This window comes from Bacillota bacterium, from assembly GCA_029961055.1.
Taxonomy (GTDB): domain Bacteria; phylum Bacillota; class Sulfobacillia; order JAIMAT01; family JAIMAT01; genus JAIMAT01.
In genome coordinates this window covers 1-56,229 of the sequence record JASBVM010000048.1, presented here as the reverse complement: position 1 = coordinate 56,229, position 56,229 = coordinate 1, and the positions used below count along the sequence as shown (strand labels likewise).

53 protein-coding genes and 1 pseudogene (1 of these 54 only partly in view) are annotated in these 56,229 nt (G+C 72.9%); 21 read left to right on the top strand and 33 right to left on the bottom strand.

Annotated elements, in window-relative coordinates; translation table 11 throughout:
* The 3 genes from ychF to QJR14_10115 form a co-directional block, all read right to left on the bottom strand.
* Positions 1-903, bottom strand: partial view of a redox-regulated ATPase YchF gene (gene ychF, locus QJR14_10125; protein MDI3317955.1) — the 5' portion only. Its footprint begins 180 nt before the window's first position; only the first 903 of its 1,083 coding nucleotides appear in the window; the start codon lies at positions 901-903; the stop codon falls past the left edge of the window.
* On the bottom strand, positions 903-1,706 hold the full coding sequence (locus QJR14_10120) for a class I SAM-dependent methyltransferase (GenBank protein ID MDI3317954.1): 804 nt from the start codon (positions 1,704-1,706) through the stop codon (positions 903-905). The genes ychF and QJR14_10120 overlap by 1 nt, the downstream gene beginning before the upstream one ends.
* A gap of 105 nt (positions 1,707-1,811) precedes the next feature.
* Positions 1,812-3,482 (bottom strand): AarF/UbiB family protein, encoded by a 1,671-nt coding sequence (locus QJR14_10115; GenBank protein MDI3317953.1) that lies wholly within the window; start codon positions 3,480-3,482, stop codon positions 1,812-1,814.
* Between QJR14_10115 and QJR14_10110 the strand changes: the two genes are divergently transcribed.
* The 5 genes from QJR14_10110 to QJR14_10090 all read left to right on the top strand — a co-directional run bounded on the left by QJR14_10110 (position 3,459) and on the right by QJR14_10090 (position 8,820).
* On the top strand, positions 3,459-4,259 hold the full coding sequence (locus tag QJR14_10110; protein ID MDI3317952.1) for a succinate dehydrogenase cytochrome b558 subunit: 801 nt from the start codon (positions 3,459-3,461) through the stop codon (positions 4,257-4,259). The genes QJR14_10115 and QJR14_10110 overlap by 24 nt on opposite strands.
* Positions 4,260-4,337: 78 nt before the next feature.
* Positions 4,338-6,026: a succinate dehydrogenase flavoprotein subunit gene (gene sdhA, locus QJR14_10105; protein MDI3317951.1), complete on the top strand. Its 1,689-nt coding sequence runs from the start codon at positions 4,338-4,340 to the stop codon at positions 6,024-6,026.
* A gap of 31 nt (positions 6,027-6,057) precedes the next feature.
* Positions 6,058-6,822, top strand: coding sequence for a succinate dehydrogenase iron-sulfur subunit (gene sdhB, locus QJR14_10100; GenBank protein ID MDI3317950.1), 765 nt, complete (start codon positions 6,058-6,060; stop codon positions 6,820-6,822).
* Positions 6,823-6,884: 62 nt separating this feature from the next.
* Positions 6,885-7,823 (top strand): amidohydrolase family protein, encoded by a 939-nt coding sequence (locus QJR14_10095; protein MDI3317949.1) that lies wholly within the window; start codon positions 6,885-6,887, stop codon positions 7,821-7,823.
* Between the two features lie 19 nt (positions 7,824-7,842).
* Positions 7,843-8,820, top strand: a complete 978-nt coding sequence (locus QJR14_10090; GenBank protein ID MDI3317948.1) for an NAD(P)-dependent oxidoreductase — start codon at positions 7,843-7,845, stop codon at positions 8,818-8,820.
* Here the strand turns inward: QJR14_10090 and QJR14_10085 are convergent.
* Positions 8,805-9,644, bottom strand: a complete 840-nt coding sequence (locus tag QJR14_10085; protein MDI3317947.1) for a phosphosulfolactate synthase — start codon at positions 9,642-9,644, stop codon at positions 8,805-8,807. The two genes, QJR14_10090 and QJR14_10085, sit on opposite strands and share 16 nt — an antisense overlap.
* A 188-nt stretch (positions 9,645-9,832) precedes the next feature.
* Here QJR14_10085 and QJR14_10080 point away from each other — a divergent pair, with 188 nt between their 5' ends.
* The 3 genes from QJR14_10080 (at position 9,833) to QJR14_10070 (ending at position 12,122) form a co-directional block, all read left to right on the top strand.
* A complete protein-coding gene (locus tag QJR14_10080) occupies positions 9,833-10,285 on the top strand; it encodes a DUF441 family protein (protein ID MDI3317946.1) in 453 nt (150 codons plus the stop codon).
* 211 nt (positions 10,286-10,496) lie between these two features.
* On the top strand, positions 10,497-11,267 hold the full coding sequence (locus QJR14_10075) for an ECF transporter S component (GenBank protein ID MDI3317945.1): 771 nt from the start codon (positions 10,497-10,499) through the stop codon (positions 11,265-11,267).
* A gap of 57 nt (positions 11,268-11,324) precedes the next feature.
* Complete coding sequence (locus QJR14_10070; protein MDI3317944.1) at positions 11,325-12,122, top strand: type III pantothenate kinase; 798 nt, start codon at positions 11,325-11,327, stop codon at positions 12,120-12,122.
* A gap of 38 nt (positions 12,123-12,160) precedes the next feature.
* On the opposite strand, the gene QJR14_10065 is transcribed toward QJR14_10070, so the two are convergent.
* The 9 genes from QJR14_10065 to QJR14_10025 all read right to left on the bottom strand — a co-directional run bounded on the left by QJR14_10065 (position 12,161) and on the right by QJR14_10025 (position 18,529).
* Positions 12,161-12,589 carry a 4Fe-4S binding protein gene (locus tag QJR14_10065; protein ID MDI3317943.1) on the bottom strand — a complete coding sequence of 143 codons (429 nt, stop codon included), beginning with the start codon at positions 12,587-12,589 and terminating at the stop codon, positions 12,161-12,163.
* Between the two features lie 30 nt (positions 12,590-12,619).
* A complete protein-coding gene (locus tag QJR14_10060) occupies positions 12,620-13,354 on the bottom strand; it encodes a hypothetical protein (protein MDI3317942.1) in 735 nt (244 codons plus the stop codon).
* Between the two features lie 20 nt (positions 13,355-13,374).
* The gene (locus QJR14_10055; GenBank protein MDI3317941.1) at positions 13,375-14,331 is read right to left on the bottom strand and encodes a cytochrome c; all 957 of its coding nucleotides are present in this window, start codon (positions 14,329-14,331) and stop codon (positions 13,375-13,377) included.
* Complete coding sequence (locus QJR14_10050; protein MDI3317940.1) at positions 14,321-14,485, bottom strand: hypothetical protein; 165 nt, start codon at positions 14,483-14,485, stop codon at positions 14,321-14,323. Before QJR14_10050 ends, QJR14_10055 begins: the two co-directional genes overlap by 11 nt.
* Positions 14,486-14,500: 15 nt before the next feature.
* Complete coding sequence (locus tag QJR14_10045; protein MDI3317939.1) at positions 14,501-15,052, bottom strand: Rieske 2Fe-2S domain-containing protein; 552 nt, start codon at positions 15,050-15,052, stop codon at positions 14,501-14,503.
* Between the two features lie 28 nt (positions 15,053-15,080).
* Positions 15,081-15,860, bottom strand: coding sequence for a menaquinol-cytochrome C reductase (locus QJR14_10040; GenBank protein MDI3317938.1), 780 nt, complete (start codon positions 15,858-15,860; stop codon positions 15,081-15,083).
* Positions 15,838-16,614 (bottom strand): selenite/tellurite reduction operon b-type cytochrome ExtP, encoded by a 777-nt coding sequence (gene extP / locus QJR14_10035; protein MDI3317937.1) that lies wholly within the window; start codon positions 16,612-16,614, stop codon positions 15,838-15,840. The genes QJR14_10040 and extP overlap by 23 nt, the downstream gene beginning before the upstream one ends.
* Positions 16,615-16,797: 183 nt before the next feature.
* A complete protein-coding gene (locus QJR14_10030) occupies positions 16,798-18,012 on the bottom strand; it encodes an HD domain-containing protein (GenBank protein MDI3317936.1) in 1,215 nt (404 codons plus the stop codon).
* A 130-nt stretch (positions 18,013-18,142) separates the two neighbouring features.
* Entirely contained in the window at positions 18,143-18,529 is a 387-nt protein-coding gene (locus tag QJR14_10025; GenBank protein ID MDI3317935.1) for an SH3 domain-containing protein, read from the bottom strand.
* Between the two features lie 80 nt (positions 18,530-18,609).
* Here QJR14_10025 and QJR14_10020 point away from each other — a divergent pair, with 80 nt between their 5' ends.
* Positions 18,610-19,611: a serine acetyltransferase gene (locus QJR14_10020; protein ID MDI3317934.1), complete on the top strand. Its 1,002-nt coding sequence runs from the start codon at positions 18,610-18,612 to the stop codon at positions 19,609-19,611.
* Positions 19,611-20,015 (top strand): thioesterase family protein, encoded by a 405-nt coding sequence (locus QJR14_10015; GenBank protein MDI3317933.1) that lies wholly within the window; start codon positions 19,611-19,613, stop codon positions 20,013-20,015. Before QJR14_10020 ends, QJR14_10015 begins: the two co-directional genes overlap by 1 nt.
* Here the strand turns inward: QJR14_10015 and QJR14_10010 are convergent.
* The 4 genes from QJR14_10010 to QJR14_09995 form a co-directional block, all read right to left on the bottom strand.
* Complete coding sequence (locus QJR14_10010) at positions 19,997-21,952, bottom strand: bifunctional homocysteine S-methyltransferase/methylenetetrahydrofolate reductase (protein MDI3317932.1); 1,956 nt, start codon at positions 21,950-21,952, stop codon at positions 19,997-19,999. The two genes, QJR14_10015 and QJR14_10010, sit on opposite strands and share 19 nt — an antisense overlap.
* Positions 21,949-22,980, bottom strand: coding sequence for a methionine synthase (locus tag QJR14_10005; protein MDI3317931.1), 1,032 nt, complete (start codon positions 22,978-22,980; stop codon positions 21,949-21,951). The genes QJR14_10010 and QJR14_10005 overlap by 4 nt, the downstream gene beginning before the upstream one ends.
* Positions 22,977-24,017 carry a hypothetical protein gene (locus QJR14_10000; protein ID MDI3317930.1) on the bottom strand — a complete coding sequence of 347 codons (1,041 nt, stop codon included), beginning with the start codon at positions 24,015-24,017 and terminating at the stop codon, positions 22,977-22,979. Before QJR14_10000 ends, QJR14_10005 begins: the two co-directional genes overlap by 4 nt.
* 82 nt (positions 24,018-24,099) lie before the next feature.
* Positions 24,100-25,113: a TIGR01777 family oxidoreductase gene (locus QJR14_09995; protein MDI3317929.1), complete on the bottom strand. Its 1,014-nt coding sequence runs from the start codon at positions 25,111-25,113 to the stop codon at positions 24,100-24,102.
* 155 nt (positions 25,114-25,268) lie between these two features.
* Here QJR14_09995 and QJR14_09990 point away from each other — a divergent pair, with 155 nt between their 5' ends.
* Entirely contained in the window at positions 25,269-26,666 is a 1,398-nt protein-coding gene (locus QJR14_09990) for a class II fumarate hydratase (protein ID MDI3317928.1), read from the top strand.
* 143 nt (positions 26,667-26,809) lie between these two features.
* Here QJR14_09990 and QJR14_09985 read toward each other — a convergent pair whose 3' ends face one another.
* From QJR14_09985 to QJR14_09975, 3 genes are all read right to left on the bottom strand, one after another.
* A complete protein-coding gene (locus tag QJR14_09985; GenBank protein MDI3317927.1) occupies positions 26,810-27,031 on the bottom strand; it encodes a small, acid-soluble spore protein, alpha/beta type in 222 nt (73 codons plus the stop codon).
* Between the two features lie 109 nt (positions 27,032-27,140).
* The gene (locus QJR14_09980; GenBank protein ID MDI3317926.1) at positions 27,141-28,304 is read right to left on the bottom strand and encodes an aminotransferase class V-fold PLP-dependent enzyme; all 1,164 of its coding nucleotides are present in this window, start codon (positions 28,302-28,304) and stop codon (positions 27,141-27,143) included.
* Positions 28,305-28,308: 4 nt separating this feature from the next.
* Entirely contained in the window at positions 28,309-29,010 is a 702-nt protein-coding gene (locus QJR14_09975) for a metalloregulator ArsR/SmtB family transcription factor (GenBank protein ID MDI3317925.1), read from the bottom strand.
* A 207-nt stretch (positions 29,011-29,217) separates the two neighbouring features.
* On the opposite strand from QJR14_09975, the gene QJR14_09970 reads away from it, so the two are divergent.
* The 5 genes from QJR14_09970 to cydC all read left to right on the top strand — a co-directional run bounded on the left by QJR14_09970 (position 29,218) and on the right by cydC (position 36,176).
* Complete coding sequence (locus QJR14_09970; GenBank protein ID MDI3317924.1) at positions 29,218-29,748, top strand: OsmC family protein; 531 nt, start codon at positions 29,218-29,220, stop codon at positions 29,746-29,748.
* A 268-nt stretch (positions 29,749-30,016) separates the two neighbouring features.
* Positions 30,017-31,411 carry a cytochrome ubiquinol oxidase subunit I gene (locus QJR14_09965; protein MDI3317923.1) on the top strand — a complete coding sequence of 465 codons (1,395 nt, stop codon included), beginning with the start codon at positions 30,017-30,019 and terminating at the stop codon, positions 31,409-31,411.
* A gap of 13 nt (positions 31,412-31,424) precedes the next feature.
* Positions 31,425-32,438, top strand: a complete 1,014-nt coding sequence (gene cydB / locus QJR14_09960; protein MDI3317922.1) for a cytochrome d ubiquinol oxidase subunit II — start codon at positions 31,425-31,427, stop codon at positions 32,436-32,438.
* Positions 32,439-32,544: 106 nt separating this feature from the next.
* A complete protein-coding gene (gene cydD / locus QJR14_09955) occupies positions 32,545-34,338 on the top strand; it encodes a thiol reductant ABC exporter subunit CydD (GenBank protein ID MDI3317921.1) in 1,794 nt (597 codons plus the stop codon).
* Between the two features lie 2 nt (positions 34,339-34,340).
* The gene (gene cydC / locus QJR14_09950; GenBank protein ID MDI3317920.1) at positions 34,341-36,176 is read left to right on the top strand and encodes a thiol reductant ABC exporter subunit CydC; all 1,836 of its coding nucleotides are present in this window, start codon (positions 34,341-34,343) and stop codon (positions 36,174-36,176) included.
* Here the strand turns inward: cydC and mtnA are convergent.
* From mtnA to leuC, 13 genes are all read right to left on the bottom strand, one after another.
* On the bottom strand, positions 36,164-37,348 hold the full coding sequence (gene mtnA, locus QJR14_09945) for an S-methyl-5-thioribose-1-phosphate isomerase (protein ID MDI3317919.1): 1,185 nt from the start codon (positions 37,346-37,348) through the stop codon (positions 36,164-36,166). The genes cydC and mtnA overlap by 13 nt on opposite strands.
* A 44-nt stretch (positions 37,349-37,392) precedes the next feature.
* Positions 37,393-37,785, bottom strand: coding sequence for a dihydroxyacetone kinase phosphoryl donor subunit DhaM (dhaM, locus tag QJR14_09940; protein ID MDI3317918.1), 393 nt, complete (start codon positions 37,783-37,785; stop codon positions 37,393-37,395).
* Positions 37,785-38,465 (bottom strand): dihydroxyacetone kinase subunit DhaL, encoded by a 681-nt coding sequence (gene dhaL, locus QJR14_09935; GenBank protein ID MDI3317917.1) that lies wholly within the window; start codon positions 38,463-38,465, stop codon positions 37,785-37,787. The genes dhaM and dhaL overlap by 1 nt, the downstream gene beginning before the upstream one ends.
* Before the next feature lie 155 nt (positions 38,466-38,620).
* Positions 38,621-39,616, bottom strand: coding sequence for a dihydroxyacetone kinase subunit DhaK (gene dhaK / locus QJR14_09930; protein ID MDI3317916.1), 996 nt, complete (start codon positions 39,614-39,616; stop codon positions 38,621-38,623).
* A 73-nt stretch (positions 39,617-39,689) separates the two neighbouring features.
* Positions 39,690-40,037, bottom strand: coding sequence for a hypothetical protein (locus QJR14_09925; GenBank protein MDI3317915.1), 348 nt, complete (start codon positions 40,035-40,037; stop codon positions 39,690-39,692).
* The gene (locus QJR14_09920; GenBank protein ID MDI3317914.1) at positions 40,034-40,429 is read right to left on the bottom strand and encodes a hypothetical protein; all 396 of its coding nucleotides are present in this window, start codon (positions 40,427-40,429) and stop codon (positions 40,034-40,036) included. Before QJR14_09920 ends, QJR14_09925 begins: the two co-directional genes overlap by 4 nt.
* Entirely contained in the window at positions 40,426-42,639 is a 2,214-nt protein-coding gene (locus QJR14_09915; GenBank protein ID MDI3317913.1) for an FAD-dependent oxidoreductase, read from the bottom strand. The genes QJR14_09920 and QJR14_09915 overlap by 4 nt, the downstream gene beginning before the upstream one ends.
* A complete protein-coding gene (gene glpK, locus QJR14_09910) occupies positions 42,624-44,120 on the bottom strand; it encodes a glycerol kinase GlpK (GenBank protein MDI3317912.1) in 1,497 nt (498 codons plus the stop codon). Before glpK ends, QJR14_09915 begins: the two co-directional genes overlap by 16 nt.
* 10 nt (positions 44,121-44,130) lie before the next feature.
* On the bottom strand, positions 44,131-44,841 hold the full coding sequence (locus QJR14_09905) for an MIP/aquaporin family protein (GenBank protein MDI3317911.1): 711 nt from the start codon (positions 44,839-44,841) through the stop codon (positions 44,131-44,133).
* Between the two features lie 291 nt (positions 44,842-45,132).
* Positions 45,133-45,825: a glycerol-3-phosphate responsive antiterminator gene (locus tag QJR14_09900; GenBank protein ID MDI3317910.1), complete on the bottom strand. Its 693-nt coding sequence runs from the start codon at positions 45,823-45,825 to the stop codon at positions 45,133-45,135.
* A 12-nt stretch (positions 45,826-45,837) separates the two neighbouring features.
* A complete protein-coding gene (gene ilvD, locus QJR14_09895; GenBank protein MDI3317909.1) occupies positions 45,838-47,574 on the bottom strand; it encodes a dihydroxy-acid dehydratase in 1,737 nt (578 codons plus the stop codon).
* Positions 47,571-48,227: a 3-isopropylmalate dehydratase small subunit gene (gene leuD, locus QJR14_09890; protein ID MDI3317908.1), complete on the bottom strand. Its 657-nt coding sequence runs from the start codon at positions 48,225-48,227 to the stop codon at positions 47,571-47,573. The genes ilvD and leuD overlap by 4 nt, the downstream gene beginning before the upstream one ends.
* Positions 48,227-49,690, bottom strand: coding sequence for a 3-isopropylmalate dehydratase large subunit (gene leuC, locus QJR14_09885; protein ID MDI3317907.1), 1,464 nt, complete (start codon positions 49,688-49,690; stop codon positions 48,227-48,229). Before leuC ends, leuD begins: the two co-directional genes overlap by 1 nt.
* Positions 49,691-50,418: 728 nt before the next feature.
* Here leuC and ilvN point away from each other — a divergent pair.
* From ilvN to ilvB, 5 genes and pseudogenes are all read left to right on the top strand, one after another.
* Complete coding sequence (gene ilvN / locus QJR14_09880) at positions 50,419-50,943, top strand: acetolactate synthase small subunit (protein MDI3317906.1); 525 nt, start codon at positions 50,419-50,421, stop codon at positions 50,941-50,943.
* 35 nt (positions 50,944-50,978) lie between these two features.
* Entirely contained in the window at positions 50,979-52,037 is a 1,059-nt protein-coding gene (gene ilvC / locus QJR14_09875) for a ketol-acid reductoisomerase (protein MDI3317905.1), read from the top strand.
* A gap of 33 nt (positions 52,038-52,070) precedes the next feature.
* A pseudogene (locus QJR14_09870) lies at positions 52,071-53,219 on the top strand (2-isopropylmalate synthase).
* A gap of 41 nt (positions 53,220-53,260) precedes the next feature.
* The gene (leuB, locus tag QJR14_09865; GenBank protein MDI3317904.1) at positions 53,261-54,436 is read left to right on the top strand and encodes a 3-isopropylmalate dehydrogenase; all 1,176 of its coding nucleotides are present in this window, start codon (positions 53,261-53,263) and stop codon (positions 54,434-54,436) included.
* Positions 54,437-54,452: 16 nt separating this feature from the next.
* Positions 54,453-56,216: a biosynthetic-type acetolactate synthase large subunit gene (gene ilvB / locus QJR14_09860; protein MDI3317903.1), complete on the top strand. Its 1,764-nt coding sequence runs from the start codon at positions 54,453-54,455 to the stop codon at positions 56,214-56,216.
* Positions 56,217-56,229 lie beyond the last annotated feature (13 nt).

Genomic DNA, 56,229 nt, shown 5'->3' with positions numbered 1-56,229 from the left:
CGCCCGCCTGGCGGTGGTCCCCGCCGGCACCGGCCAGGCGCGCACCTCGTCCTCCCCCGCCGTCAGGAAGGAGATCAGGCCCAGCGAGGCGTAGGCCGCCTTGGCGATGCGCTCGATCCCGGTCTCCTCGATGCCGTAGGCGCGCATGAACTCCTCGCGGTCGCCCGGCTCCATCTCCGCCACCTCCAGCTCCACCTGGGCGCAGAAGGGGACGACCCGCTCGCCGTGGCGGCGGGCGTACTCCTCCAGTGCCTCGCGACCCGGGATCTCCTGGGCGGACCACTGCTCCTCGGCCAGGTTGAGCGCCAGCAGGAGCGGCCGGGCGGTGACGAAGGCGTAGTTCCGGAGGAGGCGGAGCTCCTCCTCGCTCAGACCCATGTCATGCACGGGCACCTCCGCGCCGAGCGCCTCCTGGACGCGCTCCAGGAGCTCCAGGGTCGCCCCTTCCTCCTCGCTGCGCCGCTTCGACTGGCGGAGGCGCTCGGCAGCGCTCTCGGCCACGGCCAGGTCGGCCAGGAGCAGCTCCTGGTCCAGGTCGCGCACGTCCGCCAGCGGGTCGACCCGGCCGCGCGGGTGAGGCAGTCCGGCGCTCTCGAAGGTGCGGACCACGTGGATGAGCGCGTCCGAGCTGCGGACCGCGTTGAGGAACTCGTTGATCCGGGCCCGGTCCCCTTCCCCCGGCAGGAAGCCCATGGTCTCCGTCAGCTGGATGGTGGCGGGCGTCACCTTCTTCGGGTGGTAGAGCCCCGCCAGGAAGTCCAGGCGCGGATCCGGCACCTGGGCGACGCCGACGCGGACGTCCGCGCGTCCCCCGGCCCGCGCTCCCTCCGTCCGCCCGCCGGTGAGAAGGCGGAAGAGCGTGCTCTTGCCGGAAAGCGGCAGACCGATGATCCCGATCTGCATCAGCCTCGCCTCACCAGGCGCCGGGAGCCGCCGGGGCGCCGGGCCACCCAGAAGATCCGGTCGGAGACGGGCACCGGGGGGTCGAAGGTATAGGCGTCGTACGCGGCCAGCACCCGGAAGCCCGCGCGCCGCAGGAGCCGCTCCACCTCGGCGGCGGGGTAGCCCCTCTCCCGGTGGACTTCCTCCCAGCGCTCGTAGCAGCCCGGGTGGCCCGGCTTGGGCAGGAAGCCGGTCAGCCGGACCTCCCAGAGCTGCTCGGCCGCGTTGGTGCCGTGCTCCCAGATCAGGTGCCACTCCTCCTCCGGCTTCTCCGGCCCCTCCCCGGAACGGTAGTAGTAGGTCTCGGGCTCCACGTGGAGCAGCTTGTACTCCGTGTTCATGTCGATGACCAGCAGGCCCCCCGGCTGAAGGTTCCGGTAGGCCGCCCGGAAGGCCGCCTCGAGGTCGTCCGCCTCCGTCAGGTAGTTGAGGCTGTCGTAGAGGCAGGTCTCCAGCTCCACCGGCTCGGGCAGCAGGAAGTCCCGGAGGTCCGCTTCCAGCCAGCCCACCTCCAGCCCTTCCTCGGCCGCCTTGCGGCGCGCCTCGTCCAGCATCTCCGGCGAGCGGTCGACCCCGTAGACGCGAAGGCCGCGCCGCGCCCAGGGCAGCGTGGTGTTCCCCGTTCCGCACGCCAGGTCGGCCACGCTGGCGGGCTCGTGTTCGAACCGCTCCAGGATCGCCTCGACGTACTCGATCCACTCGGCGTACGGGATCGCCTGCATCACCCGGTCGTAGAACCGGGCGAAGAAGCTGTACGGCCTCACGGCGCACCTCCGGCAGCCCTGCCCTGTCATGCTAGTCACTATCCGGCGGCCCTTCCAGGCCGTCAAGCGGGGCGCGCCGGGCCCGGCCGCCCCCGGTCGGCGCGGTCAGCGGCCCCGGAGCATGCGGATCGTTTCCAGCAGGAGCGCCAGCACGAGGACCGCCCCCATCGCCAGCGACCCCTGCACGAGGCGGGGCGAGTGGAGGAGCCCCACCGGAGCCTGCAGCGCAGCGGCCACCAGCAGGCCGGCGGCCAGGACGCTGAGGGCGAGGAGGAGCACGGCGGTCGCCAGCCGGCCCGTGCTCCGCTCGATGGCGCGGACCGCCCGGTCCAGCTGCTCCGCCCGGACCTCGAAGCCGATCCGGCCGGCCTCCGCGCGGTGCAGCAGACGCACCACCGCCGGCGGCACCTGGCTCAGGTCGCGGACGGTCTCGCCGGCCGAGTCCGTCACCCTGCGCGCGACCCGGCGCGGGTCGAAGCGCTGCCACAGGAGCTCCCGCCCGTAGGGCTCCGCCAGCTCGACCACGCTCACCTCAGGCGCCAGCTGTTCGATGACCCCCTCCAGGGTGATGAGCGTCTTGCCCAGGGTGGAGAAGTCGCCGGGAATGCGGATCCGGTACCGCCAGGCGAGGCCCAGGACCGCCTGGACCGCCTCGCCGATGGGGATCTGGCGGAGCGGCCGGTCGTAGAACCGGTCGCGCACCTCTTCCACCTCTTCCTCGAAGCGGGGGAGGTCGAGATCGTCCGGGGCGATGCCCATCTCCAGGATGGCGCGCACGATCTTGCTCGCGTCCCGCTCGAGAAGCGCCACGACCAGGGAGGAGAACTGCTCGCGGCGGCGCGGCCCCAGCCGCCCGACCATGCCGAAGTCGAGGTAGGCGATCCGGCCCTCGGGCAGCACCAGGATGTTCCCGGGGTGCGGGTCGGCATGGAAGAGGCCGAGCTTGAAGATCTGGTCGAACATCGAGCTGCCGATCCGGCGCGCCACCCGTTCCGGATCGTTCACGCCGTCCTGGCCGGCCAGGATGCGGCTGAGGTGGGTCCCCTCCACCCAGGAGAGGGTGAGCAGGCGGCTGGTGCTGAGCGCCGGGTAGACGCGCGGGATCACCACCTCGTCCGAACCGGCGAAGAACCGGCCGATCCGACCCGCGTGGCTCGCCTCCTGCGTGTAGTCCAGCTCCCTGTCCAGCATCTGGGCGAGCTCCTCGGCGATCTCGACGAAGCTGGTCGGGCCGCGCTGGGGGAGACGCCGGTCGGCCAGCGCCGCCAGCTCCCGCAGCAGGTCGAGGTCGACGCGCACCTGCCGCCGGACCCCGGGTCGCTGCACCTTGACGGCCACCTCGGTGCCGTCGAGGAGGACCGCGTGATGGACCTGCCCCAGGCTGGCGGCGGCCACCGGCACCGGGTCGAAGACGCGGAAGGTCTCGCTCAGCGGTCGCCGCAGCTCGCCTTCGACCAGCCGTCGCGCCTCGGCGTAGGGGAAGGGCGGGACCTGGTCCTGGAGCTTGCTCAGCTCGGCGAGGATGTCCGGGGGAAGGTCGGAGCGGGTGGAGGCGAGCTGTCCCAGCTTGACGAAGGTGGGGCCCAGCTCCTCCAGCATCATGCGGATCCGTTCGCCGCGGTTCAGCCTCGCCAGCTCGGGCCGGCCGCGGAGCGGGGTCAGCGGGGCCAGACCGGCCAGGCCCAGCTGGCCCAGCACCCAGCCGAAGCCGAAGCGGCCGAGCGTCCGGGCGACCTGCCGAAACCGGTCCAGATGACGGGTGCGGCGACCGAGCAAGACCCTACCTCCTCTGGCCATTCTATCCATCCGCCGCTCGCAGCCGACGCGGCCGCCCTCGCCTCCCCGGGATCGGGTGGATCACCTAGGGCCGGTGCTATACTTTTACCCGTGTCGAGGAACATTGCCGCCGCTCGGCGGCTTCGACCGGGCGCACGGCGAAGGGAGAGAGGCCGATTGCGCGTCAGCCACTTTTTCTGGAGCCGACTGCATTCGCTGAGCGGTGTCGTCCCCGTCGGCGTCTTTCTGATCTTCCACCTCTGGGCCAATTCGGCCGCCTTTGCCGGGCCTGCCGCCTATAACCAAGTCGTCCGCCTCCTGGAAAGCCTTCCGGCGCTCATCGTGGTCGAGACTCTCCTCATTTATCTTCCGATTCTTTATCATGCCGTTTACGGATTCGTCGTCATGCGGGACGCCCGGTACAACGTGAATCGTTACCCGTTCGCGCGCAATTGGTTCTTTCTGCTTCAGCGCGCCACGGGCGTGATTGTTTTCGTCTTCATCGTCTACCACGTGCTCACGATACGCTTCGTCGGGCCCAGCGCCAGCTTCGCCAAGGTGGCCGGCGAGCTGTCCAGCCCCTGGGGTCTGGCCTTCTACATCCTCGGCATCCTCTCCGCCACCTGGCACCTGTCCAACGGTCTCTGGCTCTTCGGGATCAACTGGGGGATCCTGATCAGCCCGCGGGCGCAACGGGTGGCCCAGTGGGTGCTGGCCGTCTTCTTCGTGGCGCTCAGCGTCCTCGGCGTGGGTTCGGCCATCGCCTTCGTGGCGTAAGCGGCGTGGGCAAAGGGGGCAACGATCTTGGCGAAGCAGAACCGGATCATCGTCGTCGGCGGCGGGCTGGCGGGGCTCATGACCACCATCCGCGCGGCCGAGGCGGGCTTCCATGTCGACCTCTTCTCGCTGGTGCCGGTCAAGCGCTCGCACTCGGTCTGCGCCCAGGGGGGCATCAACGGGGCCGTCAACACCAAGGGCGAGGGGGACTCGCCCTGGCAGCACTTCGACGACACGGTCTACGGCGGCGACTTCCTGGCCAACCAGCCACCGGTGCTGGGCATGTGCCAGGCGGCGCCCGACATCATCTACATGTTCGACCGCATGGGAGTGCCCTTCAACCGGACGCCCGAGGGGCTGATCGACTTCCGGCGCTTCGGCGGCACCCAGTTCCACCGCACCGCCTTCGCCGGCGCCACCACCGGCCAGCAGCTGATGTACGCCCTGGACGAGCAGGTCCGGCGCTGGGAGGTCGAGGGGGCCGTCACCAAGTATGAGATGTGGGACTTCCTGGGGGCGGTGATCGACGACCAGGGGATCGGCCGCGGCATCATCGCCCAGGATCTCCACTCCATGGAGATCCGGGCCTTCCGCGCCAACGCGGTGGTGATCGCCACCGGCGGGCTGGGCGTCATCTTCGGCAAGAGCACCAACTCCATCATCAACGACGGGGCGCCGCTCAGCATCCTCTATCAGCAGGGGCTGAAGTACGCCAACCCCGAGTTCATCCAGGTCCATCCCACGGCCATCCCAGGCGGGGACAAGAACCGCCTGATGTCGGAGTCGATCCGCGGCGAGGGCGGCCGGGTCTGGGTCTACAAGGACGGGAAGCCCTGGTACTTCCTGGAGGAGAAGTACCCGCACTACGGCAACCTGGTGCCGCGGGACATCGCCACGCGGGAGATCTTCGACGTCTGCGTCAACCAGCACCTGGGCATCGACGGCAAGAACATGGTCTACCTGGACGTCACCCACATCCCCGCGGACGTGCTGGAGCGGAAGCTGGGCGGCGTGCTGGAGATCTACGAGAAGTTCGTGGGCGACGACCCGCGCAAGGTGCCCATGAAGGTCTTCCCCACGGTCCATTACAACATGGGCGGCCTCTGGGTCGACTACGGCATGCAGGCGTCGGTGCCCGGCATCTTCGGCGCCGGTGAGGCGGAGTACCAGCACCACGGCGCCAACCGGCTGGGCGCCAACTCGCTGCTCTCCTGCATCTACGACGGGATGGCGGTGGTGCCCACCATCCAGAAGCACGTCGAGGGGCTGGACCGGGACGCCTGGGACCTGCCCGAGAGCCTCTTCGAGGCGGAGAGGAAGCGCGCGGAGGAGTGGTACGAGCGGATCTACCGGATGGACGGCACGGAGAACCCGTACCGCATCCACCAGGAGCTGGGCCAGATCATGACGGACAACGTGACGGTGGTCCGCTACAACGACCGGCTCCGCGAGACCGACGCCAAGATCCAGGAGCTGCTGGAGCGCTGGCAGCGGATCGGCACCCCCGACGCCGGGCGCTGGACCAACCAGTCGGTGCAGTTCACCGCCCACCTCTACCACATGCTCCAGCTGGCGCGGGCGATCACCCTGGGCGCGCTCAACCGGAACGAGAGCCGGGGCGCCCACTACAAGCCCGAGTTCCCCGAGCGGGACGACGAGCACTGGCTGAAGACGACCATCGTCACCTTCACGCCCGACGGGCCGAAGTTCAGCTACGAGCCGGTGGACACCTCGCTCATCCCGCCGCGCCCGCGCAAGTACGACTGAGACCGCTCGGAATCGGAGGGGGAGAGAGCCTGTGGCCCGAGAGAGTGTCAAGCTGCGGATCCGGCGGCAGGAGAACCCCGAGGCGACGCCCCGCTGGGAGGACTTCGAGGTCCCCTACGAGCCGGGGATGAACGTGATCAGCGCGCTGATGGCGATCCAGCGGAACCCGGTCAACGCCGCCGGGCAGCCGACGACGCCGGTCGCCTGGGAGTCCAGCTGCCTGGAGGAGGTCTGCGGCGCCTGCAGCATGGTGATCAACGGCCGCGCCCGCCAGGCCTGCTCCACGCTGGTGGACAAGGTCGAAGAGCCCATCACCCTGGAGCCGATGCACTCCTTCCCGGTGGTGCGCGACCTGATCGTCGACCGCTCGCGCATGTTCGAGAACCTGAAGAAGGTGAAGGCCTGGATCCCGCTCGACGGCACCTACCCGCTGGGACCCGGACCGCGCATCTCCGACCAGGAGCAGCAGTGGCGCTACGAGCTCTCGCGCTGCATGACCTGCGGCGTCTGCCTGGAGGTCTGCCCCAACTACGGGCCCCAGTCGCGCTTCATCGGCGCGCAGCCCATCGCGCAGGTGGTCCTCTTCAACGCCCATCCCACCGGACGCTACAACGCGGACGAGCGGCTGGACGCGCTGATGGAGCCCGGCGGCGTCGAGGACTGCGGCAACGCGCAGAACTGCGTCCGCGCCTGCCCCAAGGGGATCCCGCTCACCACCGCCATCGCCGAGGCCAACCGGCAGACCATCGCCCGCGGCTTCACGCGCTGGCTCGCCAGCAAGTCGAAGAGCGCCTGATCGGGACAGGATGAAGAAGGCCCGCCGCCCTCTCCGGCGGGCCTTCCCGCGGAGGTGTCGCCATGGCTTACGAAGGGTTCCGCGTGCTGGATACCCATGTCCACTTCGTCTACGGTGCCTGGCCGCCGGCGGGCACGCAGCATCCCGCCCTGGTCGCCTACGCCCGCGAGCGCGACGAGCGGATGCGCCAAGAATGGCAGTTCCCCGGTCCCCCCGAGCCACCGCCGTCGACCCCCGAGGAGGCCGAGCAGCTGGCCGACCGCTGGGTCGAGGAGCTGGACCGTCATGGCGTGGAGCGGGTCTGCTTCGTCACCGGGGGCGGCAACGAGCGCCTGGCGGCGGTGGTCCGCCGCCATCCGGATCGCTTCCTGGGGATGGTCCACCACGATCCGACCGCGCCGGATGCGCTGGAGCAGCTCCGGCGTGGCGTCGAGGAGTTCGGCTTCGTCGGCTACAAGATGTTCGGGCCGCGGATGCCCGTCCCGTTCGAGGATCCCTCGCTCCGCCCCATCTGGAAGTACCTGGCGGACCGTCGCATCCCGGTGCTGATCCACTTCGGCCTGCTCGGCCACGCCGGCGGCGTGGTCTACTCGCCCCGGATGAGCCCGCTGACGCTCTGGCCGGTGGCGCGGGAGTTCCTGGACATCCCCTTCATCATCCCGCACTTCGGCGCCGGATACTGGCAGGATCTGCTCCAGCTCTGCTGGAGCCTGCCCAACATCTACATCGACACCTCCGGTTCGAACCAGTGGATGCGCTGGATGCCCTACCCGCTCACGCTGGAGTCGTTGCTCCAGAAGGCCTACGAGATGGTGGGGCCGGAGCGGATCCTCTTCGGCACGGACTCCAGCTGGTTCCCCCGCGGCTTCTCCGTCCGCTACCTGGCCGACCAGCTCAGGGCGGCCCGTTACCTGCGCTGGCCCGAGGAGGCCATCCGCCTCTTCCTGGGCGGCAACGCGGCCCGGTTGTTCGGGCTGCAGGAGTGGAGCGAGCGCGCATAGACTCCGCCGGGGAAGGTGGATGACCGTCTGGGTGGCGGAACCCGTCTCGCCGCTCTTCTGGCGCTCGCTCCGGCGGATGGACGAGGCGGTCTACGTCGACGGCCGCGCGCTGGCGCACGGGGAGCTGCCGGCAGGGCGGAGGCCCTGGGCGCTGGTGGTCCGGAACCGGACCGAGGTCGGGTCGCCCCTGCTCGCCCGCCTGGCGCCCGAGCTCCGGGTCCTCGCCCGGCTGGGGTCGGGGCTGGACAACGTGGACCTGGAGGCGGCGCGCCGCCTCCGGGTGGAGGTGCTGGCCGCCCCCGGCGAGAACGCCGAGGCGACGGCGGAGTTCACCTGGACGCTGGCCCTGGCGGCGGCACGCCAGCTCCACCGCGCCCTCGGCTCGAGCCGGGCCACCGCCTCGGAACGGCTGGAGCTGGCAGGTCGCGAGCTCGCCGGCGCCACCTGGGGCGTGGTCGGCTTCGGAGCCGTCGGCCGCCGGGTGGCGACGCTGGCGGGCGCCTGGGGGCTGACCGTCCTGGCCCTGCCGCCCCGGAGCCTGTCCGAGCCGCCTCCCGCGGGAGTCCGCTGGAGCGAGCTGGACCAGCTGATCGCCCGCTCCGACGTGGTCAGCCTCCACCTGCCGCTCACGCGCGAGACGCACCACCTGCTGGGCGAGGAGCGGTTCCGCCTCTTCCGGCGCGGCTCGATCCTGGTGAACACGGCTCGCGGCAACCTCCTGGACGAGGAGGCGCTGGCGCGCGCCCTGGAACGGGGTCGCCCGGCCGTGGCGGCGCTGGACGTGCGGAAGGAGCCGCCTCCCCGGCCCGATCCGCTGGCGGGCCACCCCCGGGTCCTCCTCACCCCGCACGTGGCCGGCTGGAGCCGGGAGGCGCTGGCCCGCATCGAGCGACGGCTGTTGCTCGAACTGGGGCGGCGCCTCCCCGGGTCCGCGGCCCCGGCCGGGCGGCGGCCGCACCGCCTCGGCCGCTCCGGCGGCGCTCAGCCGTCCCGCTGAAGGGCGTAGGGGAAGGGAAAGCGCTCGGGATGGCGGAGGAGAGCCGCCCGGAGCGTGTCGCCGCGCAGGCCGACCCGCAGCGCCTCGCAGGCCAGGACGTCCTCCGGGTGGACGTTGCCGAGGTTGACGTTGGGGCCGAAGCGAAGGACCAGGTCCTGCTGCTGCGACTTCCTCGGCGCCTCCCAGATGAGCCGGCGGACGTCCGGCACGCTGCGCACGATGTACTCCAGCTCGTCGTCGTCGATGGAGCCGTCCTCGTGGTAGATCACCACCCCCTTGCCGGACTCGCGCCCCTCGATGATCACGTGGCTCGCGCCGGCCTCCAGGTCGGCCGCCACCTGTTCCACCAGGTTGCTGGAGGGTACCCGGTCGGCGGGGTGCTTCTTCCCCACCTCGCTGACCACCGCGAAGCCCCGCTCCCGGCAGATGCGGATGATCTCCGCGCGAACGTCCGGGGTCATGGGGATGGTGCCGTCGGAGACCTCGAGCTTCTCGAACCCGATCCGCTCCGCCTCGTCCAGGAAGTCCTGGAAGCGCCCCTGCACCACCGCCACCTCGAGGAGCGTGCCTCCCGGGTAGGCGGGGATCCCGTAGCTCTGGATCAGCCGGACCTTCTCCCTCAGCCGCTCCAACGGGTAGAGGGCCGAGGTGCCGAAGGCGAGCTTGATCATGTCGACGTGCTCCGCCGCCAGCTCCAGGAGGTCGCGGGTCTGCTCCAAGCCCAGGCCCTTGTCGATGACCATGGTCAGCCCCTCGTCGCGGGGCTTGGCCTGACGCCCCTCCACGGGGTACGGGAAGGCCTCCGACCAACCGCGTCCGCGCACGTGCTCCCCTCCTCCCGCTGCCGGAGCGGCGGCCCAGGTCCGTGGCCGGGCCGCCTGAACCCGCTCCGCCCGCGTGTCACGGCAGCAGGCTATTCGGCCCCGCTTGACCGAGGTGAGCCCTCGGCATAATCCGCGCCGGCCCGAATAACAGGGGGCTGGTGGGGGCCACCCCTTGAGGAGGCGGCGTCATGCTCTCGGTGCCCGAGCCGATGCTCATCCTGCTCCTTCTCCTGGCGCTGGGCCTGGTCTCGCGCAACAGCCTGCTGACCGGCTCGGCGGCGGTGCTGATCCTCCTCCGCCTGGCAGGCGCCGATCCCCTCTTGCACCTCCTCGGCCGGTACGGGATCAGCGCCGGCATCTTCCTGCTCATCCTGGCCATCCTGGTTCCGGTGGCGGACGGCCGCATCTCCCTGCGCCACTTCGTCGGCGAGCTCCTCCGCCCCGCCGGTCTCGTCGCCGTCGTGGTCAGCGCCGCCGCCGCCTACGTGGCCAAGGACGGCGTCGACCTCCTCGCCCGCCAGCCCTCCGTCATGGTGGGGTTGATCGTCGGCTCCATCGTCGGCGTCCTCCTGGGCGGAGTGCCCACCGGGCCCCTGATCGCCGCGGGTCTGACCGCCATCCTGGCGCGCTTCCTCGATTGAGCGCCGGTCTCCCCCGGCCCGCCCCCTCCGCGGCCCGCCGGCGGGCGCGGGCGGTTCCTGCCCCGGCCCCCCTCCGTGTATACTGGAGCAGCCCGGATCGTCCCGGCGGGCGAAAGCTTCGGCTCGCACCGCCTTCCGGACGGATTCCAGGCGACAGGCGCAGTCCGACGAACGGCATCCGCGGGAGCGGAGCCGGAACGGAGGGATTCCCGTGCACGTCGCGCAGGCCCATTCGCGTACCCGCAGCCTGGTGGTCACCGCCCTCATGGGGGCGCTGGTGGTCGTCCTCGGCCTCACCCCCCTCGGATTCATCCCCGTGCCGACGCCGGCCGGTTCCGCCACCACCATCCACATCCCGGTCATCCTGGCCGCCCTGGCGGAGGGGCCGCTGGCCGGAGCCTGGGCCGGCCTCCTCTTCGGCACCTTCAGCTACTGGCAGGCGCTCACCCACGCCGCCAACCCCGTCGCCCGGGTGATGTTCAGCGACCCGCTGGTCGCCTTCGTCCCCCGCATCCTCATCGGGCTGGTCGCCTACGCCTCGCTCCGGGCGGCGGAGAGCCGCGCCGGCCGCTGGGCGGTGGCCGCGCTGGTGGCGCTCGCCCTGGGGGATGCCACCTACCGGCTGACCAACGGCATCCCCACCTCCGTCCAGTCCCCCTACCCGGGCGTGACGCCCTTGAGCCTCGCCGCATCGCTGGGCGTGGCCGCGGGCGCGGCCTGGCTGGTGCTCCGCTGGTTGCGGCGGGGAGAGACGGGCCCGGCCCTGGCGGCTCTCCTGGGCAGCCTGACCAACACCGTGGGCGTCCTCACCCTGGTGACGCTGCGGGGCTACCTGCCCTGGCAGATCGCGCTGGGCATCGGCGTGGTGCAGGGACTTCCGGAGGCCCTGGTGGCCATGCTCCTGACCGTCCCCGTCTACCGGGCGCTGCGCCGCATCGGCCTGGCGAAGGGCGCCAGCGAGACCACCGGCGCCGCGGGCTGAGCGGCGGGAGGCTTCGACGACCTCGAAGACGTCTGCAAGCGGAGGCGAGCGGAGGAAGTGCTACTCGCGCTGGACATGGGCAACACCACGACCATGATCGGTCTCTACCGCGGACGCCGCCTGGTCCGCCACTGGCGGGTCTCCAGCCGCCCGGAGCGGACGGCGGACGAGTGGGCGGTGATGCTCAAGGTGCTCTTCGACCGGGCCGGCGAGCGGCCCGAGGAGGTCGACGGGGCAGCCGTCGCCTGCGTGGTGCCGCCCTCCCTGGCGGCGATCGTCCGCTTCCTCCGCCAGGAGCTGCACGTGGAGCCGCTGGTGGTGGGGCCCGGAGTCCACACCGGCATGCCCATCCGCTACGAGAACCCCCGGGAGGTGGGCGCCGACCGGATCGTCGACGCCGTGGCCGCCTTCGAGCAGTACGGCGGGCCGGTGGTGGTGGTCGACTTCGGGACCGCCACCACCTTCGACGTGGTCGACGCCACCGGCGCCTACCTGGGGGGTGCCATCGCCCCCGGCATCGGCATCTCGACGGAGGCGCTCTTCGAGCACGCTTCCAAGCTGCCCCGGGTGGAGCTGGTGCGGCCGCCCCGGGTGATCGGCCGGAACACGGTCCAGTCCATGCAGTCCGGCATCCTCTTCGGCTTCGCGGGACAGGTGGACGCGCTGGTCCGCCGCATCCAGCGGGAGCTGGGCAGCCGCTCCGCCGTGGTGGCCACGGGGGGCTACGCCGAGCTGGTGGCGGCGGAGAGCGAGACGATCCAGAGGGTCGATCCCTTCCTGACGCTCACGGGGCTGGAGATCATCTACCGCAGGAACCAGAGCCGCGAACCGGCGCTCCAGGCCGACGCCGACTAGGCCGGCTGGACCGCCGGCCCCAGTCTCGGGCTCGCCGCTCAGGCCACCTCCCTGGGACGGCGGACGCCCGGGACCACGATCGCCCCCTTGATGCAGACCTCCTCGCACTCGCCGCAGCTGACGCAGGCGTTCGGCCGCACCAGCCTGGCGATGCCGAACATGGGACCGCCCTCCACCTCCAGGCAGTCGAAGGGGCAGATGTCCACGCAGAAGTTGCAGCCCGAGCAGAGGTCCGGGTTGACCACCGGCTTCGGCCAGTCGGCGCGCCGGGCGATCCGCGGGGGGAAGAAGCCCTTCGCGTCGTGGATCGCCTGGACCGGGCAGACCCGGGCGCAGGCGCCGCAGTCGATGCAGAGCTCGGGATCGATGTGGAAGAGCTCCCGCTGCCTGCCCCAGATGGCGTCGGTGGGGCAGACCTTCTCGCAGGCCGAGCAGCCGATGCAGGTCTCCACGATCGTGTAAGCCACTCCGCTCCTCCTCCTTTCGGCCCGGTCGCCTCAGCCCTGCGCGCCGGGAGCTCCCCACCGGCCGGCGGCCCGGGCCGTCTCCGCCGCCGGCTCCCGCGACCCCGGCTCCAGCGACGCCTCGTCGCGCCACCGTCGCGCGAAGGCCGCCCTCGCCCCGGCCTCCCACGTCCCTCCCCCGGTCAGCGGGTGGAGCCACTCCTCCAGCTCCTCGGCGTTGAGGAAGTCGACCCGGCCCGCGGCCTCCGCCAGCGTCCGGGCCTCCTCCAGCTCCGTCTCCCGCACCCGTCGCCGGAGCATGAGGACGCCGGCGCGCAGCACCAGACCGTGGGCCCCACCCTCCTCCGCCAGGAGCCGTTCGGCCCTCCGGCGGGCTTCCTCCGCCCGGCGCGCCGACTCCCCCAGCGCCCGCACCGCTCCTCGCCGCAGCCGCTGCTGCGAGGAGCGGTCGTAGAGGAGGAGACCCACCCCCGCCGGCGCGAGGATGACCAGGTCGGCCTGCCCGGGCAGCCGCCGGTCCCGCCGCAGGCGGAGGAGCCGCGAGCCGGCGGGCAGCAGCTGCCGGAGCCGCTCCAGGACGCTCTCCTCCACCCGGACCGCCTGGTTCCGCTCGACCCAGCGGCTGACCAGGAGCATCGCCCCGATCAGCGCCCAGAGGCCGAACATCTGAAAGAAGGGGAAGCCCGTCAGCTGGTTGAGCTTGAGCAGCACGCCGCCCAGGAAGGCCAGCGTGGCGACCAGCGAGAGCCACTCCGCGGCCGGCTGCATCGGACCCCCCCCCCGTGACCTCACTTCAGGTGGAGCAGGTAGTCGGCCAGCGTCTTCGCCTCTTCCGGCGTCATGCCCGCCTTGGAGAAGTCGGGCATGTCGGTGCCGATGCGGAGGGGGACCGGGGCCGGCAACGGGTCGAGCCGGCCGTCCGCCTTCCCGCCGCTGCCCAGCGCTCGCTCCAGCACGGGGAAGGGGTTCTGGTAGTTGGACCAGTAGACGGGCGCCCGCTCCTTGACCGTCGGGGCATGGAGCACCCACGCCTGGAGGAAGTCGGCGTCCAGCCCCCAGCTGCCCACCTGGGTCAGGTCCGGCCCGATCCGGCCGCCCACCGAGCCGATGGTGTGGCAGCTGAGGCAGCCGTACTTGCCGACGATCTTCTGCGCCTGCGCGTACGTCCCGGCGTCGAGGCCGGCGGGCTTGGGCAGCTGCGTGGCCAGCTTGGCCGGATCGGACGCAGCCGCCGGGCCGAGCGTCCCCGTCCCCACCGGCGGCGTGTACCGGTTGGCCAAGGCGAAGTCGCCGTTCATGATGAAGGCCACCAGATCGTTGACCATCTGCTCGTCGAGCGGCCCGTTCTGCGACCGCCCCCAGGCGGGCATGGCGGTGAAGGAGGCCCACTCGCCGCCGGGCAGGCGGACCCAGCGCGGCACCGTGGAGCCCGGCCGGCCGTTGGTGATGGTCTGCGTCAGCATCGCCACCACGTCCTGCTTGGCGGCCGGATCGCCCTGCAGGTCCGGCCGGTTGAGCGGCTTCCCGACCACGCCCTCGCCGTTGGGACCGTGGCAGACCATGCAGTACTGGGCATAGAGCCGCGCCCCGCTCTGGATGGACTGCTGGCGCTGCTGCGCCGCCGCGTCGGCCATGCGGAGCGGGTCGTAGATGGCGTAGCCGACGAGGAGGAGGACCAGCAGCCAGGAGAAGATCATCACCAGGAAGTAGACCCGCTCGCGGTCCTGGACGGGTTCATCGGCCACCCCGGGCACCTCCCTGGCGGGCGACCTGCCCGGGCCGGTCGGTCCGGATCCAGCGGTCGATGGCCCACATCGAGACGTAGAAGACGCCCAGCGTCAGCATGACCACCAGGAGTTCGATCGCTTCCCCGCGTGCGCCCGACAGCTGCAGCAGCACCTGCTTCCCCTCCGTTCAGCCGTTGAGCGGCGTGATCTGATCGGCCTCCACCGCGTGCCGCTGGTTGATCTTGCCCGTGTCGACCACCACGATCCCCTTTTCGATCGTCAACGGCATCCAGTCCAGCGGTCGCGGCGCCGGTCCGGCGATGTTCTTGCCCGCGTGATCGTAGATCGAGCCGTGGCAGGGGCAGTGGAAGCGATCCTCGGCGGGGACCCAGGGGACGGTGCACCCCAGGTGGACGCACCGCCAGTAGAGCGCGATCAGCCCCTCGGTGGGCGCGTACTTCCTGGTCACATGCGAGACGTAGAACTTGCCTTCGCGCACGACGGTGACGCTGAGGGGCTGCGCGAACTTGCTCACCGGGCCGGCGACCACCTTGCCGCCGAAGCCCTCGATCTTGCGCGGCCAGAACATGCCCAGCCCGGTCCCCGCCACGGCGAGTGTGAAGACGCCCGTCGACCCCCACATCAGGTAGCGCAGGAGCCTCCGCCGGCTCACCTTCTCCGGCTCCGGGGCCGGCTTGGGCTGGGCCGACGGCTTCTCTGCCTCCGGTTGTACGCTCACGCCACGCTCACCCCCATGCCGACGATCGCTACTCGCTGAAGCCGGGAAGATTCCACGGCAGGACCAGGTTCATGCTCTCCCCGCGGAAGAAGGTCCCGACGATGGTCAGCGTCCAGAACGAGGCGAAGAAGAAGGCGTAGAGCGCGATCATCACCTCGCGCGTGTCGGCCTGCCAGCGCCTGCGCACGATGAGGGCCAGCAGCGTCGGGATGAAGAGCATGATCACGCTCGGCACCGCGATGGCGGAGATCCACTCCGGCCAGCCCAGCACCGTGTGCAGGTAGGGGCCCAGGCCGTGGCCGCCCTCGGCAGCGGGGAGGTACTGGTCCAGCAGGATCAGCCCCACCTCCCAGACCGCCGTGTAGACCAGCGAGAACAGGGCGATGGGGAGCCCCTTCTTGGTGGTGAAGTAGATGCCGGTGCCGACCCGTTCCCGATCGATGTACGGGATGGCCATCAGGCCGAGGATGACCACTCCGGGCACGATCACGCCGGCCAGCGACGGGTGCATGTGCAGGAGCAGCTCCTGCAGGCCGAGGAAGTACCAGGGCGCCTTGGACGGGTCGGGCGTCTTCTCGTCGTTGGCCAGCGTCTCCAGCGGCGCGTTGACCAGGACGGCCAGGACGCTGAGGAGGAGCAGGAGCAGGAGGCCGCCGACCAGCTCGATGCTGAGCAGGTTGGGCCAGACGAAGACGGAGCGCGTCTCCTCCTCGGGCACGTCCTCGAAGAAGCGCTCGCGCGGGTTCCGCGCGGGTGCGCCTTCCTCCTCCAGCGGTTGAGTCCGTTCACCCGGCAAGCTGCTGGACATGGGTCCCAATCTCCTCTTCCTCGTAGATCGGGGTGGAGATGCCGCCGTCCTTGCGGATGCGCCAGAAGTGGATGCTCATGCCCACGATCAGCGCCAGCGGCAGGAAGATGACGTGCAGGGTGTACCAGCGCACCAGCGTCGCCGGCCCCACGCTGAAACCGCCCAGGAGCGCCGTCCGGACGGTGCCGCCGATGAGCGGCGTCGAGCCGGCCATGTTGGTCCCCACCGTGATCGCCCAGAGCGCCAGCTGGTCCCAGGGCAGGAGATAGCCGGTGAAGCTGAGCAGGAAGGTGAGCACCAGGAGGCCGACGCCGACCATCCAGTTGTACTCCCGCGGCCGCTTGTAGGAGCCGGTCAGGAAGACGCGCGTCATGTGCATGAAGACCAGCAGGACCATGGCGTGCGCGGCCCAGCGGTGGAGGTTGCGCATGAACTGGCCGAAGGTGACGCTTGTGGCCAGGTTCTGGATGGAGAAGTAGGCGCCCGGCACGTCGGGCACGTAGTAGAACATCAGGAAGACGCCCGTGAAGGTGAGGATGAGGAAGAGCCAGACGCTCAGCCCCCCCAGCCCCCACGTGTAGGTGAGACGGGTGGCCCGCTTGGGTATTCGGACCGGATGCAGGTGGAGCGCCAAGCTCTGCAGGATGACCATGGACTGCCACCGAGGCTGGTCCGGGTAGCGCGTCCGGTAGATCGACCTGTAGAGCGCGGTCCCGCGGATCCGCTCCCAGAGGTTGGGCCTGGGCTCTGCCACCGCCGACCCCCCTTTGGGGCGTCGTTCGGATACCAGGTCGGCCGACGCCCTTACGGATCGTTACTGTGCTTCCTTTATGTTCATCTATCGTAATGCGGGTTCATTATACCGGGCCAGGACCTCTCCCTCAAATGAGTGAGATGTGATTTTGTGGACGAATGGCTCGCCCTCCCGGGGATTTCCCTAGCCGAGCGGCCGCAGCTCGCTGGGGCGGTCGAAGCGGCGCGCGGCCAGCTCCTCCACGCGGCCGCGGGCCTCTGGAGGAGCGAAGACATAGAACCGCCAGAGCGCCCGGTAGGCCTGGTCCAGCGCTTCCACCTCCGGGCCCTCCAGCGCCCGCCGGCCCGCGGGACCGATCACCCGCACCCGCGCTTCTTTGAGAGCGCTCTCCTGGGCGCACCAGACCACCACCAGGCCCTCGGGGAGGCCGGCCTCCCCGGCCAGCTCGGCCTCCAGCCGCCGGCGCTCCTCGCCCCGGCGCCAGTAGCGGCGGGTCAGCTCCGCCCGCTCCTCCGGGCGGGTGGTCCGCGGGGTGAGCACGTAGGCGCGTTTGAGCAGGCGGCGCTCCAGGACGCCCCGGGCCAGGAGGGAGACCGCCTGCCCCTCCTCCCCGTCGAGGCCCGCGCCCCGGGCCAGCCAGTCGAGGAGCGTCTGGTCGCCGTGCGCCAGCAGGTCGGCCTCGCGCAGGGCACCCGCCTCCAGGACGGTCTCCACCGCCCGGGAGACCATGGCGCCCGAGGCCACCTTGGCATGATGGAAGTAGACCCGCTCCGTCAGGAAGTAGCGGGTGCGCAGCACCTGGACCACCTCGGAGCGGGCGTCCGGGCGTTCGATCCCACGGTCCTGCAGGTTGAGGGCCAGGTGGCCGTCGTCGAGGACGAAGTAGCGGAAGATGCGGTCGTCGTAGCCGGGTCTCAGCCCGGCGTAGTAGGCGTCGCGCCGCAGGTAGTCGAGCAGGTCGGCGTCGATGGTGCCGGCCACGGTCTCCCGAGCCCAGGGAGGCAGCCGGCGCTTCCCGGGGCCGGGCCCGGCCCCGGCCCCGGCCGGCTCCAGGATCGCGCGCACCGGCTCCAGCAGGTCGAGCCGTTCCAGCCTCCGTCCCAGCTCGCCGGCCAGGAGGAGTTCCAGCCGCGACCCCTGGTCGTGGCGCGGGAGCAGGCCGCGCTCGTCCTCCAGGGTGTGGCCGAAGGGGACGTGGGAGACGTCGTGGAGGAGTGCGGCCGCGCGGACGGCCCGGGCCACCTCCTCCGGCGGCGCGAAGCCGCTCCGGGCCAGCGCGTCCAGGATCCGGCCGGCCACCGCCAGGGCGCCGAGGCCGTGCTCCAGGCGGCTGTGCCGGCACCCGGGGTAGACCAGGTAGGCCGTCCCCAGCTGCTGCACCCAGCGGAGCCGCTGCACCTCGGGCGCGTCGAGGAGCCAGGCTTCCTCCGCCGTCAGTGGGATGTCGCCGTGGACCGGGTCGCGCAGGATCAGACGAGCCGCCTCCGTGGGGAAGCGGCTTCGCCCCGGGAGGGCGGCTTCCTTCCGCTCAGCCGCCCTCTTCCTGGACGTAGTCGCGGAAGATGTACCCGGACGGGCCGTGCATCACCTGGACCTCGACCCAGTAGCCCTGGTAGCTGCAGATGATCACCTGGTCGCCCTGCCGCACCTTGCCCACCAGGCTGGACTGCCCGTTGGGTGCCGAGCGGATGTTGACGTCGTCGGCGGAGACGCGCCCGAAGCCCAGGAAGCGCTCCGGCACCCGATCGCCCAGCAGCTCGAGGCTGAGCAGCTGGAGCCGCTGATAGGACTTGAGCTGGTGGACGATCTTGATCTCCGCGGGCGTCTGGGCCGCCCGCGCCAGCTCCTCGTAGTGCGGCACCAGCTCCGACTCGTGTGCCCGGATCTGGTCGGCCATCGCCTTCAGATCGCCCATGGCCTCACCCCCGGCGGTTCGCTCCAGGCGTATGCGGCCGGTGCGCCCGCGATGCTAGATTGGGGGAGCGAAGGAGGGCGATGGCATTGGCCCATGACCTGGAGGAGGAGGGCGGCCGGGTCCCGCGCGGCGTCCTGGAGCGAGCCGTGGAGCGTGTGGCCGAGGCGGCCGAGCGGCTCCACGCGGAGCATCGGGAGGGCGACCTGCCGGAACCCGCCGCCCCCCGGTACCCTGACGCGGAGCGGCTGGTCCGCCTGATCGGGAAACTCCGCCGGGTGCTCTTCCCCGGACATTACAGCGGGCGGCAGGCCGTCCGCCTCGACGTCACGGCGCTCAACGAGCGCCTGGGCGACATCTTCTGGGATCTGGCCGACGAGATCCACTCGGCCCGGCCCCACGCGTGCGACACCTCCGGCTCGGTCTGCCCCGAGATGGGCTGGGCGCAGGAGGTGGCGGCGGAGTTCATCGCGCGCCTGCCCGACATCCGGGCGACGCTCTGCGGCGACGTGCGGGCCGCCTACGACGGCGACCCCGCGGCCAAGAGCTACGACGAGATCCTGCTCGCTTATCCCGGCTTCTTCGCCGTCCTGGTCTACCGGCTGGCGCACGAGCTCTGGCGCCTGGGCGTTCCGCTCATCCCGCGCATGATGACGGAACATGCGCACAGCGTGACGGGCATCGACATTCACCCCGGCGCCCGGATCGGCCGGAACTTCTTCATCGACCACGGGACCGGCGTGGTCATCGGCGAGACCGCCGTGATCGGCGATCACGTCAAGCTCTACCAGGGGGTGACCATCGGCGCGCTCAGCTTCCCCAAGGACGAGCACGGCGAGCTGATCCGCAACCAGAAGCGCCACCCCACCCTGGAGGACGACGTCGTCGTCTACTCCGGCGCCACCATCCTGGGCGGCTCGACGGTCGTCGGCCGCGGCGCCGTCATCGGCGGCAACTGCTGGGTGACCGAGAGCGTCCCGGCCGGCGCGATGGTGCTCCACCGGCCGACGGTGGAGCTGCGGCCGCCCCATGGCGCGGCGCAGCCCGCGAGGGGGGAACGGAGCTGGACGGGTTCGGCTTCCTGATGACGCGGCGCGTCACCTGGCGCGACTGCGACATGATGGGCCACGTCAACAACGCGGTCTACTTCACCTACTTCGAGGAAGCCCGCACCCTCTGGCTGGAGGAGGCGCTGGAAGGGGCGCTGGACGGCTCCTTTCCGATGGTGCTGGCGGAGGCGCGGTGCACCTTCCGGAGCCCCGCCCGCTTCGGCGAGAGGCTCCGCATCGGCCTGCGCGTCGGCGAGGTGCGCAGCTCCGCCTTCACGCTGGAGTACCGGGTCGAGGGCGAGGACGGCCGGGCCGTGGCCAGCGGCGAGACGGTCCAGGTGCTGGTCGACCGGGCGAGCGGGCGGGCGCGCCGCCTGCCCGACGGGCTCCGCCGGCTCCTGGAGGCGAGCCGGCCCGCGGCTCACCCGGCCGGCTCCTGAGCCCGGAGCCAGCGCGTGAGGGCGAGGGCGTCCTCCACCCGCTGGAAGCTGGGGACCACGTAGGCGCCGGCCACCCAGGGCCGGATCCGCTCCCACACCTCCTGGACCGCCTCCAGTCCGACCCGGTGCGCCTCGCTCCCCGCCGATTCCATGCGCCGGAGGAGCGCCTCGGGGATGCGGATGCCGGGCACCTCGTTGTGCAGGTAGAGGGCGTGCGGGTAGCTGGCCAGCGGCATCAGGCCGGCCAGGACGGGGACGGGCGGGCCGCCCAGCCGGTCCAGGACCACCTCCAGCTCGGAGGGGTCGTAGACCGGCTGCGTCATGGCGAAGTGGGCGCCGGCGGCCACCTTCGCCCGGAAGCGCTCCACCTCCCGCTCCAGATCGGCGGCGGCGGGGTTGAGCGCGCAGCCGATGAGGAAGCGGGTCGGCTGGGCCAGCCGGTTGCCGGCGGCGTCCTCGCCGTCGTTCAGCTGGCGGAGGAGCCGGATCAGGCCCACCGAGTCCAGGTCGTAGACGGCCGTGGCGTGGGCGTAGTTGCCCAGGGCGGGGGGATCGCCGGTCAGCGCCAGGACGTTCCGGATGCCGAGCGCATGGGCGCCCAGCAGGTCCGCCTGGAGCCCCATCAGGTTCCGGTCCCGGGTGGTGAAGTGGAGGATCGCCTCGACGCCCGCCTCCCGCTGGGCGAGGTGCGCGGCCGCCAGGGAGGACATCCGCACCCGTGCCATGGGGCTGTCGCCCACGTTGACGGCGTCGACCCCGGCCTCCCGCGCCGCCCGCGCCTGGGCGAGGAAGCGCTCCACCACGGCGCCCCGCGGCGGGTCGAGCTCCAGGCTGAGCACCAGCCGCCGGCCGAGTCGGGCGGCCAGCCGGGAGCCCGCGCCCTCCCCCGCCGCGGTCGCTTCCTCCGGGGCAGGGGCGCCGGGCGTGCCCCCGCCCCCGGCGGTCCCGGGCCCTCGCTGGGCCCGCCCTGCGCGCAGCACCCCCTGTCTCCCGCTCCGGGCGGCGCCCGGCCCGGGGTGCCCGCGCTCCAGCTCGAGCCGGAGCTGGGCCACGTGCTCCGGCGAGGTGCCGCAGCAGCCACCCACCAGCCGCGCCCCCAGCTGGAGCCCCCGGGCCACCGTCCGGGCGAAGTAGGCGGGATGGGCGGGGTAGTGGACGCGTCCCTCCACCCGCTGAGGCAGCCCGGCGTTGGGCGAGAGCGCCCACCACGGCCGTCGTCCGGCCGGGAGAAGCTCCTCCAGGGCGCGCTCCAGCCGGGCCAGGCTCTCCAGGCTGGGGGCCGGCCCGGCGCCGCAGTTGACGCCCAGCAGCTCCGGCAGCGGCTGGCCGTCCAGCGCCTCGAGGAACTCCTCCGCCGCCCGCTCCACGGGCGCGCCGAAGAGCGTGGTCCCGTCGGCGGAGAAGGTGAAGAAGGCGACCGCGGGCAGGTCCGACTCCGCGCGCACCGCGCGCAGCGCCAGCGCCAGCTGGCGCGGGTCCGAGAACGTCTCCAGCAGGAAGAGATCGGCCCCGCCGGCCACCAGCGCCCGCACCTGCTCGCGGTAGGCGCTCTCCACCGCCTCCGCCTGCAGCCGGCCCAGGGGGGCCATCGCCCCCTGGCAGGGCCCCACCGAGGCGCCGACGAGCGCCTCGCGGCCGGCCATCTCCCGCGCCTGGCGGGCCAGCTTGACCGCGGCCACGTTGAGGTTCCAGACCTCGTCCTCCAGCCCGTGGGGCGCGAGCGCCAGCCGGTGCCCCTGGAAGGTGTTGGTGGTCAGCAGCTGCGCGCCGGCCCGGAGATAGTCCAGGTGGAGGTCGAGGACGAGCTCCGGCGAGCGCAGGTTGAGCAGCTCCAGCGAACCCTGCAGCGGCGCGCCCCGCGCGTGGAGCTGCGTGCCGACGGCACCGTCGGCGAGGAGCGGCCCCTGCTCCAGCGCCTTCAGGAAGGGGCTGCTCACGTCAGCCCCAGCTCCTCGCGCACCTCCCGGACGGCACGCACCATCACCTCCAGCTTCCGCCTGGCTTCCTCCTCGGTACGCGTCTTGAGGCCGCAGTCGGGATCGACGTAGACCCGGTCGGCAGGAAGCACCTCCAACGCGCGGTAGATGCCCTGCTTCACCTCCTCCACGCTCTCGATCCGGTGGCTGTGGACGTCGATCACGCCCAACCCGATCTCCTTGCCGTGGGAGGGATAGCGGCGCAGCAGGTCGAGCAGCGCGTAGCCGCCGTTGGCCATCTCCAGGTCGAGCTGGGCCACGGGCAGCGAGAGGATGGCCGGGAAGACCTCCTCCCAGCGGCCGTAGCAGATGTGGCTGATGGTGTGGGCCCGGAGCCCCTCGGTCACCCTTCCCAGGGCCTCGATCGCCAGGTCGATCTCCTCCGGCCGGGTGGAGATGGCCGGCTCGTCGATCTGGATGAACTGCGCCCCGGCTTCCTCCAGCGCCCGCGCCTCCTCGTGGAGCGCCTCCGCCAGCGCCAGGGCGAGGCTCCTGCGGTCGGGGTAGTACTCGTTGAAGGACCAGTCGCACATCGTGTAGGGACCGGTCAGGATCGCCTTGACCGGCCGGTCGGTCAGCGCCTGGGCTTCGCGCCAGCGCTCCACCGTGAGCGGGCGGACCCGGCGCACCGGCCCGACCACGATCGGCTTCCGGTAGTAGCGGTTCCCGTAGGAGCGGACCGGGCCCGAGATGGTGAAACCCTCCAGGAGCTCGGCGAAGAAGGTGGCCATGTCGCCCCGCTCCATCTCGCCGTGTACGGGGATGTCGATGCCGATCGACTCCTGGAAGCGGATCCACTCCTCCGTGGCCTTCCGCTCCAGCCGCCGGAGCTCGTCGGCGCCGATCTCGCCCCGCTGCGCCCGCTCCCGCGCCTCCAGCAGCGCGGGCGGCTTGGGCAGGCTGCCGACCCCGGTGGTGCGCAGCGTCCGGTGGGGGACGCCCAGCTTCCTGGGGCCGGTCCGGCTGCCGCCCTGCCCGCCTGTCGTCATCGCCCATCCCCCCTGATCGCCCGCAGCGCCTCGCCCAGCCGTTCCAGCTTGGCCCGGGCCTTGTCGGCCGGGAGGAACTCGAGGCTGGCGCTGGGGTGGAGCGTGATCCGTTCCAGCGGGATCTTCCCGGAAAGCCTGTCGACGAGCCGCTCCGCCTCCTCCACCGGCTCCAGGCGGGGCTGGCGCGCGTCCAGCCAGCCGAGCCCCACCCCCTTGGGGAAACCCCCGCCGGCCAGCCCGTCGACGAGCGAGGGATCGGAAGCCAGGTCGAAGAGCAGGTCGTCCGCCGGCCAGCCGGCCAGCTCGTCCAGGAGGGGCGCCGACGGGCCGAAGAAGAGCGCCACCTGGGTGCGGGCGCCCAGCCCCTCGACCACCCGCGCCGTCGCCTGCCGGGCCTCCGACAGCCAGGCGGCCCGCTCCTGGCGGGCCCTCACCCGGTTCTCCCCCTGCGGGCGGACCAGCTCCGGCTCGTCCAGCTGAAGGACGGCCGCTCCCGCCTCCACCGCCTGCCCGGCCAGCAGGTGGAGCGCCTCGCTCAGGTCGGCCAGCAGCCTTTCGCGATCGTGGTAGTGCTCGTCCACCACCAGCGCGGCCGCGGTCAGCGGACCCGGCAGCACCACCTTCACCCGGCGGCTCGTCCGCCGCACCAGCCAGGCGACCTGGCCGGCCAGGCTCATGCCCCGCGCCGCGATCCGGCCGGTGACCCTGGGGGCCCGGTAGTAGAAGTTGTTGTCGTAGTAGCGCAGCAGGCCGCCCGGCTCGAGGCCGGACAGGTCGCGGACGAGCGGCTCCATCAGGTCGTCCTGCCGCGCCTGCCCGTCCGTGACCGGGTCGAGGCCGGCCTCCTCCTGCTCGCCCACGATGCGCAGGACCGTCGCGTCGTAGGCTGCCGCCAGCGCCGCCGCGCCGATCTCACCCTGTTCGAAGCGGTTCCGCTCCCGGCGCAGATTGACCTGGCCGCGCCGCCAGGGGACGTGCGGGTAGCCGTCCAGGAGCGCGGCCTCGGGGCCGCGCGGTCGGGAGATCCTCTCCTGCAAAGTTCGCCAACCCCTTTTCTGCGTCGGTCTCGCCTCTCCGTTCCGCCCGCGCACGGGGGTGCGGCCTCCCTCCGGACCCGGTTCACGGACCGGAGGGGTACCGCTCCTCGCCCGGCGGGCCGTCGCGCCCGCGGCGCGGGCCCAGGAGATCCCGGAGCGCCGGCTCCAGCCGCGGAAAGCGGAAGCGGTAGCCCAGCGCCAGCGCCCGCGCGGGCAGCGCGCGCTGCCCGCCCAGGAGGAGCGCCTCCGCCATCTCGCCCAGCGCCAGACGGAGCAGCGGTGCCGGCGCGGGGAGCCAGGACGGCCTTGCCAGCACCCGCCCCAGCTGGCGCGCCAGCTCTCGCTGGCGGACCGGCTCGGGTGCGGTGGCGTTGAGCGGCCCGCGCAGCCGCTCCTCCTCCAGCGCCCAGCGGATCAGGCCGACCTCGTCGGCCAGGTGGATCCAGGGCACCCACTGCCTCCCCGTGCCCAGGGGACCGCCCACCCAGAGCCGGAACGGCCGGACGAGCTCCGGCAGCGCGCCGCCCTGGGCGGCCAGCAGCAACCCTGTCCGCAGCAGGACCACGCGCAGCCCCAGCCCCTCGGCCACCTCCGCCTCCCGCTCCCAGGCGACGCAGACCCGCGCCAGGAAGTCGGAGCCGGGGGGCGACTCCTCGGTCACTTCCTCGTCGCCGCGGGGGCCGTAGTAGCCCACCGCCGAGGCGCTGACCAGGACCCCCGGCCTCCGCTCCGCCGCCGCCAGCGCCTCCACCAGCGCCCGGGTGGAGGCGACCCGGCTGCCCCGGATCCTCTCCTTCCGGGCCTGGTTCCACCGGCCGCCGGCGATCGACTCGCCCGCCAGATGGACGACCGCCTCCGCCTCCTCCAGGGCGCGCCGCCACCCGTCGGACTCGCCCGGCCGGGGCCCCGGCAACAGGGTCCGCTCGGCCGCGGGCAGGGCGGGCCAGGGCAGGAGGCGGCAACCGGGAGGAAGGCGCCGCTTCCGCTCCGCATCCGGTCTCCGGCTGAGCACCGTCACCTCGTGGCCGTCCCCGGCCAGGCTCTCGCACAACGCCCGACCGATCAGCCCCGTGCCGCCCGTGATCACCACCCGCACCGCCCACCCTCCCTCCCCGCCGGGCCGCCGCGCGGCGGCGCGGAGCCCCGCTAGAAGGGCGATTCGCTCCGCGCGGGCGCCCGCCTTCCGGGCGGATGAGGAAATGAGGGGGCCCCGGCGAAATCAGGCTCGTAGACCGGAAGGGGGTACCCAGCTTGTCGCAGTCGTACCGGATCGAAAGGGACTCCATGGGCGAGATGGAGGTGCCCGAGGAAGCCTACTGGGGCGCCTCCACCCAGCGGGCGGTGCTCAACTTCCCCGTCAGCGGGCTGCGCATCCCCCGCGCCATGATCCGCGCGCTGGGGTGGATCAAGCAGGCGGCGGCGGAGACCAACATGGCGCTGGGCCTCCTGGACGCGGAACGGGGGCGGGCCATCGTCCAGGCGGCCGGCGAGGTGGCGGAGGGCCGCTGGGACGACCAGTTCGTGGTGGACGTCTTCCAGACCGGTTCGGGCACCTCGACCAACATGAACGCCAACGAGGTGATCGCCAACCGGGCCTCCGAGATCCTCGGCCACCCCGTCGGCTCCCGCTACGTGCACCCCAACGACCACGTCAACATGGGCCAGTCCTCCAATGACGTCATCCCCACGGCCATCTACGTGGCCGCCGCGGAGGCGATCGAGAGACGGCTCCTGCCCGCCCTGCACGAGCTGGCCGACGGGCTCTGGTCCAAGTCGCGCGAGTTCGACGGCATCGTCAAGATCGGCCGGACCCACCTCCAGGACGCCACCCCGATCCGCCTGGGGCAGGAGTTCTCGGGTTACGCCAGCCAGATCGACCACGCGATCCGGCGCGCGGAGGCGGCCCGGGAGGCGCTCTCCGAGCTGGCCCTGGGCGGCACCGCGGTGGGCACCGGGATCAACATGCACCCGGAGTTCGCCAAGCGCGTCATCGATCGGGTGAACGAGCTGGCGGGGATGAGCTTCCGGGAGGCGACCAACCACTTCGAGGCGCAGGCGGCCAAGGACGGCGCGGTGGAGGCGAGCGGCGAGATGAAGACCATCGCCGTCAGCCTGATGAAGATCGCCAACGACCTCCGCTGGCTCGGCTCCGGCCCGCGCTGCGGCCTCGGCGAGATCGAGATCCCGGCCGTCCAGCCCGGCTCCTCCATCATGCCGGGCAAGGTCAACCCGGTGATCGCCGAGTCGGTGATGATGGCCGCCGCCCAGGTGATGGGGAACGACCTGACCGTCACGCTGGCCGGCCAGCACGGCAACTTCGAGCTGAACGTGATGATGCCGGTCCTGGCCTACAACCTGCTCCAGTCCATCGAACTCCTGGCGGCCAGCAGCCGGAACCTCAACGAGAAGCTGGTCGCCGGCCTGAAGGCCAACAAGGAGCGCTGCGAGTCGCTGGTGGAGCAGAGCCTGGCCATGGTCACCGTCCTCGCTCCGCGCATCGGCTACGACCGCGCCGCCGAAATCGCCCACGAGGCGTACGCCACGGGCAAGACCGTCCGCCAGCTCTGCCGGGAGCGGAACGTCCTCCCCCCCGAGGAGCTGAACGAGCTCCTCGACCCGATGAGCCAGACGGTCCCCGGGCGCCGCTGAAGGGCGGGACGGGCGGGGGGCCGCCGCCCTCCCCGGCGTGGCGAGCGGCCCGGGCGAATGGCCCGGGCCGCTCCCTTTCGCGGACGTCTCACCGTCGGGCGATCCTCACCGGCAGCGCGCGGGGCTCAGCCCGCGCGCCCGGCTCAGCGGCGGAGCAGGGGGCTCCCGGCCGGCTGCCCGATCCCCGCCCGGGCCCCGCCGGCCATGGAACGCTCGGCCCGCTCGATGGCGAGCCGCACCAGGCTTCCGCAGTCCCGCGAGGAGACGGGTCCCCACCCCTCGCGCTCCACCACGTCCGCCACGCCCAGCTCGCGCGCCAGCTCGACCTTGAGCGCGTCCGACATCAGGCCACCACGCCGTGCCACCGGTGATCCCACCTTCGCAGCCTGGCTTTCGGCCTGCAGTCGGAGTCTGCCCGCCGGACCCGCTTCGGCGCCAGGAGGAGTCCGCCCGCTCACCCTCAAGCCGCCAGGATCAGCGGGAGCCGACCAGTTCCGAGAGAGCCTGGGCGAGACGGTCGATCTCTTCCTCCGTGTTGAAGAAGCCGGTCGAGATGCGAAACCTCTGCGGCCGCGGCGTCAGGCGCAACATGAACCCCCGCTCCCGGAGCGCGGCCAGCAGGCGGACCGGATCGGACCCGTCGACCTCGAAGTGGAGGAGACCGCCGGCGTTGGCCGGCGTGGTCACCCGGAGTCCGGGGAGCTCGCGCAGCCGGTCGCGGGCGTACGCCGCCAGGCGCCCGACCCGCTCGAAGATCGCCGCCCAGCCCAGCGACTCCAGCCATTCCAGGCTCGCCCGCCAAGCCTCGAGCCCCGGTTCGAAGACGGTGCCGACTTCGAAGCGCCGCGCCCCCTCGGCCAGCTCCAGGCGGGGTTCGTCCGCGGCCACCGACCCGTGGCGGACGCTGCCCCAGCCGGCGAAGGCCGGCCGCAGGGCGGCCAGCCGGTCGGAGCGGACGTAGAGCGCGCCGGTCCCTTCGGGCCCGAGAAGCCACTTCTGCCCCGGCAAGGCGTAGAAGTCGACGTCCAGGCCGTGGACGTCGACGGGGATGGCGCCCGCCGACTGGGCGCCGTCCACCAGCACCGGGACCTCCCGTTCGTGGGCCAGCGCCGCGATCCGGGCCAAGGGGAGCCGGGCGCCGGAGGAGTAGGTGACGTGGGAGAGCAGGAGAAGGCGCGTGGAAGGCGTCAGCGCCCGGCGGATCCCCTCCAGCACCGCTTCCTCCGATCCGTCGCCGGTGGGGGCGAAGCGGACGCCGACGCCGCGGCGCTGGTGAAGAAGGTAGAGAGGGACCAGACCGCCCTCGTGTTCGGCGTCCGTGGCGACCACCTCGTCGCCAGGCTCCCACTCGATCCCCCAGAGGACGATGTTCAGCCCCTCGGTGGTGTGATGGGTGAGGGCGATCTCGTCCGGGTCCGCCCCCAGGAAGGCGGCCAGCCGGGCGCGCAGCGCCTCCCTCCGTTCCATGGCCAGCGGCCAGAGGTCGGGCCAGGCCCGGCCCTCCCCGGCCTCGCGCGCCAGCGCCTCTTCCAGCGCCGCCACGGCCCGCCGGGGCAGCGGCCCCGCCGTGCCCGTGTTCAGATAGACCGCGCGTTCGAGCGCGGGAAGCTCCGCGCGCACGGCTCGGAGGTCCAGCACCGGTTCACCGCCTCCCTGCGCGGAGGACGGGCGGACCACCTGCCTCGGCCGCAGCGTCCCCGCGGATGACCGGGTATCCTTCGGCCCTCCAGGCGGCGAACCCTCCCGCCAGGAGCCGGATCCGGGGGAAGCGTCGCCGCAGGAGGGGCAGGGCGCTCCGCCCGAGGAAGCAGTACGGCCCCCGGCAGTACGCCACCACCCTCTCCCCCGCTCCCCGCGGGAGCCGTTCCAGCGCCTGCGCCCCGGCGGCCAGCGCCTCCGGCGGCAGCGAATGCGCCCCCGGCAGGTGGCCGGCCACGAATTCCGCCGCCGGCCGCAAGTCGAGCAGCAGCACCCGGTCGAGCGACCCGGCCAGCTCGCCCGCGCTCACCGGCGGCTCCGATCCCTGCCCCTCCCCCTGCCCGCCCGCCTCGCGCGCCAGCTCCGCCAGGCGGCCCGAGTGCCGCGCGGCCACGCTCTGCAGCTCGAGCCACAAGCCGAGGATATCTTCACCCGCCAGGCGGTACTCGACGTAGAGCCCACGCCGCTCGGCCACCACCAGCCGCTGCCGCCGCAGGACGCCCAGGTGCTGTGACGCGCTGGCCACGCTGAGCCCGGCTGCCTCCGCCAGCGCTTCGACCGTCCGCGGGCGCTGCGCCAGGAGGCCGAGCAGCCGGAGCCGGTGCGGGTGGGCCAGGGCGCGGGCGAAGCGGGCGAGCCCTGCCAAGGCCTCCCCTTCCGCGGCGGCGCGGTCGTCCGCAGCCATGCGCCCCGCCGGAGACCGATCTCCACCGTCGCCCATCGGCTCACCCCGCTTGGTCTCCCCGCATTCTTTGGTATATTCAATGGCATGATTGAATAGAGCCGGCGGGGCACCCTCCGCGCACCGCGGCGGAGGCGGGGCCTGCCGGCCGGACGCCCGGGAGGGATGACCGTGTTCCAGAACGTCGACGTCGAGGCGTTGCGCTCCACCATCGACCAGGCCGCCTCCGGCGGCAGCACCCGGCAGACCGTCGTCCTCGAGGGCGACTGGAACTTCCAGGACGGCCAGCCCCAGTTCGCCGCCTCGCTCGCCACCCCCAGGGCCGGGCAGGTCACGCTCCAGGCGGATTTCCCGCCCCACATGGGCGGCAACGGTCTCGCCCCCAGCGCCGTCCAGTACTGCATGTACGGCGCCATGGCCTGCTTCGCCTCCACCTACGCGCTGGTCGCCGCGCTGGAGGGCGTCCAGCTTCGCTCGCTCCACGTCCGCTCGACGGCCGACCTCAACTTCGCGCGGTTCTTCGGCGTCAGCGAGGCGCCGGCGCTCGACGCGCTCCGCTGGGAGGTGGAGGTGGAGAGCGACGCCCCCCAGGAGACGCTGGACCGCCTCCTGCGGCTGGCGGAAGAGCGCTGCCCGGCCACCTGGTGCCTGCGCAACCCGGTACCCCTGGAAGCATCGGTCACGCCCGTCGGCCGCCGCTGAGGCGAACGCCACCGGATCTGGCCGAAGCTGCCCGGGCGTCTATTTTTCGCAGCCCGGGCAGCTTTTTTGCGACGCTGCGGCATGTTCCGGGCAGCTTCCGCCCCATCCTCCCTTCGTGCCAGGCGTAGATCCCCCTGTTGGGTGATTTCAGCGCGGATAGGGCCTCGCGTACGCTTAGGTAGGAGCGAGGCTATTTTTTCACGGTAAAGTTGTCTTTTGCCTCGCCCCACAGCCGGCAGGTGCGCGCTCCTGGCGAGGAGGGCGGAGTATGGATCTGAATCTTCTGCTTGCGCGATGGCAGTTCGGCGTCACGACCGTCTACCACTTTCTGTTTGTGCCGCTGACCATGGGCCTGAGTGTCCTCGTGGCGATCCTGGAGACGCTCTACGTGCGTCGCGGCGACATGGCGTACAGGAAGCTGGCGGAATTCTTCGGCAGGCTCTTCCTGGTCAACTTTGCGCTGGGCGTCGTCACCGGCATCCTCCAGGAGTTCCAGTTCGGCATGAACTGGTCGGACTACTCCCGCTTCATGGGCGACATCTTCGGGGCACCCCTGGCCGTGGAGGCGCTGCTCGCCTTCTTCATGGAGTCCACCTTCCTCGGACTCTGGATCTTCGGGTGGGACAAGGTCTCCAAGTCGCTCCACGCGGCCTCCATGTGGCTCGTGGCCCTGGGCACCACCCTCTCGGCCCTCTGGATCCTGACCGCCAACTCCTTCATGCAGGAGCCGGTGGGTTTCGTCCTCCGTCACGGCCGGGCCGAGATGGTCGACTTCTTCGCCCTGCTGGGCAACCCGCAGCTCTGGGTGGAGTTCCCGCACGTCATCTTCGGCGCCTACGCCACCGCCGGCTTCTTCGTCGCCGGCATCAGCGCCTACCAGATCCTGCGCGGGCACCATCCCGATCTCTTCGTCCGCTCGCTCCGGCTGGGGGTCCTCTTCGCGGCGGTCTTCAGCCTTCTGGTGGTGGTGATGGGCCACGCCCAGGCGGTCCACCTGGTCAGCGCCCAGCCGATGAAGATGGCGGCCTCGGAGGCGCTGTGGAAGACCAGCCCGGATCCGGCGCCGTGGACGCTCTTCGCCATCCCCGACAGCGCCAACCAGCGCAACTACCTGGAGATCCAGATCCCGTACGCCCTCAGCCTCCTGGCCTACGGCAGGCTCTCCGGCAGCGTGCCGGGCATCGCCGAGCTGCAGCAGCAGGCGGTGGCCCGCTACGGTCCCGGGGACTACGTGCCGCCCGTCGGCGTCACCTTCTGGAGCTTCCGCATCATGGTGCTGGCCGGCGTGCTGATGCTCATCCTGGGCATCTACGGCGCCGTCCTGATGTGGAGGAAGCGGGACCTGGGCGCGCGGAGAGGCTTCCTGCGGCTGCTCGTCTGGGCGATCGCGCTGCCCTACATCGCCAACACCACCGGTTGGCTGATGACCGAGATCGGCCGGCAGCCGTGGGTGGTGACCGGCCTCCTGAAGACGGCCAACGCGGTCTCGCCGACCGTGAGCGCGCTGGACGTCGGGCTCAGCCTCGGCCTCTTCACCTTGCTCTACGCGGTCATGGCCGCGGCCGACGTCTACCTCACGCTCAAGTACGTCCGGCTCGGCCTGGAGAGCACCGAAGCGGAGGCGGCCCCCGTGGTCGGCGTCGAGCCGGGCGTGGGCGTCTGAGGAGGGAAGGCGAATGGATCTGAACACGGTCTGGTTCGCGCTGATCGTCGTGCTCTTCGTGGGCTACTTCTTCCTGGAGGGCTTCGACTACGGCGTGGGCATCCTGCTTCCCTGGCTCGGTCGCTCGGACCAGGAGCGTCGGGTGCTGCTCAACACCGTGGGCCCCCACTGGGACGGCAACGAAGTCTGGCTCATCACCGCCGGCGGGGCGATGTTCGCGGCCTTCCCCAACTGGTACGCGACCATGTTCAGCGGCTTCTACCTGGCGCTGGTCCTGATGCTCCTCGCCCTCATCGTCCGCGGCGTCGGCTTCGAGTACCGGAGCCGCGACGGGAGCCGGCGCTGGCGGAACACCTGGGATTGGCTGATCTTTGTCGGCAGCCTCCTGCCAGCGCTCCTCTGGGGCGTGGCGCTGGCCAACCTGGTGCACGGCGTGCCCATCGACGCCAAGATGAACTACACGGGGACGCTCTGGACGCTGCTCGGTCCCTACGGCATCCTGGGCGGCCTCTTCGCCGTGCTCGCCTTCACCCTGCACGGGGCGCTCTTCCTGGCGCTGAAGACCGAGGGCGAGCTCCGCGACCGGGCGGTGGGCACCGCGCGCCGGGTGGGCGCCGTGACCACGGTGGTGGCCGCTCTCTTCGCGGTCTACAGCTACTTCGCCACGGACCTCTTCCAGAAGCCGGGCTTCCTGCCGGGTCTCCTGGTGGTGGTCGGCGGCCTGGCGCTGCTGGCGGTGCGGCCGATGCTCGACCGCGGCCGCGACGGCTGGGCCTTCGTGCTCAACGGCGTGATGATCGTCGCCGCGGTGGCCACCATCTTCCTGGGGCTCTACCCGAACGTGATGATCTCCAGCCTCAACCCGGCCTGGAATCTGACCGTCTACAACGCCTCCTCCAGCCCGTACACGCTGAAGGTGATGACCATCGTCGCGGTCACTCTGGTCCCCTTCGTCCTCGCCTACCAGGCCTGGACCTACTGGATCTTCCGGAAGCGGATCGGCGTCCGCGAGAGGCTGATCTACTGAGGGCGACGGCCTGGCTGGCTTCGCGAGCCTGCACGTGGGAGATTAGGAAGCAAGGGTGGGGCCGGCCCCCTGGGGCCGGCCCCCGCGTCGAGGTGAGGCTCCGGTCATGGGCATGGACCGCAGGTTGATCGCGCGGGTACGGCCGGTCCGCCACCTGCTCGTCCTGGTGGTGGTCCTGGGGCTGGTGGCCGGCTTGCTCACCGCCGCCCAGGCCTGGCTTCTCTCGGGTATCGTCGACCGGGTTCTCCTGCGCGGGGCCGCCCTCCCCGCCCTGACGGGCGCCGCGGCCGCCCTGCTGGCCGTGATGCTGGCCAGGGCGCTCCTCGCCTGGGGGAGCGATCTGGCGGCCTTCGAGCTGGCCGCGCGGGTGAAGCAGGAGCTGCGCGAGCGGCTGGCCGGCCATCTCCTGGCGACGGGCCCGGCCAAGGCGGTGGGCGAGCAGGGCGGCGAGCTGGCCAACACGCTGCTGGAGGGCGTCGAACAGCTGGAGAGCTACCTGAGCCGCTACCTGCCGCAGCTCGCCCTGGCCGCCCTGGTGCCGCTCCTGCTGGTCGCCTTCGTCTTCCCGCGCGACTGGGTCTCCGGGCTCCTCTTCCTGGTCACCCTGCCGCTCCTGCCCTTCTTCATGTGGCTGATCGGAAGCCAGGCCGCGGTGGCAGCCCGGCGGCGGTGGGGGGAGATGGCGCGCCTGAGCGCCCACTTCCTGGACGTGGTGCAGGGGCTGCCGACGCTCAAGCTCTTCGGCCTGGAACGGGTGGAGGAACAGGCGGTGGCGCGGGTGAGCGACCGCTTCCGCACCGCCACCATGGCCACCCTGCGGATCGCCTTCCTGTCGGCGCTGGCACTGGAGCTCCTGGCCTCGATCAGCACCGCGGTGGTGGCGGTGGCGCTGGCGCTCCGCCTGCTGAGCGGCGGCATCCCCTTCCGCGACGCCTTCTTCGTGCTGCTGCTGGCGCCGGAGATCTACCAGCCGCTGCGCACGCTGGGCACCCAGTTCCACGCCTCCGCCACCGGCGCCGCCGCCAGCCGGCGGATCTTCGAGATCCTGGAGCAGCCGGCCGCCTGGCCGGAGACGGAAGGCACGGCCGGGCGGGCGCAGGATGCCGTCCCATCTCCCGCGGCGGTGCCCGCCGGCACGGGCGCCGTCCGTTTCCAGGGGGTCACCTTCACCTACCCCGGGGCCGGCCGGCCCGCCGTGGAGGAGCTCGACCTCGCCGTCGAGCCGGGTGAGCGGGTCGCGCTGGTGGGGCCGACGGGCGCCGGGAAGAGCACCGTCCTCGCGCTCTGGATGGGCTTCCTCCGGCCGGATGCGGGCGTGATCCGGGTGGGCGGGCGCCCCCTGGAGGAGATCGGACCGCTCGCCTGGCGCGCCCAGGTGGCCCTGGTCCCCCAGCAGCCCTACCTCTTCGCCGGAAGCGTGGCGGAGAACCTGCGCCTGGCCAAGCCGGGAGCCGGCGAGGCGGAGCTCTGGGCGGCGCTCCGGGCGGCCGGGGCGGAGGAGTTCGTCCGCCGCCTGCCCTTCGGCCTGGAGACGGAGCTGGGCGAGGAAGGGGCCGGTCTCTCGGGCGGCGAGCGGCAGCGCCTGGCCATCGCGCGCGCCTGGCTGCGCGGCGCCCCCTGGCTGGTGATGGACGAGCCCACCGCCCACCTCGACCCCGAGAGCGAGGCGCTGGTCCAGGAGGCGCTCCGCCGCCTGCTGGCCGGTCGCGGCGCGCTGGTGGTGGCCCACCGGCTGGCCACCATCCGGCAGATGGACCGCATCCTGGTCCTCCGGGAGGGCCGGCTGGTGGAGTCGGGCTCGCACCGGGAGCTGCTCCGGCAGGGCGGGCTCTACGCGCGGCTCGCGCGGGCCTACGTGGGATCGGGCGCACCGGCCGGCGCCGGGCAGGGGGAGGGGTAGCGGTGGACGGGGTCCTGCGGCGCTGGCTCGGCTTCCTCCGGCCGCTCCGGCGGCGGGTCTCGCTGGGGCTCCTGCTCGGCCTGCTCACCGTGGGCTCCAACGTCGGCCTGCTGGCCGTCTCGGGCTACCTGATCTCGGCCTCCGCCCTCCGCCCCAGCACCATCCTGCTCCTCTGGGTGCCCATCGTGGGGGTCCGCTTCTTCGGCATCGCCCGGGGCGTCTTCCGCTACCTGGAGCGGCTGGTCACCCACGACGCCACCTTCCGCCTCCTGGCCGAGCTGCGGGTCACCTTCTACCGGGCGCTGGCGCCGCTGGCACCCGCCGGGCTGGGCGGGATCCGCCGGGGCGATCTGCTCAGCCGCATGGTCCAGGACGTGGAGACGCTCCAGAACCTCTTCCTGCGGCTGCTCTACCCGCCGGCGGTGGCGGCGCTCACCCTCCTCCTGGGCTGGGCGATCCTGGCCCCGCGGGGGCTCGCCCTCGCCCTGGCCTTCAGCCTCTTCTACCTGCTGGCGGGGGCGGTGCTGCCCGCCCTCTCCCACCGCCTGGCGCGGCAGGAGGCGGAGGCGCTGCCCGCCGCCCGGGCGGAGCTGACCACCCTGGGCGTGGACGCGGTCCATGGGATGACCGAACTGGTCGCCTTCTCCCAGGAAGGCGCATGGACTCGCCGCCTGGCCGCCGCCAGCGCCCGCCTCATCCGGCACCAGCGCGGGCTGCGCCGCGCCGAGGCGCTGACCGGCGCGCTGCTCGGTCTCTCCCAGAACCTGGCCATGGCCGCGGTCCTCCTGCTCGCCGTGCCTCGGGTCCGCGCGGGCCACCTGCCCGGCCCCGAGGTGGCCGCCGTCGCGCTGGCCGCCCTGGCGGCCTTCGAGGCGGTGATGCCGCTGCCCGCCGCCCTGGCGGGCCTGGGCGAGAGCGTCCAGGCCTCCCGGCGGCTGGAGGAGCTGGAGCGGACGCCCCCGCCGGTGCCCGAGCCTCCCCTGCCGCCGCTGACCTCAGGACCGGTCTCTGCGTCGCCCTCCGCGGCGCCGGCCGAGCAGGTCGAGCCGGTGGCCGCCGGGCCGGTCCGCCTGGAGGTGCGGGGGCTCCGCTACACCTACCCGGGCGCGGAGCGGCCGGCGCTCGCGGACCTGGACCTCTCGCTCGCGCCGGGCGCGCGGGTGGCGCTGGTGGGGCCCAGCGGATCGGGCAAGAGCACGCTCCTCGACCTGCTCGTCCGCTTCCGCGACCCCGAGGCGGGGGAGATCCTCCTGGACGGCCGCCCCACCCGCGGCATGGAGCCGGCGCTCGTCCGCTCCTTCTTCAGCGTGGTGGCCCAGGAGAGCCACCTCTTCCACGCCAGCCTGGGCGAGAACCTGCGCCTGGGCCGCCCGGGCGCGGGCGAAGCGGAGCTGCGCGGGGCGCTCCGGGTGGCGCAGCTGGAGGAATGGTGGGCCGGGCTTCCCGAGGGTATGGCGACGCAGGTGGGCGAGGCCGGGCTCCGGCTCTCGGGCGGCGAGCGACGGCGGGTGGCGGTGGCGCGGGCGCTCCTGCGGCCGGCTCCGATCCTCCTCCTGGACGAACCCGCCGGCGGCCTGGACGCGCTGACCGAGCAGCGGCTGATGGAGGCGCTCCTGGCCCACCTGGGGGAGCGGAGCCTCCTCCTGGTCACCCACCGTCTGGCCGGCCTGGAGGCGATGGACGAGATCGTGGTCCTCCATCGCGGGCGGGTGGTGGAGCGCGGGCGCCACCGGCAGCTTCTCGCCCGGCGCGGCCTCTACCGGCGCATGTGGGAGCTGGAGCAGGAGCTGCTGGTGGAGGAGCCGGCCCTGCTGGAGGCTCCGCCTCAGCGGGGTTGACCGGAGGAGGGGGAGGCCTGCTCGGCCGCCTCCTTCAGGCGGCGGAGGCCCTCGGCGAAGGGCGGGCGGATCACGCCCAGCTCGGTGACGAAGGCGGTCACCAGCTCGTTCGGGGTCACGTCGAAGGCGGGGTTGAACACCTCCACCCCGGCCGGCGCCACCGGCCGCCCGCCGCAGCTCCGCACCTCGTCCGCGCCGCGCTCCTCGATGGGGATCGCCCCGCCTTCCTCCAGCTCCAGGTCGACGCTGGAGGAGGGGAGGGCGACCAGGAAGGGCACCCGGTGCCGCTGGGCGAGGACGGCCAGCGGGTAGGTGCCGATCTTGTTGGCCACGTCGCCGTTGGCCGCCACCCGGTCGGCGCCGACCAGCACCGCCTGCACCCAGCCGCGCCGCAGCACCGTGGCCGCCGTGCCGTCGGTGATCAGCGTCACGGGCAGGCCCGCCTGGTGCAGCTCCCAGGCGGTCAGCCGCGATCCCTGGAGCAGCGGCCGGCTCTCGTCCACGAAGACGCGCAGCCGGCGGCCCCGGGAGGCCAGCTCGTAGACCGGCGCCAGGGCGGTCCCGTACTGGGCGGTGGCCAGGCTGCCGGCGTTGCAATGGGTGAGGACGGCCGTCGCCTCCAGCTCCTCCAGGAGCGCGGCCCCATGGGCTCCGATGGCGCGGCAGTGGCTCCGATCCTCCTCGAGGATGGCGGCGGCCTCCTCCACCAGCGCCTGCCGCCAGGCGCGCCAGCCGCCCACCCCGTCGCACTCCCCGCCGCCCTCCATCACTGCCCGGTGCGCCCGGCGGCGCATGCGCCGGAGCGCCCAGAAGAGGTTGACCGCGGTCGGCCGCGAGGAGGCCAGCTGGTCGGCGGCTTCCTCCACCGCCCGCAGGAAGCGCTCCCGCTCCCGCACCAGCGCCTCCGGCGTCGGCTCCGGCAGTGCCCCGGCCGCCCGCGCGCCCCGCCGCTGCCGCCGCGCGGCCTCGTCCACGCCCAGCACCACGCCGAAGGCGGCGGCGATGCCGATGGCGGGCGCACCGCGGACCTCGAGCCGCCGGATCGCGCCGACAACCTCTTCGACCGTGCGCAGCCAGCGCCGCCGCAGCTCGCCCGGCAGGCGGGTCTGGTCGACGATCACCAGCCCCTCCTCCGTCCACTCCACCGGCCGGATCGGTTCCGTCCTCCCCATCCCCCTTCGTCCCAGGGCTCCACCCTCTTCCCGGATCGGACCCTTCACAGCTTGGCTTGACGGCCCGCCTCCTCGGCGGCGCGCACCACCGCCTCCAGCGGGTCGCCCAGGCTGGCCTGGACCGCCGCCGCCACCGCGCCCTCCACCAGGGGCGCGTCGGCGATGCGGACCCGGATCGCCGGGTCGGAGGCGGCCAGGAGCTCCAGCGCCAGCTTCGAGCTGAGGATGGAGCTGCCGATGTCCCCCAGGACGAGGACGCCGTCGCCCCGGTCCGCCTGGCGGCAAGCCTCCGCGACCCGCGTGGCGTCGCTGCCCAGGCGGCCGTCCGAGGTGCCCCCCGCCGGCACCAGCGGCACGTCGCCCGCCAGCGGGCGGAGGAGCTCCTCGAGCCCCTCGGCCAGCCGCCGGCTGTGCGAGACCAGCACCAGCCCCACCATCAGCCGGCGCCCCCGCCCGGACCGCCGGCCGCCCGCCGCTCCCCCTCGCCCGCCAGCGCCCGTGCCGCCGCCTGCAGGAGGAGCGCCGAGGAGGTGGCGCCCGGGTCCTGATGACCCCGCGACCGCTCGCCCAGGTAGGAGGCGCGCCCCTTGGTCGCCACCAGGTCGACGGTCTGCCTCGCCCCCTGCCAGGCGCCCTCCGCCGCCGCCGCGAGCGCCCGGGCGAGGCCGGCGCCCTGCTCCACCGCGGCGTGGAAGCGTTCCAGGGCCGGCACCAGCGCGTCGACCATGGTCTTCTCCCCGGGCGCGGCACCGCCCCGCTCACGCACCCCCTCGACGGCGGCGGCGAGGGCCTTCTCCACCTCTGCCGCCGAGACCGCCGACCGCCCGGCCAGGGGGGTCGAGGCGCGCAGGAAGGCGGTCCCGTACAGCGGTCCCGACGCGCCACCCACGGTGGAGATCAGCGCCATGGCCACGTCCCGCAGGAGACCGCCCAGGTCTCCCTGGCCGCCGTCCAGCCGCGCCAAGGCCGCCTGGAAGCCGCGGTCCATGTTGGTTCCGTGGTCGGCGTCGCCGATCGCCGCGTCCAGGTCGGTCAGCTCCTGCGCATGTTCGCGGATGGCCGCCGCCATGGCGCGGATCGCGGCGCGAGCCAGCTCCAGGTCCATCTCCTCCGCCATCCGATTCCGGGCACCTCCCCGGCACCGCGGCGCCCGGCGGAAGCCGGACGCCGCGCGTACCTCATGGTAGACGTCTCTTCCCCGTGTCTCCCCCGTGTCTGCGCTCTCCCGGGCTCCGCCGCGCCCGGCCTCCGCCGCCCGCTCCTTCCCCGGAATCAGCGCCGGAAGGCGACCGCCTGGCTCGGCGCCAGGAAGTAGCGCTCCAGCTCGTCGTCCAGCCTGAGCAACGTCACCGAGAAGCCGGCCATCTCGAGCGAGGTCATGAACTCGCCCACCAGGCTGTGCGCCGCCTCCACGCCCCGCTCCCGGAGCACCGCCCGCAGCTCGTGGTAGGCCACGTACAGCTCGCTCAGCGGCGTGGCTCCCATGCCGTTGAGCAGCGCCACCACCCGGTCGCCCCGCTGGAAGGGCAGGTCGTCCAGCACCTTGGCGGCGAGCTCGGCCACGATCTCCCGTGCCGGCCGGAGCGCCTCGCGCCGGACCCCGGGCTCGCCGTGGATGCCGATCCCGATCTCCACCTCGTCCTCGGCCAGCTCGAAGGTGGGCTTGCCGGCGGCGGGCACGGTGCAGGGCGAGAGCGCCATGCCCATGCTGCGCACGCTGGCGATCACCTTCTCCGCGACCGCCTTCACCTCGTCCAGGCTCCTCCCCGCCGCGGCCGCCGCGCCGGCGATCTTGTGGACCAGGACGGTGCCGGCGATGCCACGGCGCCCCGTGGTGAAGGTGGAGTTCTCCACCGCCACGTCGTCCGCCACCACCACCTGCTCGACCCGGATGCCCTCGGCCCGCGCCATCTCCGCCGCCATCTCGAAGTTCATCACGTCGCCGGTGTAGTTCTTGATGATCAGGAGGACGCCGGCGCCGCCGTCCACCGCCCGGATGGCCGCGAGCACCTGGTCCGGGGTGGGCGACGTGAAGACCGCCCCGGCCACCGCCGCATCCAGCATGCCCTCGCCCACGTAGCCGGCGTGAGCCGGTTCGTGGCCGGAGCCGCCGCCCGAGACCAGCGCCACCTTCCCCCGGACCGGGGCGTCGGCGCGGACGATCACCTGCGTCCCCTCCAGCCGCCGGACCCGGTCCGCGTGGGCGGCCGCGAAGCCGTCCAGCATCTCGTCGACCACGTCTTCGACCCGGTTGATCAGCTTCTTCATCCCTGCCACCCTCCCTTTCATCGCGCCTGGCGGCGCCCGCGGCCGACCGCCGGCGCGGGCGGTCCACCGGTGTTCAGGCGCCGCCCTGCGCCACCAGGCCCCAGGTCAGCCAGAGCCCGTAGCCCACCATCAGCGCGCCCAACAGCCATGCTCCCAGCGTCACCCGCCGTCGCCAGCCGGCGTCGAGACCCAGGTCGAAGAGGACGGCCCGGATGCCCGCCAGCGCGTGGAAGGTGACCGTCACCAGGAAGCCGCTCTCCACCACCCACCACCAGGGGTTGCGCAGGTGGCCGATCACCTCCGCCCGGGTGAGCAGCCCGGAGAAGTGGTTGATGACGATGTGCTCCCCCAGGAAGAAGAGGAGCAGCGCTCCCGAGACGGCCTGCAGAATCCAACCCCATGCGGAGTACGAGTGGTTCATCCGCTCACCCCCGCCGCCATGACCGGCCCCAGCATGCGGTAGCCCGCGTAGGCGAAGAGAAGGACGCCCACCGCCATCAGCCCCCAGAACCAGAGCTTCTGCCGCTCGGGCCGGGCGCCGAGCCCCAGGGCGATCAGCCGCACGCCGTTGAGCCCATGCCCCAGGGCGACCGCCACCAGCAGGAGGTCGGCCACCAGGGCCGGCGGTGAGCTGACGGCGTGGACGAAGGCGTCGTAGCTGTCGCTCTGCCGGCGGAGGAGGCTGAGGACGCCGAGGTGGACCAGCAGGTAGGCGGCCAGGAGAAGGCCGCTGAAGCGGTTGAGGGCGAAGGCCCAGCTGCCCAGCGCCCGCCGCCGGGGAGCGAACCAGCGCCGCCACTCCCGCGCGCTCACGGGCGGGACCTCCTCTCTGCCGGGCCGCCCCCGCCCCGGCCGCCCTCCTCCGCCAGAAGCGGCTCCGGCGCCCGCGGCTCCAGGCGGGCGCCCAGGCCCAGGTGCCGCCGCGCCGAGAGACGCCGGAGCGCCAGGATCGCCCCCGCCGGGTCGACGTGGGCGGGGCAGACCTCGCTGCACTCGAAGGCCTGGTGACAGCGCCAGACGCCTTCGGGACCGTCCACGGCCGCCAGCCGCGCGGCCGCCTCCGCGGGGGTCGCCGCCTGGCCGACCGCGCGCAGGGCGGCCGCCAGCGGAGCCGGCCCCAGGTACGCCGGATCGCTCGCCACCACCGGGCAGGCTGCCAGGCAGGCGCCGCACTCGATGCAGTCCGGGAAGCGTTCGCCCCCCGGCTCCCCTGCGTCGCCGCCCCCGGGCCCCTCCAGGACGGCCTTGGGGGGCGCCTCCAACCCCGCCAGCCGCGCCCGGAGGGGGCTCAGGTCGGCCACCAGGTCGGCGACCCAGGGCAGGGAGCCGAGCGGCTCCAGCGTCAGAAGTCCTCCCGGCGGCACCAGGTCCTCCACCCGGGCGACGCAGGCGAGCCGTTCCACGCCGTTCGCCTCCACCGCGCAGCTGCCGCAGTTGGCGTGATGGCAGGACGCCCGGTAGACCAGGTCCGGCACGGGACCGAAGCGGAGCCGCTCCAGAAGGTCGAGGAGCGTCTCCCCCGATGCGTCCTCCACGCTCACCTCCTCGAACCGGGCTCTCCCCTCGTCGCCCTTCTCGCCCTCGCCGCCCCCGCCGCCCAGGCGGGGGCTCCGCCGCAGGCGGAGGCGGACCGGATAGGGGCGGGCCCCCCGGGACGCCGGTGCCGGGAGCGGGCCCGCCAGAGCCGCGGCGCTGCGGGGCCGCACCCCCGGACCGGGTCGCCCCTCCGGCCGGTGGCTCCTCCCCGACTCCACGGGCGGCGCCGGCCGGTAGAGGCGGTAGCTCCGGAGCGGCAGCTCCGCCGTCCGGCAGGGCGCCTCGAACCCCAGCCTCCGGCAGACCAGGTCGGCCGCCGCCTCGGCCATGGCCCGCGAGGTGGTGGTCTTGCCGCCGGCGATGGTGATCAGCCCGCGCACGCCGTCCCGGCTCTCGTGGTCGAACGTCTGGAAGGTCCGCGAGATCTCCCGCCCGCTCTCCTCCACGTTGCCGGCCACCAGCGGCCGCGCCGCCACGAAGGCGGCGCGCAGGGGGGCGCCCCGGACGGCGGGGATCAGCTGCGCTCCCTGCTCGATCAGCAGCGCCACGTGCTCGGGTGGCACCTCCAGCAGGTCCGGCTCCTCCACCGTCCAGGAAGTGGTCCCGATCAGCGACGCCTGCCGCTGGGGGACGATGATGTCGCCGTCCCCCGGACGGCGGAGGCGGTTGACCACCCGCCGGTTGAGCCGGACGGCGGTGGCCACCATCACCCCCGGGCTGGGCACGACGGGAACGCGGACGCCGGCCAGCGCCGCGACCCGCCCGGCCCAGGGCCCGGCCGCGTTGACCACCAGGGCTGCAGGCTGGAAGTAGAGCCGCCCGGAGCGGAGGTCGTGAACCTCCAGCCCCCGCACGCGGCCGGCTTCCACCCGGACCCCGGTCACCTCCGAGTAGGGCCGCACCACCGCGCCGTAGGCCTCGGCGCTGGCCAGCCAGGCCAGGACCAGCCGGTAGGGGTCCATCGCCGCGTCCTCGACCTGGACCGCCGCCTTCAGCCCGGGGTTGAGCTCGGGCTCCAGCGCCAGCGCCTGCTCGGGCGTGATCTCCCGCGCCGGGACACCCGCCGCCTCCGCCGCCTCCAGGAAGCGCGGCCGGTAGGCCAGATCCTCCTCGTCCAGGGCGATGAAGAGGCCGCCGTTCCGCTCCACCACCTCCGGCGCGATCCTGCGCAGGATGCGGTTCTCGACGGCGCACTCCCGGGCCGACTCCGGGTCGCTGACCACGTACCGGGCGCCGGAGTGGAGCAGGGCGTGGTTCCGGCCGGTGGTGCCGGAGCCGGGCTCGCCCCGCTCCAGCACCAGCACCGGCAGCCCGCGCAGCGCCAGGTCGTAGGCCAGCGCCGCGCCGGTGGAGCCGGCGCCGATCACCACCACCGGCTCCCCCTCCGAGCGTCCCTTCACCTGCTCGACCGGATCGGATCTCGTCGCCTTGATACCCCGCTTTCTCCCTGTGTTCGGGTGGCGGGCCAGGTCTAGGCGCTCGCCCACCCCCGGGCCCGCTCCACCGCTCGCCGCCAGCCCTCCAGCAGCGCCTGCCGGCGCTCCTCGGGCATGGAGGGCTCGAAGCGGCGGTCCACCTGCCACTTCGCCGCCAGCTCGTCCACGTCTTCCCAGACGCCCGCCGCCAGTCCTGCCAGGTAGGCGGCCCCCAGGGCGGTGGTCTCGGCGATCACCGGCCGCAGGATGGGCACGTCCAGGATGTCGGCCTGGAACTGCATCAGGAAGTTGTTCATCGACGCGCCGCCGTCCACGCGCAGGCTCTTCAGCGGCTGGCGCGCATCCTCCACCATCGCCTGGAGCACGTCGCGGCTCTGGTAGGCGATGGACTCGAGCGTGGCGCGAGCGATCTCGGCGCGCCCGGTACCCCGGGTGACGCCGATCAACGTCCCGCGGGCGTAGGCGTCCCAGTACGGCGCACCCAGGCCGACGAAGGCCGGGACCAGGTAGACGCCGCCGGTGTCCTCCACCGACCTGGCCAGCTCCTCGGTCTCGGCCGCGGTCCGGACGATGCCCAGCTGGTCGCGGAGCCACTGGACGGCCGCACCGGTGACGAAGATGCTCCCCTCCAGAGCGTAGACCACCCGGCCGCCGAGTCCCCAGGCGATGGTGGTCACCAGCCCGTGGGCCGAGGGGACGGGCTGCTCGCCGGTGTTGAGCAGCACGAAGGAGCCGGTGCCGTACGTGTTCTTGGCCATGCCCGGCTCGTAGCAGCCCTGCCCGAAGAGGGCCGCCTGCTGGTCACCGGCGACCCCGGTGATGGGGATGGCGGCGCCGAGGAGGCCCGGGTCCGTCTCGCCGAAGCGACCGCTGGAGGGCTTCACCTCCGGGAGGAGCGAGGCCGGGATGCGCAGCTCGCGCAGGATCTCCTCGTCCCAGCGGAGCTCGCGGATGTTGTAGAGGAGGGTGCGGGAGGCGTTGGAGTAGTCGGTCGCGTGCACCCTTCCTCCGGTCAGCTTCCAGATGAGCCAGCTGTCGACGGTGCCGAAGGCCAGCTCGCCCCGTTCCGCCCGCTCGCGGGCACCCGGCACGTGGTCCAGGATCCACTGCACCTTGGTGCCGGAGAAGTAGGCGTCGACCACCAGGCCGGTCTTCTCGCGGAACCACTCGGTCCGACCCTCCTCCCGCAGCCGGTCGCAGATGGGCGCCGTCCGCCGGTCCTGCCAGACGATGGCGTTCGTCACCGGCTTGCCGGTGCCGCGGTCCCAGAGGATGGTGGTCTCGCGCTGGTTGGTGATCCCGATGGCCGCCAGGTCCGAGGGCTCGATCAGCGCCTTCCGCAACGCTTCCTGGGCGGTCTCCAGCTGGCTCTGCCAGATCTCCTCGGGGTCGTGCTCCACCCAGCCGGGCTGGGGGAAGATCTGGCGGAACTCCTTCTGACTCATGCCCACCACGCGGCCGTCGGGGTCGAAGACGATGGCGCGCGAGCTGGTGGTTCCCTGGTCCAGCGCCAGGACGTACTTGCCTGACATCGACATCACCTCACCAGATGGCATGGAAGAGCAGCGCGCCCAGGACGCCGCCCACCAGGGGGGCCACGATCGGTATCCAGGCGTAGGCCCAGTCCGAGTCGCGCTTGCCCGGGATGGGAAGGACGGCGTGCGCCAGGCGCGGGCCGAAGTCGCGGGCCGGGTTGATGGCGTAGCCGGTGGGACCGCCCAGCGAGAGGCCGATCGCCCATACGAGGACGCCGATCAGCAGCGGCACCAGGCCGCCCCCGATGGCGTTGTGCCGGTCGGGGATGAACAGGACGCCCAGGACGAGCACGGCCGTGCCGATCACCTCGGTCAGGAAGTTGAGGGGGTAGTTGCGCACGGCGGGCATGGTGGAGAAGACCGCCAGCTTCAGGTCGGGATCGGCCGTCTCACCCCAGTGCGGCAGGTAGGCGAGCCAGACGAGGACCGCGCCCGCAAAGGCGCCGAGCACCTGCGCCACGATGTAGCCCGGCACCTCCGACCAGGGGAACCTGCCGATGGCGGCCAGGGCCACGGTGACGGCAGGGTTGATGTGCGCGCCGCTGATCCAGCCGACCGCGTAGACGGCGATCGCCACGGCCAGGGCCCACCCTGTGGTGATCACCATCCAGCCGCCGTTCTGTCCCTTCGACCGATTCAGAAGGACGTTCGCTACCACGCCGTCGCCCAGCACGATCAGGATGGCCGTACCGACGAACTCGGCCAGGTAGGGTGACACGTGCATCATCGCCTCCCACGAGCATGCCGCGTCTTTGGCCTCGGGCTCGGGTCCACCCGCCCCCTCGCCGCTCACCCCCTCCCCGGGCGGACTGGGTGTGTGCCACGATGCCCGCCAAGCCCAACAGAAAAGGGCCGCCACGCATCGCCTGGCGGCCCTCCCACCTGCCGGTCCGGATCGCGGGACTTCTCGCGCGGACGTAACGAAGAGAGGCCCCGCGGCCACCCGGCCCGGCACCGACGATGCCAGGCACGCGCGGCGGGACCTCTCCCTCTCTGCCCGTCGCTCCGATCACGAATCGGAACTGGTTGTGAGACCCTCTATTCGTCCCTCCACGGCCGACTCCTCCCGGTGACCGAAACGCTCTTTCTCCATTTCGTCCGCCAGTTGCCAGATCGCCTCCGAGCTGGCGGAGACGGCACGAGCCCCGGCCGCCAGCGCCGCCTCCACGTCCTCGCGGCTCTCCAGCAAACCGCCGGTGATGACCGGCCGCCCCATCTCCCGCGCGAAGCGCGCGACCACGCGAGGAAGCAGACCCGGCAGGATCTCCACCGCGTCCGCCTCTCCCTGTGCCGCCAACCGCCGGGCGGAGGCCAAGCCGGCGCTGTCCAGGGCGAAGACCCGCTGGACGGCCTGCAGCCTCCGCGCCCGGGCGGCGGCGATGACCGCCGGGTGGGTGGAGATGAGCCCGTCGGGGACCACGCTGGTGGCCAGGAAGTCGACCCCTGCCTCGTCGGGGCTGAGTCCCTCCACGCGGTCGCCATGGACGAAGAGCGCCTTGCCCGCCCCGTGCGCCTCCCGGACCAGGCCCGGGAGCTGCACCAGCCGGCTCTCCAGGAGGAAGATGAGGCGCGGCGGCGCGGACAGCGCGCGCTGGAACTCGCGCGCCGTCCGCACGGCGGCGATCACCCGCTGCCCGCCCAGCAGCCGCTCCAGCCGGCCTGTCCCTCCGCCGGCGGCGGTACCGCGCCCTCCGCCCGTCAAAGCCTCTCCCCCTCAGCGCGCCGCTGGCGGCCAGGCCTGCCCCTCCCGACCGGGGACGCGCGTCACCGCGCCCTCGGCGGCCGAACCGACCAGCGCCGCGTACTTGGCCAGGACGCCCGACCGGTAGCGGAGCGCGGGCGGCGTCCAACGCCCCCGGCGGGCCTCCATCTCCGCCTCGCTCAGCTCCACGTCCAGCCGTCTCGCCTCGACGTCGATGACCACGGTGTCGCCTTCCTGGAGGAGCGCCAGGGGGCCGCCCCTCGCCGCCTCCGGCGCCACGTGACCCACCATCAGACCGTGGGTGGCCCCCGAGAAGCGCCCGTCCGTCACCAGCGCGACGCTCTCCCCCAGGCCCGCGCCCACGATGGCCGCCGTCACCCCCAGCATCTCGCGCATGCCGGGTCCGCCCGCCGGCCCCTCGTAGCGGATGACCACCACGTCCCCGGGCCGGAGCCGGCCGCCGGTCACCGCCCGCATCGCCTCCTCCTCGGAGTCGAAGACGCGGGCGGGACCGCGGTGATGGAGCCGCTCGTGGCCGGCGAGCTTGACCACGGCCCCCTCGGGCGCCAGGTTGCCGTGAAGGACGGCGAGGCCGCCCGTGGGGCTGAAGGGCTCGTCCACCGGGCGGAGGACCTGCTGGCCCGGCGCGGGCTCGGCACCTGCCACCTGCTCGGCCAGCGTCTCCCCGGTCATCGATCGCTGCCCCCCGTCCGCCAGACCCGCCTCGATCAGCTCCCGGGCCAGGTAGGAGGTGCCCCCCGCCCTCGCCAGGTCGACGGCGGTGAACGCTCCCCCCGGCCGGAGGCTGGCCACGATGGGCGTCCTCCGGCTGACCGTGTCGAAGTCGTCGATGGTGAGCTCCACCCCCGCCTCCCGCGCCAGCGCCAGCAGGTGCAGGACGGCGTTGGTCGAGCCGCCGGTGGCGGCCACCGCCGCGATGGCGTTGAGGAAGGAGCCGCGCGTCAGCACGTCGCTGGGACGGAGGCCGCGCTCCAGCACGCCCATCACCCTGCGCCCCACCTCCTCCGCCACCCGGTCCTTGTAGGGGTCGGCGGCCGCCACCCCCGCCGAACCGAAGGGCGAGAGGCCGAGGAACTCCAGCGCCATGGCCATGGTGTTGGCCGTGTACTGGCCGCCGCAGGCGCCGGGGCCCGGGCAGGCGGCGTCCTCCAGCTCCTTCAGGTCCTCGTCCGTGATCTTGCCCGCCGCATGGGCGCCGATCGCCTCGAAGACGTCCTGGATGGTGACGTCACGGCCGCGGAAGTGCCCCGGGGCGATGGAACCGCCGTAGAGGACGAGGCCCGGGACGTCCGCCCGGATCAGCGCCATGGCCCCGCCCGGGATGGTCTTGTCGCAGCCGACCAGGACCACCAGCGCGTCGAACATGTGGCCCAGCGCCACCAGCTCGATGGAGTCCGCGATCACCTCGCGGCTGACCAGTGAGGTCTTCATTCCCTCGGTGCCCATGGTGACCCCGTCGCTGATGGCCACCGTGTTGAACTCCATGGGCGTGCCGCCCGCCTCGCGGATGCCGCGCTTGACGTGCTCCGCCAGCCGGCGCAGATGGAAGTTGCAGGGCATCGTCTCGATCCACGTGTTGGCCACGCCCACCAGCGGCCGGCGCAGATCCCGGTCGGTGTAGCCGATCGCCTTCAGCATCGCCCGGGCGGCCGCCCGGTCGCGACCGTCCAGAAGCCCGGCGCTCCGCGCCCGCATCGCCGCTCCCGCCTCGGTCCCCTGCACACTCATGCTTCCCGTCCCCCCCGTCCCGGGCCGGCGGCCTCCCCGGCCGCCGCCCAAGCGATCTCCGACCAGCTCGGCCGCCGCGCCTCGAAGGCGGCGATGGCCGCCTCCCGCGCGAGCGTCACGTCGATGTCGTCCACTCCCTCCAGCAACCGCCGCCTCCTCTCCGGATCGACGCGGAAGGCGGCGACGAAGCCGGAGGCGTCGCGGACCTCCTCCCGTTCCAGGTCGACCGTCAGCTGGTAGCCGGGCTGGTCACCGGTCCGGCGGAAGAGCTCCTCCACCGCCTCGGGTTCCAGCCGGACGGGCAGGAGCCCGTTCTGCAGGCAGTTGGCCTCGAAGATGTCGGCGAAGCTGGGCGCCACGATCGCCCGGAAGCCGTACTGCTGGAGCGCCCAGGGCGCGTGTTCGCGGCTGGAGCCGCAGCCGAAGTTCTCCCGCGCCAGAAGAATGGTGGCCCCCTGGTAGCGGGGCTGGTTGAGGACGAAGTCCGGATCGGGCGAGCCGTCCGGCCGGTAGCGCCAGTCGTGGAAGAGGAAGGGCCCGTAACCCGTCCGCTCGATCCGTTTCAGGAACTGCTTGGGGATGATGGCGTCCGTGTCCACGTTGGGACGGTCGAGCGGCGCCACCAGCCCGGTGTGCCGGGTGAAGCGCTCCATCAGGCACCCGCCTCCCTGGCCGCCGTCGCGGCCCGGCCGCTCTCCCCGCCGTCCAGCCAGCGGCGCACGTCGACGAAGTGACCGGCGACGGCCGCTGCCGCCGCCATCGCCGGGCTGACCAGATGGGTCCGGCCGCCCCGTCCCTGGCGGCCCTCGAAGTTCCGGTTGGAGGTGGAGGCGGCGCGCTCGCCGGGCCGGAGGACGTCGGGGTTCATGCCGAGGCAGAGCGAGCAACCGGAGGCGCGCCACTCGAAGCCCGCCTCCAGGAAGACGCGGTCGAGCCCCTCCGCCTCCGCCCGCCGGCGGACGCCCTCCGAGCCGGGCACCACCATGGCGCGCACCCCCGGGGCCACCCGCCGCCCCCGCGCCACCGCCGCCGCCGCGCGCAGATCCTCCAGGCGGGCGTTGGTGCAGGAGCCGATGAAGACCCGGTCGACCCGGATCGATTCCACCGGCGTACCCGGCTCGAGCCCCATGTAGGCGAGGGCCCGCTCGGCCGCCGCCCGCTCCACGGGATCCTCGAGGGCGCGGGGGTCGGGGACCGCCTCCGTCACCGCCACGGTCATGCCCGGGTGGGTTCCCCAGGTCACCTGCGGCGCCACCCCGGAGGCGTCGAAGGTGAGACTCCGGTCGTAGCGCGCCCCCGGGTCGCTGCGCAGCGCCCTCCAGTGGGAGAGCGCCTCCTCCCGGGCGCGGCCCTGGGGGGCGAAGCGCCTCCCGCGCAGGTAGGCGAAGGTGGTCTCGTCCGGAGCCACCAGGCCCACCCGCGCCCCGGCCTCGATGGCCATGTTGCAGAGCGTCATCCGCTCCTCCATGGTCATCGCCTCCACCACGGGCCCGGTGAACTCGATGGCGTAGCCCTGCCCCACCCGCGGCCCGTGGCGCCCGATGAAGGCGAGGATCAGGTCCTTGGCGGTGACACCGGGGGCGAGGCGTCCCTCGAGGCGGACCTCCATCGTCCGCGGGCGGCGCTGCCAGAGGGTCTGGGTCGCCAGCACGTGCTCCACCTCGCTGGTACCGATGCCGAAGGCGAGCGCCCCGAAGGCACCGTGGGTAGCGGTATGGCTGTCGCCGCAGACGATCAGCTTGCCGGGCTGCGTGAGGCCCAGCTCCGGCCCGATGACGTGGACGATCCCCCGGTCGGGACTCTCAAGGCCGAAGAGGGGCACCCCGAACTCCCGGCAGTTGGCCGCCAACGCCTCCACCTGGCGCCGGGAGACGGGATCGGCGATCCGGTCGGGCGTCAGGAGGCCGGGCTCCGTGGGCACGTTGTGGTCGATCGTGGCCACCGTCAGGTCGGGTCGCCGCACGCGACGACCGGCCCGGCGCAGCCCCTCGAAGGCCTGGGGCGAGGTGACTTCGTGGACCAGGTGCAGGTCCACGTAGAGGAGCGCCTGCCCGCTGGGCTCCTCCTCCACCACATGGCTTTCCCAGAGTTTCTCGAAGAGCGTCCGCGCTGGCATGCGCCAGCCTCCTCTCCGCGTCGCGAGCTCGCAAGGGGGACGAGCGCCGGAGGCCGGCCGGTGACGCGGAGATGGTGGTAGGTATACGGAGTCTGCGGCGGGACTCCTGCCTCCGCGCCTCACCGCGCCGGCCCTCTTCTTGGCCGCCCCGCTCCCGCGCCGGCTCCGATCCGCCCGAGGCAGTTCGCCCATTCACAAGTCCGGACGGTCTAGAGGGCGAAAGGCGCCCCTTTGGTTGCTTTGAGCTGCGTTTTCGGGCGGATTCGCCGCTTCGTCCCCTTGACTTCCTGACAACCGCTTGGATAGCATCGCTGCCAACAACCGGCCGGAACCGGCCGCCCCGCACCCGCCACAATCGACCGTATCCCAGGCGATGAGGGACCGCGCGCGTGCCGCCGGCGGAGACAGAGAGCCGGGCTTGCTGCGAACCGGTTCCGCCAGGCACGAGCCCTCCGTCCCGAGCCGCGCGCTCGAACCATCCCCGCCCCGACCGGGCGTTCCGCTCCGTGCGGAAGCGGGCCGGAGGCGGGCGAAAGTAGGGCGCGCCGACCCGGACACACCGGGCCGTTACCGGGAAGAGAGGCGGAGGCGCGATCCTCCGCGAACAAGGGTGGTACCGCGAGGCGCGAGAGACCTCGCCCCTTCAAGGGGCGGGGTCTTTTTTTCGCCCCGGCGGGGAGTCGCGCCGGGGGCCGGAGAGCCGGAACGGGCGGAAAGGGGGTGAGGCCATGGAGTTCACGCTGGCGGTGAGGGTCGAGAACGAGCCCGGGGTGTTGGCCAGGGTCGCCTCCCTGGTGAGCCGGCGCGGCTTCAACATCGAGAGCCTGGCGGTCGGGCCCACGGAGGATGCCACGGTGTCGCGGATCACGTTGGTCTGCAAGGGGGACGAGCGCGACCGGGAGCGGCTCCGCCGCCAGCTCGAGAAGCTGGTCGAGGTGCTGGAAGCCTGGCCCGTGGCGGAGGAGGCGTCGGTGCGCCGGGAGCTGGCGCTGGTGAGGGTGCGCGCGCATCCGGGCCGGCGTTCCGAACTGCTCCAGGTGGCCGGCATCTTCCGCGCCCGTGTGGTGCATGTCGACCGGAACGCGCTGGTGCTGGAGGCCACCGGCGACCCGGCCAAGATCGACGCCTGGCTGGAGGTGCTGGGCGAGTTCGGCATCGAGGAAGTGGCCCGTACCGGGATCGTGGCGCTCGATCGCGAGCGTCGCGCCGATCCCGTGGCGGAGGCCGAGAGCCGCGCGGAGGCGGCCTTCTAGGGCCTGCCGGGAAGGTTTGGATGGGGGGCAGAGCGATGGGCAGGATCTGGTACGAGGCCGACGCCGATCCGCGGCTCCTGCGGGAGAAAGTGGTGGCGGTGATCGGCTATGGCAGCCAGGGTCACGCGCAGGCGCAGAACCTGCGCGACCAGGGCGTCCAGGTGGTGGTGGGCGTCCGCCCGGGCGCCAGCGCCCGGAGGGCGGAGGCGGACGGCTTCCCCGTCCTCGACGTGGCGGAGGCGACGCGGCGTGCGGAGATCGTCCACATCCTCGTCAACGACGAGGCGCAGCGCGACCTCTACGAGCAGGCGATCCGGCCCAACCTCCGGCCGGGGATGGCGCTGGGCTTCTCCCACGGCTTCAACGTCCACTACGGGCAGATCGTGCCGCCGCCGGGGATCGACGTCTTCCTGGTGGCGCCCAAGGCGCCGGGACACGAGTTCCGGCGGTTGGTCCGCGAGGGCCAGGGAGTGCCGGCGCTGCTGGCCGTCGCCCAGGACGCCAGCGGGCAGGCGTGGGATCTCGCCCTCGCCTTCGCCTGGGGCATCGGCTGCGCCCGGGCCGGCGTCATCGAGACCACCTTCCGCGAGGAGACCGAGTCCGACCTCTTCGGCGAGCAGGCCGTCCTCTGCGGCGGGGTGAGCGAGCTGGTCAAGGCGGGCTTCGAGACGCTGGTCGAGGCCGGCTATCAGCCCGAGATCGCCTACTTCGAGTGCCTCAACGAGATGAAGCTGATCGTCGACCTCCTCTACCAGGGCGGCCTCCCCTGGATGCGCTACTCCATCTCCGACACGGCGGAGTACGGCGACATGACGCGCGGGCCGCGGGTGATCGACGCCCACGTACGGGAGAGCATGCGCCGCATCCTGGGCGAGATCCAGGACGGCACCTTCGCCCGCGAATGGATCCTGGAGAACCAAGCTGGCCGCCCGGTCTACCGGGCGCGGCAACGGCAGGAGCGGCAGCACCCCATCGAGGAGGTGGGGCGCCGGCTCCGCGCCATGATGCCGTGGACGGGGAACCGGCTTCCTCCCGACATGGAGGAGGAGGCCCGGCAGCAGCAGCCCTCGGCCGCCCGCGCGGCCAGCCGCTAGGTGGCGCCGGAGGCGCGGAGAGGAGGCACCGGCATGCGCAGGATCTACATCTTCGACACGACGCTGCGGGACGGCGAGCAGTCGCCCGGCGTCAACCTGCTCCCGGAGGAGAAGCTGGAGATCGCCTTCCAGCTGGAGCGGCTCGGCGTGGACGTGATCGAGGCGGGCTTCCCCGCCAGCTCCGAAGGCGATTTCCTGGCCGTCTCCCGCATCGCCCAGGAAGTCCGCGAGCCGGTGGTGGCGGCGCTGGCGCGGACCCACCCCGGGGACATCGAGGCGGCGGCGCGCGCCCTGGAGAAGGCGGCGCGGCCGCGCATCCACACCTTCAGCTCGTTCTCGCGCATTCACCTCGAGCGCATGCTGCGCAAGAGCGAGGAAGAGGTCCTGGAGATGAACGTCGCCGCCGTCCGCCAGGCCCGGCGGTACGTCGACGACGTGGAGTTCAGCGGCCAGGACGCGGGCCGCGCCGACCCGGACTACATGGTACGCGTCATCGAGGCGGTGATCGAGGCGGGCGCCACGGTGATCAACATCCCCGACACGGTCGGCTGGACGCTTCCGGAGGAGTTCGGGGCGCTGATCGCCACCCTCCGCCGGCGCGTCCGCGGCATCGAGCGGGTCACCCTCTCCGTCCACTGCCACAACGACCTCGGCCTGGCGACGGCCAACACGCTGGCCGGCCTCCAGGCGGGCGCCGACCAGGCGGAGGTGGCGGTCAACGGCATCGGCGAGCGGGCCGGGAACACCTCGCTGGAAGAGGTGGTGATGGCCATCGCCGCCCGCGGCGACCGGCTGGGGATGTACACCGGCGTGGAGACGCGCGAGATCATGGCGGCCAGCCAGCTGGTCCGGCGCCTGACGGGCATGCCGGTCCAGCCCAACAAGGCGATCGTCGGCGCCAACGCCTTCGCCCACGAGTCGGGCATCCACCAGGACGGCGTGCTGAAGGAGCGCCGCACCTACGAGATCCTGGACCCCGAGGCGGTCGGGCTGGACAGCTCCAACCTGGTCCTGGGCAAGCACTCGGGCCGGCACGCCTTCGCCGCCCGGCTGGAGGCGCTCGGCTACCGGCTGGAGCGGGAGCGGCTGGAGGCGGCCTTCCGCCGCTTCAAGGCCCTGACCGACCAGACCAAGGAGGTGCGCGACGGCGACCTGGTGGCGCTGGTGGAGGCGAGCCTGCGCGAGGAAGCCGAAGCCGTGGCCGACCACGGAGGCGACGCGGCATGAGCGAGGCGTGGAGGCTTCTCCTCCTGCCCGGCGACGGCATCGGGCCGGAGGTGAGCGAGGCGACCGAGGCGGTGCTGGAGGTCGCGGCCGCCTGGTTGGAGAGGCGGAGCGGGCGGGGCGTGGCGGTCCGGCGCGGCTGGATCGGCGGCGCGGCCATCGACCGCTGGGGGGTACCGCTTCCCGAGGAGACGCTGGAGGCGGCGCGCGCCTCGGACGCGGTCCTCCTGGCGGCGGTGGGCGGGCCGCGCTGGGAGCACCTTCCGGGTCATCTGCGGCCGGAGGCGGGCCTCCTGGCGCTCCGGCGGGAGCTGGGGGTGTACGCCAACCTCCGCCCGGCCACGGTCTGGCCGGGGCTGGAGGACCGCTCGCCGCTCCGCCCGGAGGTGGTGGCCGGCACCGACTGCCTGGTGGTCCGCGAGCTGACGGGCGGCCTCTACTACGGCCAGCCGCGCGGGCGCGGCGTCGGCTCCGGCGGCGAGATCCGCGCCGTCGACACCATGGAGTACACCGCCGAAGAGGTCCGCCGCGTGGCCCACGTCGCCTTCCGCGCAGCACGGCGTCGCAGGCGCAAGGTGACCAGCGTGGACAAGGCCAACGTGCTGGAGAACTCCCGTCTCTGGCGGGAGGTGGTCTCCAACGTGGCCCGCGACTACCCCGACGTCCACCTGGAGCACCAGCTGGTGGACAGCGCCGCCATGCTCCTGGTCAGCCAGCCCGCCCGCTTCGACGTGGTCCTGACGGAGAACCTGTTCGGCGACGTCCTGAGCGACCTGGCGGGCGGGGTGGTGGGGAGCCTGGGCCTGCTTCCCTCCGCCAGCCTGGGGGAAGGCGGGCCGGGCCTCTACGAGCCGGTCCACGGCTCGGCGCCCGACATCGCCGGTCAGGGGGTGGCCAACCCGCTGGGCATGATCCTCTCGCTGGCCATGCTCCTGGAGCACAGCTTCCAGGCCCCCTGGCTGGCGGAGGAGCTGCGGCAGGCGGTGGACGAGGTGCTGTCCGAGGGCTGGCGGACGCCGGACATCGCCGGCCCGGGCTCCCGCCTGGTGGGCACCGCCGAGATGGGGCGCAGGGTGGCCGAGGCGCTGGAACGCCGGACCCGGCCGGAGGGCGAGCACCCGGCCGGGGTCTCGGAAGCCGCCGCACCGGCCCGCCCCCGCCCGGGCGGCCGGTAGACGAGGGGGGATCGAGGTGCACAGCCATGCGGCCGCCCAGCTCCTCCGCTGCCTGGAGGAAGAGGGCGTCGAGGTGATCTTCGGCTATCCGGGCGGCGCGGTCCTCCCGATCTATGACGCGCTGGTGGATGCGCCGATCCGCCACATCCTGGTCCGCCACGAACAGGGCGCGGTCCACGCCGCCGACGGTTACGCCCGCGCCTCCGGGCGGGTGGGCGTCTGCCTGGCCACGTCGGGGCCGGGCGCCACCAACCTGGTCACGGGCCTGGCCACCGCCTACATGGACTCCGTCCCGATGGTGGCTCTCACCGGCCAGGTCGCCCGCGCCCTGGTGGGCTCCGACGCCTTCCAGGAAGCGGACGTCCTCGGCATCTCCCGGGCGGTCACCAAGCACAACTTCGCGCTCCGGAACCCCGCCGACCTGCCCCGGGTGGTGCACGAGGCCTTCCACCTGGCCCGGAGCGGGCGACCCGGTCCCGTGCTGATCGACCTGCCCAAGGACGTGATGCTGGCCGAGGCCGCCTTTCCCCACCCCCAGGCTCCGCCGGTGCGACGGGGCTACCACCCCCGCCTGGAGCCCGACCCGGCCCAGGTGGAGGCGGCCGCGCGGGCGCTGGCGGAGGCGGAGCGGCCGGTGGTGATGGTCGGGGGCGGCGTCGTGGCGGGGGGAGCCGCGGGGGAGCTGCGGCGCTTCCTGGAGAGGACCGGCTTCCCCGCGGTCAGCACGCTGATGGGGCTTGGCGCGCTGCCGGCCGAGGACGGCCACCATCTCGGTCTGGTGGGCATGCACGGGACCTACGCCGCCAACCGGGCGGTCAGCCAGGCCGACCTCGTCCTGGGCCTGGGGCTCCGCTTCGACGACCGGGTGACGGGGAACGCCTCCCGTTTCGCCCCCCACGCCCGCATCGTCCACGTCGACATCGACCCTTCGGAGATCGGCAAGAACGTGCGCGCAGACCTGCCGGTCCTGGGCGATCTGATCCGCGTGCTGCCCCGGCTCCTCGACCGGCTGGCGGCCATCTGGTCCGCCTCGGGTCGAAGCGACCTGTCCGCATGGTGGGCGGCGCTGGCGGCCTGGCAGGCGCACCAGGGCTGGAACCTCCGGACGCCCATGGAGCTGGGCGGCGAGGGGGGGCGGCCGCTCCGCCCCCAGGGGGTGATCCAGCAGGTGGCGCGCGTGGCCGGTCCCGAGGCGATCATCGCCACCGACGTGGGTCAGCACCAGATGTGGACGGCGCTCCTCTTCCCCTTCCGGCGCCCGCGCCAGCTGGTCACCTCCGGCGGCCTGGGGACCATGGGATTCGGCCTGCCGGCCGCCATCGGGGCGCAGCTCGCCGAGCCGGAGCGGCCGGTCTGGCTGGTGACGGGCGACGGCAGCTTCCAGATGAACGTCCAGGAGATGGCCACCGCCGTCAACTACGGGCTCCCGCTCCGCGTGGTCATCGTCGACAACCGGAGCCTGGGCATGGTCCGCCAGTGGCAGGAGCTCTTCCACCAGGAGCGCTACTCGGCGGTGATGCTGGAGCCGCTGCCGGACTGGGTCCGCCTGGCCGCGGCCTACGGCTGGCAGGGCTGGAAGGTGGAACGGGCGGCCGACCTGGAGCCGGCCCTGGAGGCGCTGGCCGCCTCCAGCGGCCCCGCGCTGGTGGACGTGGTGGTCGACGCGCAGGAGAACGTCTTCCCCATGGTACCCGCCGGGGCGGCGCTGGACGAGGTCCTCCTCGAGAAGCCGGGCCCCCGTCCCTCCCGGCCTGCCCAGGCCGTCCACCGGCCGGCCTGAGCCCGCGGCTTCG

What these genes read in the sequence shown, in the direction of transcription:
- QJR14_10110 (MDI3317952.1), top strand. Translation starts at nt 3,459, where the DNA reads ATGACGGGTGCGGCGACCGAGCAAGACCCTACCTCCTCTGGCCATTCT.
- sdhA (MDI3317951.1), top strand. Translation starts at nt 4,338, where the DNA reads ATGACCACCATCCGCGCGGCCGAGGCGGGCTTCCATGTCGACCTCTTC.
- QJR14_10095 (MDI3317949.1), top strand. Translation starts at nt 6,885, where the DNA reads ATGGCTTACGAAGGGTTCCGCGTGCTGGATACCCATGTCCACTTCGTC.
- QJR14_10090 (MDI3317948.1), top strand. Translation starts at nt 7,843, where the DNA reads ATGACCGTCTGGGTGGCGGAACCCGTCTCGCCGCTCTTCTGGCGCTCG.
- QJR14_10080 (MDI3317946.1), top strand. Translation starts at nt 9,833, where the DNA reads ATGCTCTCGGTGCCCGAGCCGATGCTCATCCTGCTCCTTCTCCTGGCG.
- QJR14_10060 (MDI3317942.1), bottom strand. Translation starts at nt 13,354, where the DNA reads ATGCAGCCGGCCGCGGAGTGGCTCTCGCTGGTCGCCACGCTGGCCTTC.
- QJR14_10040 (MDI3317938.1), bottom strand. Translation starts at nt 15,860, where the DNA reads ATGTCCAGCAGCTTGCCGGGTGAACGGACTCAACCGCTGGAGGAGGAA.
- QJR14_10025 (MDI3317935.1), bottom strand. Translation starts at nt 18,529, where the DNA reads ATGGGCGATCTGAAGGCGATGGCCGACCAGATCCGGGCACACGAGTCG.
- QJR14_10020 (MDI3317934.1), top strand. Translation starts at nt 18,610, where the DNA reads ATGGCATTGGCCCATGACCTGGAGGAGGAGGGCGGCCGGGTCCCGCGC.
- QJR14_10015 (MDI3317933.1), top strand. Translation starts at nt 19,611, where the DNA reads ATGACGCGGCGCGTCACCTGGCGCGACTGCGACATGATGGGCCACGTC.
- QJR14_10005 (MDI3317931.1), bottom strand. Translation starts at nt 22,980, where the DNA reads ATGACGACAGGCGGGCAGGGCGGCAGCCGGACCGGCCCCAGGAAGCTG.
- QJR14_09965 (MDI3317923.1), top strand. Translation starts at nt 30,017, where the DNA reads ATGGATCTGAATCTTCTGCTTGCGCGATGGCAGTTCGGCGTCACGACC.
- cydB (MDI3317922.1), top strand. Translation starts at nt 31,425, where the DNA reads ATGGATCTGAACACGGTCTGGTTCGCGCTGATCGTCGTGCTCTTCGTG.
- cydD (MDI3317921.1), top strand. Translation starts at nt 32,545, where the DNA reads ATGGGCATGGACCGCAGGTTGATCGCGCGGGTACGGCCGGTCCGCCAC.
- mtnA (MDI3317919.1), bottom strand. Translation starts at nt 37,348, where the DNA reads ATGGGGAGGACGGAACCGATCCGGCCGGTGGAGTGGACGGAGGAGGGG.
- dhaM (MDI3317918.1), bottom strand. Translation starts at nt 37,785, where the DNA reads ATGGTGGGGCTGGTGCTGGTCTCGCACAGCCGGCGGCTGGCCGAGGGG.
- dhaL (MDI3317917.1), bottom strand. Translation starts at nt 38,465, where the DNA reads ATGGCGGAGGAGATGGACCTGGAGCTGGCTCGCGCCGCGATCCGCGCC.
- dhaK (MDI3317916.1), bottom strand. Translation starts at nt 39,616, where the DNA reads ATGAAGAAGCTGATCAACCGGGTCGAAGACGTGGTCGACGAGATGCTG.
- QJR14_09925 (MDI3317915.1), bottom strand. Translation starts at nt 40,037, where the DNA reads ATGAACCACTCGTACTCCGCATGGGGTTGGATTCTGCAGGCCGTCTCG.
- glpK (MDI3317912.1), bottom strand. Translation starts at nt 44,120, where the DNA reads ATGTCAGGCAAGTACGTCCTGGCGCTGGACCAGGGAACCACCAGCTCG.
- ilvD (MDI3317909.1), bottom strand. Translation starts at nt 47,574, where the DNA reads ATGAGTGTGCAGGGGACCGAGGCGGGAGCGGCGATGCGGGCGCGGAGC.
- leuD (MDI3317908.1), bottom strand. Translation starts at nt 48,227, where the DNA reads ATGGAGCGCTTCACCCGGCACACCGGGCTGGTGGCGCCGCTCGACCGT.
- leuC (MDI3317907.1), bottom strand. Translation starts at nt 49,690, where the DNA reads ATGCCAGCGCGGACGCTCTTCGAGAAACTCTGGGAAAGCCATGTGGTG.
- ilvN (MDI3317906.1), top strand. Translation starts at nt 50,419, where the DNA reads ATGGAGTTCACGCTGGCGGTGAGGGTCGAGAACGAGCCCGGGGTGTTG.
- ilvC (MDI3317905.1), top strand. Translation starts at nt 50,979, where the DNA reads ATGGGCAGGATCTGGTACGAGGCCGACGCCGATCCGCGGCTCCTGCGG.
- leuB (MDI3317904.1), top strand. Translation starts at nt 53,261, where the DNA reads ATGAGCGAGGCGTGGAGGCTTCTCCTCCTGCCCGGCGACGGCATCGGG.